Annotated in this window: 55 protein-coding genes (1 of these 55 only partly in view); 24 read left to right on the forward strand and 31 right to left on the reverse strand. The window is 71.2% G+C overall.

Annotated elements, in window-relative coordinates; all coding sequences use genetic code 11:
• Positions 1-134: 134 nt before the first annotated feature.
• A complete protein-coding gene (locus AB0E94_RS40400) occupies positions 135-1,283 on the reverse strand; it encodes an FHA domain-containing protein (RefSeq protein WP_360337511.1) in 1,149 nt (382 codons plus the stop codon).
• A gap of 141 nt (positions 1,284-1,424) precedes the next feature.
• Here AB0E94_RS40400 and AB0E94_RS40405 point away from each other — a divergent pair, with 141 nt between their 5' ends.
• Complete coding sequence (locus AB0E94_RS40405; protein ID WP_360337514.1) at positions 1,425-2,195, forward strand: hypothetical protein; 771 nt, start codon at positions 1,425-1,427, stop codon at positions 2,193-2,195.
• 19 nt (positions 2,196-2,214) lie between these two features.
• Here the strand turns inward: AB0E94_RS40405 and AB0E94_RS40410 are convergent, their stop codons facing one another.
• Positions 2,215-3,255 carry a 1-acyl-sn-glycerol-3-phosphate acyltransferase gene (locus AB0E94_RS40410; RefSeq protein WP_360337517.1) on the reverse strand — a complete coding sequence of 347 codons (1,041 nt, stop codon included), beginning with the start codon at positions 3,253-3,255 and terminating at the stop codon, positions 2,215-2,217.
• Positions 3,255-4,100 carry a patatin-like phospholipase family protein gene (locus tag AB0E94_RS40415; RefSeq protein WP_360337520.1) on the reverse strand — a complete coding sequence of 282 codons (846 nt, stop codon included), beginning with the start codon at positions 4,098-4,100 and terminating at the stop codon, positions 3,255-3,257. The genes AB0E94_RS40410 and AB0E94_RS40415 overlap by 1 nt, the downstream gene beginning before the upstream one ends.
• Before the next feature lie 84 nt (positions 4,101-4,184).
• Here AB0E94_RS40415 and AB0E94_RS40420 point away from each other — a divergent pair, with 84 nt between their 5' ends.
• Both AB0E94_RS40420 and AB0E94_RS40425 read left to right on the forward strand, forming a co-directional pair.
• The gene (locus tag AB0E94_RS40420) at positions 4,185-4,547 is read left to right on the forward strand and encodes a MerR family transcriptional regulator (protein WP_360337522.1); all 363 of its coding nucleotides are present in this window, start codon (positions 4,185-4,187) and stop codon (positions 4,545-4,547) included.
• Positions 4,529-4,876: a thioredoxin domain-containing protein gene (locus tag AB0E94_RS40425; protein WP_360337525.1), complete on the forward strand. Its 348-nt coding sequence runs from the start codon at positions 4,529-4,531 to the stop codon at positions 4,874-4,876. The genes AB0E94_RS40420 and AB0E94_RS40425 overlap by 19 nt, the downstream gene beginning before the upstream one ends.
• Positions 4,877-4,880: 4 nt before the next feature.
• Here the strand turns inward: AB0E94_RS40425 and AB0E94_RS40430 are convergent, their stop codons facing one another.
• From AB0E94_RS40430 to AB0E94_RS40460, 7 genes are all read right to left on the reverse strand, one after another.
• A complete protein-coding gene (locus tag AB0E94_RS40430) occupies positions 4,881-5,096 on the reverse strand; it encodes a hypothetical protein (RefSeq protein ID WP_317790307.1) in 216 nt (71 codons plus the stop codon).
• A 42-nt stretch (positions 5,097-5,138) separates the two neighbouring features.
• The gene (locus AB0E94_RS40435) at positions 5,139-8,252 is read right to left on the reverse strand and encodes a cyclic nucleotide-binding protein (RefSeq protein WP_360337528.1); all 3,114 of its coding nucleotides are present in this window, start codon (positions 8,250-8,252) and stop codon (positions 5,139-5,141) included.
• A 228-nt stretch (positions 8,253-8,480) separates the two neighbouring features.
• Positions 8,481-10,055: a trypsin-like peptidase domain-containing protein gene (locus AB0E94_RS40440; protein WP_360337531.1), complete on the reverse strand. Its 1,575-nt coding sequence runs from the start codon at positions 10,053-10,055 to the stop codon at positions 8,481-8,483.
• Between the two features lie 39 nt (positions 10,056-10,094).
• Complete coding sequence (locus AB0E94_RS40445) at positions 10,095-11,648, reverse strand: ATP-binding protein (RefSeq protein WP_360337656.1); 1,554 nt, start codon at positions 11,646-11,648, stop codon at positions 10,095-10,097.
• 38 nt (positions 11,649-11,686) lie between these two features.
• Positions 11,687-12,400, reverse strand: coding sequence for a response regulator transcription factor (locus AB0E94_RS40450; protein ID WP_093619114.1), 714 nt, complete (start codon positions 12,398-12,400; stop codon positions 11,687-11,689).
• A gap of 77 nt (positions 12,401-12,477) precedes the next feature.
• Positions 12,478-13,263, reverse strand: coding sequence for a lysophospholipid acyltransferase family protein (locus tag AB0E94_RS40455; protein ID WP_360337534.1), 786 nt, complete (start codon positions 13,261-13,263; stop codon positions 12,478-12,480).
• A complete protein-coding gene (locus AB0E94_RS40460) occupies positions 13,260-14,021 on the reverse strand; it encodes a GNAT family N-acyltransferase (protein ID WP_360337537.1) in 762 nt (253 codons plus the stop codon). The genes AB0E94_RS40455 and AB0E94_RS40460 overlap by 4 nt, the downstream gene beginning before the upstream one ends.
• A 93-nt stretch (positions 14,022-14,114) precedes the next feature.
• On the opposite strand from AB0E94_RS40460, the gene AB0E94_RS40465 reads away from it, so the two are divergent.
• The 7 genes from AB0E94_RS40465 to AB0E94_RS40495 all read left to right on the forward strand — a co-directional run bounded on the left by AB0E94_RS40465 (position 14,115) and on the right by AB0E94_RS40495 (position 23,940).
• Positions 14,115-14,783 carry a hypothetical protein gene (locus AB0E94_RS40465; protein ID WP_360337540.1) on the forward strand — a complete coding sequence of 223 codons (669 nt, stop codon included), beginning with the start codon at positions 14,115-14,117 and terminating at the stop codon, positions 14,781-14,783.
• Positions 14,784-14,821: 38 nt separating this feature from the next.
• Complete coding sequence (locus tag AB0E94_RS40470; RefSeq protein ID WP_360337543.1) at positions 14,822-15,742, forward strand: ABC transporter ATP-binding protein; 921 nt, start codon at positions 14,822-14,824, stop codon at positions 15,740-15,742.
• Complete coding sequence (locus tag AB0E94_RS40475) at positions 15,739-16,545, forward strand: ABC transporter permease (protein WP_360337546.1); 807 nt, start codon at positions 15,739-15,741, stop codon at positions 16,543-16,545. Before AB0E94_RS40470 ends, AB0E94_RS40475 begins: the two co-directional genes overlap by 4 nt.
• 191 nt (positions 16,546-16,736) lie before the next feature.
• A complete protein-coding gene (locus AB0E94_RS40480) occupies positions 16,737-20,444 on the forward strand; it encodes a multifunctional oxoglutarate decarboxylase/oxoglutarate dehydrogenase thiamine pyrophosphate-binding subunit/dihydrolipoyllysine-residue succinyltransferase subunit (protein WP_360337659.1) in 3,708 nt (1,235 codons plus the stop codon).
• Positions 20,445-20,503: 59 nt separating this feature from the next.
• Positions 20,504-20,680: a DUF6104 family protein gene (locus tag AB0E94_RS40485; protein WP_092552910.1), complete on the forward strand. Its 177-nt coding sequence runs from the start codon at positions 20,504-20,506 to the stop codon at positions 20,678-20,680.
• Positions 20,681-20,755: 75 nt separating this feature from the next.
• Positions 20,756-22,828 (forward strand): phosphate acetyltransferase, encoded by a 2,073-nt coding sequence (gene pta, locus AB0E94_RS40490; RefSeq protein ID WP_360337550.1) that lies wholly within the window; start codon positions 20,756-20,758, stop codon positions 22,826-22,828.
• Complete coding sequence (locus AB0E94_RS40495) at positions 22,825-23,940, forward strand: acetate kinase (RefSeq protein ID WP_360337553.1); 1,116 nt, start codon at positions 22,825-22,827, stop codon at positions 23,938-23,940. The genes pta and AB0E94_RS40495 overlap by 4 nt, the downstream gene beginning before the upstream one ends.
• Here the strand turns inward: AB0E94_RS40495 and AB0E94_RS40500 are convergent.
• Entirely contained in the window at positions 23,929-24,090 is a 162-nt protein-coding gene (locus AB0E94_RS40500; RefSeq protein ID WP_360337556.1) for a hypothetical protein, read from the reverse strand. The genes AB0E94_RS40495 and AB0E94_RS40500 overlap by 12 nt on opposite strands.
• A gap of 125 nt (positions 24,091-24,215) precedes the next feature.
• Between AB0E94_RS40500 and AB0E94_RS40505 the strand changes: the two genes are divergently transcribed.
• Positions 24,216-25,001, forward strand: coding sequence for a chlorophyllase (locus AB0E94_RS40505; protein WP_360337559.1), 786 nt, complete (start codon positions 24,216-24,218; stop codon positions 24,999-25,001).
• Positions 25,002-25,073: 72 nt separating this feature from the next.
• On the opposite strand, the gene AB0E94_RS40510 is transcribed toward AB0E94_RS40505, so the two are convergent.
• The 3 genes from AB0E94_RS40510 to AB0E94_RS40520 all read right to left on the reverse strand — a co-directional run bounded on the left by AB0E94_RS40510 (position 25,074) and on the right by AB0E94_RS40520 (position 27,789).
• The gene (locus tag AB0E94_RS40510; RefSeq protein ID WP_360337562.1) at positions 25,074-26,015 is read right to left on the reverse strand and encodes a zinc-binding dehydrogenase; all 942 of its coding nucleotides are present in this window, start codon (positions 26,013-26,015) and stop codon (positions 25,074-25,076) included.
• A 76-nt stretch (positions 26,016-26,091) separates the two neighbouring features.
• A complete protein-coding gene (locus AB0E94_RS40515; RefSeq protein ID WP_360337662.1) occupies positions 26,092-27,261 on the reverse strand; it encodes an NADP-dependent malic enzyme in 1,170 nt (389 codons plus the stop codon).
• Between the two features lie 219 nt (positions 27,262-27,480).
• Positions 27,481-27,789: a S24 family peptidase gene (locus tag AB0E94_RS40520; protein WP_360291363.1), complete on the reverse strand. Its 309-nt coding sequence runs from the start codon at positions 27,787-27,789 to the stop codon at positions 27,481-27,483.
• Between the two features lie 85 nt (positions 27,790-27,874).
• Here AB0E94_RS40520 and sodN point away from each other — a divergent pair, with 85 nt between their 5' ends.
• Entirely contained in the window at positions 27,875-28,279 is a 405-nt protein-coding gene (gene sodN, locus AB0E94_RS40525; protein WP_093619126.1) for a superoxide dismutase, Ni, read from the forward strand.
• A 102-nt stretch (positions 28,280-28,381) separates the two neighbouring features.
• Positions 28,382-28,789 carry an ATP-binding protein gene (locus AB0E94_RS40530; protein ID WP_360337565.1) on the forward strand — a complete coding sequence of 136 codons (408 nt, stop codon included), beginning with the start codon at positions 28,382-28,384 and terminating at the stop codon, positions 28,787-28,789.
• A gap of 673 nt (positions 28,790-29,462) precedes the next feature.
• Here AB0E94_RS40530 and AB0E94_RS40535 read toward each other — a convergent pair.
• Together AB0E94_RS40535 and AB0E94_RS40540 are read right to left on the reverse strand one after the other, a co-directional pair.
• Entirely contained in the window at positions 29,463-30,155 is a 693-nt protein-coding gene (locus AB0E94_RS40535; protein ID WP_360337568.1) for a FadR/GntR family transcriptional regulator, read from the reverse strand.
• Between the two features lie 38 nt (positions 30,156-30,193).
• Positions 30,194-30,589: a hypothetical protein gene (locus tag AB0E94_RS40540; protein WP_360337571.1), complete on the reverse strand. Its 396-nt coding sequence runs from the start codon at positions 30,587-30,589 to the stop codon at positions 30,194-30,196.
• A 51-nt stretch (positions 30,590-30,640) separates the two neighbouring features.
• Here AB0E94_RS40540 and AB0E94_RS40545 point away from each other — a divergent pair, with 51 nt between their 5' ends.
• Positions 30,641-31,591: a diacylglycerol kinase family protein gene (locus AB0E94_RS40545; protein WP_360337574.1), complete on the forward strand. Its 951-nt coding sequence runs from the start codon at positions 30,641-30,643 to the stop codon at positions 31,589-31,591.
• 411 nt (positions 31,592-32,002) lie between these two features.
• Positions 32,003-32,257 (forward strand): WhiB family transcriptional regulator, encoded by a 255-nt coding sequence (locus AB0E94_RS40550; protein ID WP_093619131.1) that lies wholly within the window; start codon positions 32,003-32,005, stop codon positions 32,255-32,257.
• 548 nt (positions 32,258-32,805) lie between these two features.
• Here AB0E94_RS40550 and AB0E94_RS40555 read toward each other — a convergent pair.
• The 3 genes from AB0E94_RS40555 to AB0E94_RS40565 all read right to left on the reverse strand — a co-directional run bounded on the left by AB0E94_RS40555 (position 32,806) and on the right by AB0E94_RS40565 (position 36,179).
• Positions 32,806-33,531, reverse strand: coding sequence for a CbiX/SirB N-terminal domain-containing protein (locus AB0E94_RS40555; protein ID WP_360337577.1), 726 nt, complete (start codon positions 33,529-33,531; stop codon positions 32,806-32,808).
• Positions 33,513-34,280 (reverse strand): phosphoadenylyl-sulfate reductase, encoded by a 768-nt coding sequence (locus AB0E94_RS40560; RefSeq protein WP_360337580.1) that lies wholly within the window; start codon positions 34,278-34,280, stop codon positions 33,513-33,515. Before AB0E94_RS40560 ends, AB0E94_RS40555 begins: the two co-directional genes overlap by 19 nt.
• 204 nt (positions 34,281-34,484) lie before the next feature.
• Positions 34,485-36,179 (reverse strand): nitrite/sulfite reductase, encoded by a 1,695-nt coding sequence (locus AB0E94_RS40565; protein ID WP_360337583.1) that lies wholly within the window; start codon positions 36,177-36,179, stop codon positions 34,485-34,487.
• 389 nt (positions 36,180-36,568) lie between these two features.
• On the opposite strand from AB0E94_RS40565, the gene AB0E94_RS40570 reads away from it, so the two are divergent.
• On the forward strand, positions 36,569-38,062 hold the full coding sequence (locus AB0E94_RS40570; RefSeq protein WP_360337586.1) for a glycosyltransferase family 39 protein: 1,494 nt from the start codon (positions 36,569-36,571) through the stop codon (positions 38,060-38,062).
• Positions 38,063-38,087: 25 nt separating this feature from the next.
• Here AB0E94_RS40570 and AB0E94_RS40575 read toward each other — a convergent pair whose 3' ends face one another.
• Positions 38,088-39,632, reverse strand: coding sequence for a histidine kinase N-terminal domain-containing protein (locus tag AB0E94_RS40575; protein WP_360337589.1), 1,545 nt, complete (start codon positions 39,630-39,632; stop codon positions 38,088-38,090).
• A gap of 26 nt (positions 39,633-39,658) precedes the next feature.
• The gene (locus tag AB0E94_RS40580) at positions 39,659-40,693 is read right to left on the reverse strand and encodes an SIS domain-containing protein (RefSeq protein WP_360337665.1); all 1,035 of its coding nucleotides are present in this window, start codon (positions 40,691-40,693) and stop codon (positions 39,659-39,661) included.
• Positions 40,694-40,855: 162 nt separating this feature from the next.
• Here AB0E94_RS40580 and AB0E94_RS40585 point away from each other — a divergent pair, with 162 nt between their 5' ends.
• On the forward strand, positions 40,856-42,397 hold the full coding sequence (locus AB0E94_RS40585; protein ID WP_360337592.1) for a tetratricopeptide repeat protein: 1,542 nt from the start codon (positions 40,856-40,858) through the stop codon (positions 42,395-42,397).
• Between the two features lie 6 nt (positions 42,398-42,403).
• Here AB0E94_RS40585 and AB0E94_RS40590 read toward each other — a convergent pair whose 3' ends face one another.
• The 6 genes from AB0E94_RS40590 to AB0E94_RS40615 form a co-directional block, all read right to left on the reverse strand.
• Entirely contained in the window at positions 42,404-42,625 is a 222-nt protein-coding gene (locus AB0E94_RS40590) for a biotin/lipoyl-binding carrier protein (RefSeq protein ID WP_360337668.1), read from the reverse strand.
• 243 nt (positions 42,626-42,868) lie between these two features.
• Complete coding sequence (gene rsrA, locus AB0E94_RS40595; protein ID WP_360337595.1) at positions 42,869-43,156, reverse strand: mycothiol system anti-sigma-R factor; 288 nt, start codon at positions 43,154-43,156, stop codon at positions 42,869-42,871.
• Between the two features lie 4 nt (positions 43,157-43,160).
• Positions 43,161-43,958: a sigma-70 family RNA polymerase sigma factor gene (locus AB0E94_RS40600; protein ID WP_360337598.1), complete on the reverse strand. Its 798-nt coding sequence runs from the start codon at positions 43,956-43,958 to the stop codon at positions 43,161-43,163.
• A 75-nt stretch (positions 43,959-44,033) separates the two neighbouring features.
• Entirely contained in the window at positions 44,034-44,642 is a 609-nt protein-coding gene (locus tag AB0E94_RS40605) for an alpha/beta family hydrolase (protein ID WP_360337601.1), read from the reverse strand.
• A gap of 13 nt (positions 44,643-44,655) precedes the next feature.
• Positions 44,656-45,051: a WhiB family transcriptional regulator gene (locus AB0E94_RS40610; protein ID WP_317790279.1), complete on the reverse strand. Its 396-nt coding sequence runs from the start codon at positions 45,049-45,051 to the stop codon at positions 44,656-44,658.
• A 192-nt stretch (positions 45,052-45,243) separates the two neighbouring features.
• Positions 45,244-45,921, reverse strand: coding sequence for an SOS response-associated peptidase (locus tag AB0E94_RS40615; RefSeq protein ID WP_360337605.1), 678 nt, complete (start codon positions 45,919-45,921; stop codon positions 45,244-45,246).
• Between the two features lie 424 nt (positions 45,922-46,345).
• Between AB0E94_RS40615 and aroA the strand changes: the two genes are divergently transcribed.
• From aroA to AB0E94_RS40645, 6 genes are all read left to right on the forward strand, one after another.
• Entirely contained in the window at positions 46,346-47,638 is a 1,293-nt protein-coding gene (aroA, locus tag AB0E94_RS40620; protein WP_360337608.1) for a 3-phosphoshikimate 1-carboxyvinyltransferase, read from the forward strand.
• A 2-nt stretch (positions 47,639-47,640) separates the two neighbouring features.
• On the forward strand, positions 47,641-48,702 hold the full coding sequence (gene rsgA, locus AB0E94_RS40625) for a ribosome small subunit-dependent GTPase A (RefSeq protein WP_360337671.1): 1,062 nt from the start codon (positions 47,641-47,643) through the stop codon (positions 48,700-48,702).
• Positions 48,703-48,738: 36 nt separating this feature from the next.
• Positions 48,739-49,539 (forward strand): histidinol-phosphatase, encoded by an 801-nt coding sequence (hisN, locus tag AB0E94_RS40630; protein ID WP_360337611.1) that lies wholly within the window; start codon positions 48,739-48,741, stop codon positions 49,537-49,539.
• A gap of 158 nt (positions 49,540-49,697) precedes the next feature.
• Positions 49,698-50,429 carry an anti-anti-sigma factor gene (locus AB0E94_RS40635; protein WP_360337614.1) on the forward strand — a complete coding sequence of 244 codons (732 nt, stop codon included), beginning with the start codon at positions 49,698-49,700 and terminating at the stop codon, positions 50,427-50,429.
• Between the two features lie 117 nt (positions 50,430-50,546).
• Positions 50,547-51,089, forward strand: a complete 543-nt coding sequence (locus AB0E94_RS40640; RefSeq protein ID WP_360337617.1) for a DUF5709 domain-containing protein — start codon at positions 50,547-50,549, stop codon at positions 51,087-51,089.
• A gap of 92 nt (positions 51,090-51,181) precedes the next feature.
• Positions 51,182-51,910, forward strand: a complete 729-nt coding sequence (locus AB0E94_RS40645) for a family 16 glycosylhydrolase (RefSeq protein ID WP_360337620.1) — start codon at positions 51,182-51,184, stop codon at positions 51,908-51,910.
• Position 51,911: 1 nt separating this feature from the next.
• Here AB0E94_RS40645 and AB0E94_RS40650 read toward each other — a convergent pair whose 3' ends face one another.
• Complete coding sequence (locus AB0E94_RS40650) at positions 51,912-53,147, reverse strand: chitosanase (RefSeq protein ID WP_360337623.1); 1,236 nt, start codon at positions 53,145-53,147, stop codon at positions 51,912-51,914.
• A gap of 24 nt (positions 53,148-53,171) precedes the next feature.
• Positions 53,172-53,426 (reverse strand): hypothetical protein, encoded by a 255-nt coding sequence (locus tag AB0E94_RS40655; protein WP_360337626.1) that lies wholly within the window; start codon positions 53,424-53,426, stop codon positions 53,172-53,174.
• A 65-nt stretch (positions 53,427-53,491) separates the two neighbouring features.
• On the opposite strand from AB0E94_RS40655, the gene malQ reads away from it, so the two are divergent.
• Complete coding sequence (gene malQ / locus AB0E94_RS40660) at positions 53,492-55,477, forward strand: 4-alpha-glucanotransferase (RefSeq protein WP_360337629.1); 1,986 nt, start codon at positions 53,492-53,494, stop codon at positions 55,475-55,477.
• Here malQ and AB0E94_RS40665 read toward each other — a convergent pair.
• Together AB0E94_RS40665 and AB0E94_RS40670 are read right to left on the reverse strand one after the other, a co-directional pair.
• Entirely contained in the window at positions 55,432-55,764 is a 333-nt protein-coding gene (locus AB0E94_RS40665) for a hypothetical protein (RefSeq protein WP_360337632.1), read from the reverse strand. The two genes, malQ and AB0E94_RS40665, sit on opposite strands and share 46 nt — an antisense overlap.
• Positions 55,765-55,826: 62 nt before the next feature.
• A protein-coding gene (locus AB0E94_RS40670) for a DUF1501 domain-containing protein (protein WP_360337635.1) crosses the window boundary here: on the reverse strand, positions 55,827-56,181 show its end. It continues 899 nt past the right edge of the window; the window shows 355 of its 1,254 coding nt (coding positions 900-1,254); its start codon lies beyond the right edge, outside the window; the stop codon is at positions 55,827-55,829.

Here is a 56,181-nt window from a genome sequence, read left to right on the forward strand (position 1 = left end):
CTCCGGCGGCCCCCGCCGCTGGTGGACACCGTGGCGCACCGGCACCCCGGGCGGCCCCCGCGCGGGGAGGTCCTGATGGGCTGCCGGGTTTCGGCTCTGGGGGGCGCGGCGGGGGCCCCCCCCCCACTGACGTGTCAGCGGCCGACCGGCCGGAACGCCATCGTCGGGGCCTCGCCCATCACCGACTCGGGCTGGACGTTGCCGCCGCTCGCCCAGAGCCTCGACCGGCCGATCAGCACCGCGTGGTAGAGCTCGACGATGTCGTCCTCGGCCAGCACCCGGCTCTCGTCACGCCGCAGGGTGATCCGCGCGTCGTCATCCATCGACCCGCCCGGCCGGACCCCCGACCCGTTCATGCTGATGTCGGTCACCGTGATCTGGCCACCGCGCAGGGTGAACTGCACGTGCCCACGGCTGATCCATTTCCGGGCGTCGTCGGTGAGCCACTGGCCGAGCATGACTCCCGAGCCGCCCTCCGGCGCCCGGCCGACGACCATGGCCCGGTCCTCGGAGACCACGAACCGCTGCCGGATCACACCGTCGATACGGACCGAGAAGACCTCGGTCGCCGGGCGCGGGCCGACGTCCTTGAGCCGGTCACCGTGCCGTGGACAGGTCGGCGCACCGGCCCGCAGAGTCGGCGGCGGCTGTGAGACGGGGCTCGTGTAGGTCCGCATGTCCGCGAACGGGCTGTCCGACTCGCCGCCGTCGCCGTAGCTGTTGCAGCTCAGCGACGGGCAGCGCCACACCCGGGCGAGCAGGCGCTCACCCAGCGGCGAGCGCGGCACCGGCGGCGTCGCCTCGCCCCGGCCGACCCGGGCGACCAGGGTCGGGCCGCCCTGCGCCGACACCAGGGCCAGCAACCGGCCCGGCTCGGACACCCACGGGCGGCTGGCCCGGAACCGGTCCTCCCGGTCACGGGTGAGCACCGGCAGCCCGAGCATCTCGGCCACCTCCAGCACCCGGTCCTCGACCTGGGGCACGACCTCGACCTTGCCGTCGTCGGCCCAGCGGCGGACCACCATCCGCTCGTTCGAGGTGAGGTCGGTGTCGGAGAGCAGGCCACGTGGCGTGACCACGTAAACCGGAACATTCTCCTCGGAGACGTAGCGCCCGAGCGCGTCGACCAACAGCCCGAGACGGACCAGGCTGGCCGGGCGGCCACCGTCGAGATCCGCATAACGGACGACTTCTGCCAGATCCACCACTGCCCGGGCGAGGGCCGGGTCGGTGGTGAGCCGCGCCTCGATGGCGTCGAGGACCTTGCTGACCTCGAATCTCACGAGCCCTCCCCCTGTACGTACGCGTGCGGACTCCTGCGATCCATCATGCCCCTCTCATGATCGCCCAGGAAATCGGCCCGGGATTTGTCGCACCTGCCCGCTATGGTGGGCCCCGTTCATAACATTGACGAGGAGATACACATGAGTTTCCAACGCTTGGCCGCCGCATCGGTGACGATCGCCGCCATCGTCGGGCTCGGTGCGTGCAGCTCCGGGTCCCAGAATTCCGGCTCCACGGGAGCCGCGCCGGTCGCCACGACCACGGCCGCCGCCACTCCGGTCGAGGAGTTCGTCGCCGCGTCGAAGAAGCTCGGCACCGAGACGATGAAGATGAAGATGGTGATGCCCGGCGGCATCGAGGCCACCGGCTCGGCCGACCTGGCGAACAAGAAGCTCGACATGACCATGAAGATGAGCATGGGCACCGAGTCGCTGGACATCGCGGTCCGCCTGGTCGGCGAGACGATGTACATGAAGATGGGTCCCACCGGCGACAAGTGGATGTCGCTCGACGTGTCGAAGCTTCCGAAGGGCAACTCGCTCAACCCGGAGAACCTGGCGAACGCCGAAGCGTTCGCGGCCGCCGCGGTCGACGTGAAACTCGACGGCGACAACTTCAGCGGCACGCTCGACATGACGAAGTCGCCGACCGCCGACCCCGAGTCGCTGAAGGCGCTGGGGGCCAAGGCGACCGCCGTGCCGTTCACCGCCAAGCGTGACAGCGAGGGCCGGCTCACCGAGCTGGTCATCGACATGAGCGGGATGGGCGCCGGCTCCGGCAAGATCACCACGACGTACTACGACTTCGGCACCAAGGTCGACGTCGCGGCCCCGGCTGCCAGCGAGATCACCCCGATGCCCGAGGACATGCTCAAGGCCTTCACCTCCCAGGGCCAGACCGCGGGAGCGTAACGGCGATCCTGGTGGGCCCCTATCGGGCGCGTGCCGTCCACAACGGACGCGGCGCAGGCCGGTTCTCGTCGATCCACGCGTCGATGCGGGCCCACCAGTCGTAAAGCCACTCGGTCCGTTCCTGCTCGCCGGCGGGCACCTCCTCCGGCGGCACGCTCCAGAAACGCATCACCAACCGCTTGTCCATCGGCAGCTCACGCCACACGTCGGCGATGCTCACCATCCGGTCCAGGCCGGTGTGCGCCACGAAGATCACCCCGGCGTCCGGGGCGGCGTCGATCGCGGCGAGCAGGCCGCCCGGTTTCGGCGGCAGCAGGTTACGCAGGTTCTCCGCGCGGACGGCCATGTCGTGCAGGCCGCGGGCTCGCAGCCGGGCGATCGCGCTGATCTTGCGGCGCGGGGTGAAGTTGCCACCCTCCGGGAAGATCACGAAGGCGTCGTTGTCGTCCAGGCCGGTGGCCAGGTCACCGATCTGATCCTCCAGGGTCGCCGTCCCGGTCCGCCCCGGCGAGATGAACCGGTTGGGCAGACGGTTGAGCAGCACGTCGACCGCCGGATCCCACTGCAACGCGGCCTTCAGCACGATCCGCGGCTCCCGGGCGAACCAGTTGACCAGCGCGTGGATCAGGGTGAACGAGTCACCCGGACCGGCGTGCCGGCTCACCACGATCTCCGGCCGACCCGGCTGGGCGGTGTCCGGGTCGGTGCCCACCACGTCGATCTCCAGGTGCAGCGACCAGCGCGCGAACCAGAACAGCACGCCCAGGAACCGGCCGGTCAGCACATAGTGGGCGCGCTGGAACCACGGGCCGCGGATCCGCAGGCCGAAACCGGAGACCACCCAGAGAACCCCGAGCGACACCAGCGCCACCGCGTCCCACACCAGGTAGACGATCACCAGGAAGACCAGCCGCGGCACCCGCAGCCTGCCCGGCACCAGCGGCGAGACCGCGAGCGCCAGGATCAGCCAGATCGGGAGCGTGGTGAGCAGCGCGAACGCCAGCAGCACGACGGCCGGCGCGATCACCAGGCGCCGGACCCAGACCGGAGGCAGCCCCATCACGGCCCCGGCAGCGGGTTCACGTTAGCGGCCAGGTAACGCCGGGAAGCCGTGTAGGCGCGGCTGATCCGGCGGCCCACGGCGGCCATGTCCCGGTACGCCCACGGCGAATCGTCCCGGCCCTCACCACCACCGCTCGGCAGCACGTGCACACGGACGTCGTCCGGCAGGGACGCCATCTCGCGCGCGAACCGGTGCCGGCGGGCGATCTCGAACGCCACCTGCGCCACCTCCCACGGTCGTTTCGGCACGCTGAGCTGCCGCTCCACCCGGCCGACCTGGAGCACGAAGATCAGTTTCGCGCCGATCCGTACCGCCTCGCCGATCGGGATCGAATTCACGATGCCACCGTCCACATAGTGCTCGCCACCGATCTCCATCGGCGGCAGCAGCCCCGGCACCGCTGACGACGCGAGCACCGCGTCGACCAGTGGTCCACTGTCGAACCAGTGCTCGGCGGCCCGCTCGATGCTCGCCGCGCAGCAGTGGAACGGCACCTTCAGATCGGCGAACGTGGCCGCCTCGCCCAGCTCGCTCTCCAGCAGGCGGCGCAGCGGGCGGGGCGAATGCAGGTGGGTACGGGCCGCGAACCGGCGCATCTGGCGGCCGATCGAGTCGCCGTAGACCGCCGCGGCCTCCGGCGACGTCCAGAGCCGGACCAGGCGCTCGGTGACCGGCTCGGACGGGTCGGACGCCACCAGGGCGCCGTTGACCGCGCCGATCGACGTGCCGACCACCAGGTCGGGCCGGAACCCGGCTCGGAACAGCGCCCGCAGCATGCCGACCTCGACCGCGCCGAGGACACCGCCGCCGCCGAGCACGAACGCCACCGGACCGTCGACCATGTGTCCATCCTTGCACGATCTTGGGCCGGTGCCGCAGGTCACGACCTTGCCTTGACGCCGGTGTCAGGGCCTACCGTCGAACTCATGCTGATCGGAGAGCTGGCCGAGCGGGCCGGCACCAGCCCGCGCACGCTGCGCTACTACGAGGAGCACGGGCTGATCCACCCGAGCCGGGACGCCAACGGCTACCGGCAGTACGACGACGGCGAGCTCCGCGTCGTGCACGAGATCCGGGCCCTGCTCGCCGACGGCTTCGGCGTGGACGACATCAAGCCGTTCGTCGCCTGCCTGCGGGCCGGGAACAGCTCCGGTCACGTGTGCCCGGACTCGGCCGCCGTGCTGCGCCGACGGCTGGCCGAGGTGGACGGCTATCTCGATCAGCTGACCGCGGTCCGGCGCCGCTTGCAGACCCAGTTGGAGGAGATCAAATGCCAGATGACGCCCTGATCACGGTGACCGACGCCACCTTCGCCGAGGTGGTGCTGGCCTCGCCCACGCCGGTGCTCGTCGACTTCTGGGCGACGTGGTGCCCGCCGTGCGGCCCGGTGGCCCGGATCCTGGGCGAGCTGGCCGGGGAGTTCGCCGGCCGGATGCTCGTCGCCAAGCTGGACGTGGATGCGAACCCGGCGACCACCATCGCCTACCGGGTGCACTCGATGCCGACGCTGCTGCTCTTCAATGGCGGCGTGGTGACCTCGACGATCGTCGGCGCCCGCCCGAAGACGATGCTGCGGCAGGCCATGACGAACGCCCTCAGCCCGTACGTGAACTCCTGAAGATCTAGTCCAGCTCGGGCATCGCCACCGGCTGTGGCCGGGGATGGCACGCGCCGCACTGCACCGCGTCCTCGACCACCAGTGCCTCGGCCCGGTCCCGCCGCACCGACCTGGTCACCTCCAGGATGTACGGCCCGAACCGTGCGTGCTCGGCGCAGACGCCACGCCCGCAGAACCGGCACGTCGCGCGTGCCCCCTCGGCACAGAACCAGCAGAGCATGGGCGGCCACTCCTCGTTTCTCGTCGGCGTGGCCGCCCGCTGTCACTCAGTGGACGGATCCGCCGATTGCTCCGGAATGCTCGGGGACGGGGACGGAGGGTCGACAGAGGGCGACGGCGACGCGCTCGGCGAGTTGGCTGACGGTGACGCCGCCTTCGAAGGACTCGTGCTGACCGACGGCGACGGCGTCCGGCTACGGCTCGGACGGATGCTCGGCGTCGTGCTCGTCGAGGCGCCGGTGGTCGGCTCGCTCGAGGTCTCGGTGGCCGGGGCGGACGATTCCACGTTAGTCGGAGACACCGACGGATCCACAGAGGGCGGAAGAGTGGATTCCTCGGTCGACTCCTCAGTCGGCTCCTCGGTCGGCGCGGTCTCGGTCGGCGGCTTGACCGGCACACCGTCACCGCAGTTCAGCTCCTTGCCGTCGGCCGGGCTCCCGGCCCCGCCGACGGTGACCGCGCCGGACGAGACGGCGACCGCGCCGGGGTCGACCGAATACCAGGCCCGGCCGCTGCTGACGACGTCGCCCTGCCCCCGGAGCACGGTCAGGCCGAGCGGCGCGAACGCCCCGCTCGGGCTGCTCGTGTCGGCCAGCAGCCGCCCGTTCTCCAGGGCCAGGTTCGCCGACGGGGTGGACGTACGCCCGTGCTCGACTCCGACACCGTTGACCGCGACCCGCGAGTTGCCGCAGAGCACCACGGCCGCGCCGCCGGGGAAGGTCAGCAGGGCGACGCCCTTGCCGGGCACCTCGATCTTCGAGCCGGACTTCAAATAGCGCTCCTCGCCGACCTGGAGCGAGAACGCGGTGGCGCCCGCGTTCGCGGTGACGGCGCCGCGCTGGACGCTCAGCAGGACCCGTTCGGCGGGCATCTCGGCCCAGGCCGGGCCACTGCGCACGTTGATCAGCAGGCTGGCGAGCGCGAACACCAGCAGCATGCTGACGAAGCCCCACATCCGGCGTTCGAAGTGCCGGTCCACGTCGTACTGCTCGTCGGCGTCCGGCGGGCCGGGCGGAACCGCGAGCGGCGGGTGCGCGGCGCCGGGGCGGGCGACCGCCGGGGTGCTCGGGCGCAGCGCCGGCATCGGGACGCCGGGGCCGTACGAGCCGATCAGCGGAGGCAGGTCGGAGGCGTCCGGGATGACCCAGAGCCGCACCGGGGTGCGGGCCTGCGCCACCATGCCGGGGCTGCCGTCGCCGACCGGGCCGACCAGGGTGCCGCGGCGCAGCTCGACGCCGTCCGGCATGGCGATCACACCCGACTCGACGACCACGGCGTGGGTGGGGCCGGGCAGGATCACCGGCGCGCCCGGGTCCAGGTCGACCGGGTGTGCGGCGGCGATCAGCGCGAGCCGCTGGTCGTCCTCCAGCGCGGCCAGCGCCGGGGTGTCGGCGAACAGCGCCTCGCCCTCGGCCCGCTCCTGCGGCGGCGGGCCGGGCATCGGCCCGACCACCGTCGTCACCGTCGAGACGGGAATGGCCAGCAGGGTGACGCCGGCGGTGTGCCAGTCGAGCTGGGCGCTGCGCCCGGTGAGCGCGGTGGCCAGGCCGACCACCCCACCGGGGCCGACGTGGTGGCGGATGGTGCCGCCCGGGTCGCCGGGGCGGCGGCCGTGCAGCGCGCCCTCGACCACCACGTGCACCGCGCTGTGCGTCTCTCCGGCGAGTACCAGCTGCCGGCCGGTCGGCGGGCGCATCCAGCGGGCGCGGGCGGCCAGCGCCTGCAGCGACGGCTCGGGCAGGCCGCCCAGCTCGGAGGCGCGCAGAGCGGCGACCCGGCGGGGCAGGTCGGCTTCCCGGTCGCGTTCGGCGGCCCGCTGCCGCATCCGGCGGAACGCCCGCGCCAGCCGGCCGAGCAGGAACCACATCGGCGGGGCGACCACCCCGAGGACGATCACGATCAGCAGCAGACGGGACCCGATGCCCTCGTACCAGAGGCCGACGGTCAGGCCGTGGATCCGGTCGGTCCACAGGCGGTAGCCCAGCCCGGCCGCGCTGACCAGCCAGAGCAGGCCCAGCACGCCGTAGAGGGCGACCAGGCGGCCCTCCCGGTCCAGCCGCCGCCACCGGGGGCCACGGCGGCGCAGGCGGCCGGACAGCCAGGACAGGCCGCGGGCCCGTACGTCCGGGATCTCCAGCCAGTCCATCAGCAGGTACTTGCCGTCCAGCGGCAGCAGCGGGCTCAGGTTGAAGAAGGTGTGCAGGTAGAAGAGGAAGGCCAGCTTGAAGGCGAGCCCGGCGAAGGCCGGCACCAGGAAGCCGGTGACCTGGAGCAGACCGGCGAGGCCGAGCGCGGTGGCCGGCCCGGCGGCGGTGACCGCGATCCGGGCCCGGCGACCGGCCATCCAGACGTCGCTGGTGTCGACGAAGACCGAGGGGATGCCGAAGTGCAGCATCAGCCCGGCGGCCGGCACCTCACGCCCGACCCGTTTCGCCGCGAGCGCGTGGCCGAACTCGTGCACCCCCAGCACCAGCATGTTCAGCAGCACGAGCGAGACGGCGCCGAGCAGGTACGAGTCACCGACCAGGAAGAGCGACTCGCCGCCCTGCTGCCAGGCGCCCGCGAACAGGACCAGGCCGGCCGCCGACAGCAGCGCGCCGATCCAGACCGCGACCCGGGTGAACAGGAACCGCCCCACGGTCCGGTAGAGCGTGGTGACCAGCCCGTCGACGGGCACGGACAGCACCACACGGCCACGGCCGGCCGCGGCCAGCGGCTCGTTGCGCAGCTCACGCAGCGGGCGGAAGGCGTCCATCGGGAGCTCTTCGAGCATCCGGTTGGCGGCCAGGTCGGCGACCACCCGGCGGACCTGGTCGGGGGCGAGACGGCCGGCGATCCGGGCGAACTCGGCGACCAGCCGGGCGACCGTGCTGTCGCCGTCCATCATCAGCGCGAGCTGGTACTCCTCCGGGGTGAGCCGCAGGTACGAGCTGCGCCCGCCGTCCTCGGGTGAGCGGAGCATCACATACCGGCCGCCACGGACCGCGGTCCGGTGCCGGACCTCGATGCCCGATCGCAGGACCGGGCGGGCGCTGGCCGGGTTCAGCCGGTCGGCGACGGTGTGCCAGAGCCCGGTGTCAGCCGGTCCCGACGGGACTCCCGGAGCCCGTCCGGCCAGGGCTTCCCAGACGTTCGTCCGGGTCTCGACATACGTCAACTGAGGGGGCCTTTCACTCCGCCGTGGCGAACACCGCGCGACCGCACCGACGGACGATGGCTTCGCCGATGGCGAATGGAGATTAGGCGCTTGCCTGCGTGAACGCGAGTCCTGCGCGCTAAATCCGTCCCCTTCCCCCGAAAGGTCCGGAATCCCGGGCACACATGATCACGGCGGGTGACGCGCCCACCCCCGGGCACGTCACCCGCCGTAGCGGAAGGGAAATGTCTACTCGGACTCCTGGAGCGTGACGGTCACCGTCTGCTCCGCGCCGTTACGGGTGAAGGTGAGGGTCATCTGCTGGCCGACGGCGCCCGCCTGAACGGCTGCCACCAGGTCGTCCGAGTCGCCGATCGCCTTTCCGTCGACCTTGGTGACGACGTCGCCCCGCTGGAGCTTGGCCTTGGCGGCGGCGCTGTTCTCGACCACCGCGCTGACGGCCGCCCCACCGTTCTCCGCGTTGGTGACGCTCACGCCGAGGGCCGGGTGGCTGACCTTCTTGCCCTGCATCAGGGAGTCGGCGACCTGCTTGGCCTTGTTGCTCGGGATCGCGAAGCCCAGACCGATGTTGCCGGTGTTGGAGCCGGAGGTGGCGATCGCCGAGTTGATGCCGATCACCTCGCCGTTGGTGTTGACCAGCGCGCCGCCGGAGTTACCCGGGTTGATCGGGGCGTCGGTCTGCAACAGGCCGGTCATCGTGGTCGGCGCCGTCTGCTGCTGCTGGCTGCTGCCCCAGGGGGTCTGCTGCTGCTCCTGCTCGCTGGAGGACTGGATGCTGCGGTCCTTGGCGCTGATGATGCCGGCAGTGACCGAGCCCTCCAGGCCGAGCGGGCTGCCGAGGGCGAGCACGGTGTCGCCGACCTCGATCTTGGAGCTGTCACCGAAGGTGGCAGCCTTGAGGCCGGACACGTTCTCCGCCTTGATCACGGCGAGGTCGGTGCGCTCGTCGGTGCCGACGATGGTGGCGGAGGTCTTGGTGCCGTCCGCGAAGATCACCGTGACGGTCGAGCCCTGCGCGGTCGAGACGACGTGGTTGTTGGTGACGATGTAGCCGTCGGCGGTCAGCACCACGCCGGAGCCCTCGCCGGAGCCGGTGGTGATCGAGACGACGTTGTCCTGCACGGCGGCCGCGATCTGGGCCAGCGACGAACGGTCCACGACCCGGGTGACCGAGGAGTTGCCGGTCTGCACGGTTGCGGGGGTGTTGTCGGAGTCCATGGCCACCGCGGTGGCGGCGCCGATCCCGCCCGAGACGAGCGCGATGAGCAGGGCCGCGGCGCCGGCCAGGAAGACCTTGCGCCCGCGGCCGGGTGGCCGCCCGGAGCCGTCGGCGCCGGGCACCGGGGTCCAGCCGGGTGGGACGTTGCCGCCGCCGGCCGCCTGCGCCGCGGCGGCCGCGTGCCAGGCCTGATACGCCGCCTGCTGCTGCGAGTAGTCCGGATACTCCCCGCCGGTGGCCTGCTGCCCGTAGCCGGCCTGCGGGGCCTGGTAGGCGTAGTGCGGGTGGCTGTAGGGGACACCGCTGGCGGGCTGACCGGTGACCGGCTGAGCGGTGACCGGCTGGGCCGACACCGGGTGTGCGGCAGCGGGCTGGGCCGACACCGGGTGGGTGGTCGACTGCTGCTGCCAGGGCGACTGCTGCGCCCAGGGGGTCTGCTGCGTGGGTGCCGCGGACTGGGGAGCACCCGACTGCGGGGCAACCGGCGGCTGCGCAAGCGTCGGCTGCTCAGACTCCACCCGCTCCGCGCTGGTGTTGTCAGCGGCGGCGTCCGCGGGCCGCGGGTTGGTCTCGTTCTCGTTCATGCGACTAACTCTGCCCCGTCGGACTCGTACCGAACTGTGTTACTCCTGGACGTTTTCTGTGAACCCTTTATCCGGATTTATGGTAGGCAAAGACACTCGGAAGGTCGCGCCCTGCCCCGCCTCCGAGATCACCTGGACGGAACCTTCGTGCGCCCGCACGATGGCCGCCACGATCGCCAGCCCCAGACCGGTGCCGGTGGCCTCCCGCTCGGTGTTCCGGGTCCGCGCCTCGTCCACCCGGTAGAACCGCTCGAAGACCCGCCGGGTCTGCGCCTCGCTCAGGCCGGGGCCGCCATCCGACACCTCGACCACCGCGACGTTCCCCTCACCGGCGTACAGCCGCAGGGTCACCGGCGCGTCGGGCGGGGTGTGCACCAGCGCGTTCGTCATCAGGTTGCCGACCACCTGGCGCAGGCGGGCGTCGTCGCCGTACGCCACCAGCCGCTCCGCCGAGTCGCGGACCTCCAGCTCGATGGTCCGCTCCGGGGCGGTCGCCTGGGCCGCCTCCACCGCGTCCATGGCGAGCACCGGCAGCTCCACCGGCGCCAGGGTGAGCGGGCGTTCCCGGTCGAGGCGGGCCAGCAGCAGCAGATCCTCGACGAGCAGCCCCATCCGGGCCGCCTCGTCCTCGATCCGGCGCACCAGGGAGGCCACCTGCTCCGGGTCGGAGACCGCGCCCTGCCGGTACAGCTCGGCGAAACCGCGGATGGTGGTGAGTGGAGTGCGCAGCTCATGCGAGGCGTCCGCGACGAACTGCCGCATCTTCCCCTCGGACTGAAGTGCCCGCGACTCGGACGCCAGCGCCCGGGCCTCGGACTGTTGGGCCGCGTCGGCCGCGAACCGGGCCGCCTGCTCGGAGTCGGCCCGCGCCCGGAAGGCCGCCTCGATCTGGGCGAGCATCGCGTTCAGCGCCTCGGAGAGCCGGCCCAGTTCGGTGGTCGGATGGCCACCGGACTCCTCCGGATCGGGCACTCGCCGGGTCAGGTCGCCGGCCGCGATGGCCGCCGCCGTCCGCTCCACCTGACGCAACGGGATCAGGCTCTGCCGGACCAGCGCCGCGCCGACGGTGGCCAGGGTGATCAGGACGCCGACCCCGACCAGCACGTCCACCAGGACGAGCCGGGCGATCACGTCGTCGACGCCCTTCATCCGCTGACCGATGTGCATGACCAGGCCGTTGGGCAGAACGACGACGAGCATCCGCCACATGTACTTGCTGTTCTCGCCCTTGTCCGTGTAGGCCCGGTCGGCCTGCCTGGTGATGGCGTCCACACCCGCCAGCAGCGGCGGGGCATCACCCGCGTCGACGCCGGCGCCGCGGTCACCGGCGAAGAAGACCCCACCGACCGTGGTGAAGGCGACGAGATAGTCCGGCGGCACGTAGACGTCGATCTTGCCGTGCGTCTCGGACCGCTCCGCGGCGTCCTCGGCCATGGCCCACAGCTGGGAGTCCATCCGGGACACCATGTACTCGCTCAGGAAATACGTGCTGGCCGCACTGATCAGAGTGAGCGCGGCCAGCACCAGCACCAGCACCGACGCGACCAGCTTGGTCTGCAGCGAGATCCGGCGCAGCCCGGCATTGCGCGGCATCCGCTCGCGGACACGCTCGGTCAGTGTCACCGCCGGGCCTAGACGGCTGGCTTGCGGAGCACGTAGCCCACGCCGCGCAGGGTGTGGATCAGCCGCGGCTGCACGTTGTCGACCTTGCGGCGGAGGTAGGAGATGTAGGACTCGACGATGTTGTCGTCACCACGGAAGTCGTACTTCCACACGTGGTCCAGGATCTGCGCCTTGGAGAGCACCCGGTTGGCGTTGAGCATCAGGTAACGCAGCAGCTTGAACTCGGTCGGCGAGAGCTGCACGCGGGAGCCCGCCCGGTAGACCTCGTGGGTCTCCTCATCCAGCTCGAGGTCGGCGAAGACCAGCCGGGAGGGCTGCTCGTCACCGGCGTTGGTGCGGCGCAGCACCGCCCGGATCCGGGCGGTGAGCTCCTCCAGGCTGAACGGCTTGGTCACGTAGTCGTCGCCGCCCAGGGTCAGGCCGCGGATCTTGTCGTCGGTGCCGTCGCGGGCGGTGAGGAAGACCACAGGCGTGCGCTGCCCGCCCTCCCGCATCAACCGGATCACCTCGAAGCCGTCCAGGTCGGGCAGCATGACGTCGAGGACGACCAGGTCAGGGGTGGAGTTGCGGGCGGCGCTGACCGCCGCGCTGCCGCTCATCGCGGTGGTCACCTCGAACCCGGCGAAACGCAGGCTTGCGGAGAGGAGCTCGAGAATGTTCGCATCGTCCTCGACGACGAGCAGCTTCGCTTCGCTCTGCTTGGGCTGGGTCTGGGTGGCCATGGCGCCATTCTCGTCCGGCCCGCTGCACCTTGCCTGCACACTCGCTGAAAATATTCTGTGAGACATCCTCGGCACGGTCAGGCTGCCAGGTGATAACCCCTTCCGGCCAGGCTGGCCTGGGCCGCGCGGGCCAGCGCACGCCGGTCGGCGCCCGGGTCCGGCCGCAGCGCCGGGGCCGCCGCCAGGGTCACCGTGAGGCCCCGGGTCCGGGCGATCCGCAGAATCGACTCACCGAGGGTGTCCTCGCCGACGAACGCCGCCTCGGTCGAGTCGTAGCCGACCGAGATCGGCACCACCGGCGCGCCGGCATCGATCGCCGCTTGGAAGAGCGCCGACCGGAAACGCCCGCTCTCGGGGCCGCAGTAGGTCGTACCCTCCGGAAAAACGACGACCGAACGCCCGGCCCGCAGCGCGCCGGCGACCTCGGCCACCGTCTGCGGCAGCGCTCTCGGCCGCGTGCGGTCGATGAAGATCGTGCCGGCCCGCATCGCGGTGCCGCCGATCCCCGGCCAGGCCTGGACGTCGTGCTTGGCCACCATCCGCATCGGGCGGACCGCGGTCAGCGCGACGACGTCCAGCCAGGAGACGTGATTGGCGACGAGCAGGCTGCCCGGCCGCGGCTCGGCGCCGCGCCAGACCAGACGGACCCCCAGGACCGCGAGGATCCCCCGGGACAGCGCCCGCAGCGCGGCACTGCTCACCATCACCATCAGGACACCACCGAGGAGTACGACGGCAAGCGCCGCCACCCGCACCACGACGCCCACCGGGCCGCGCCGCCCGGTGGCCCGGCCACGGCACCGGTCACCGCACCCCGAGGCGGGCTGCCACAGGGTGCCGGCGGTCGTGACGGGCGCGGTCACCGGGACGCGCCGAGGAAGTGCCGGCGGTACCGCGGGTCCAGCCGGTCCATCGAGAAGAGCACGTAGAAGTCGGCGCAGTCGAAGTCCGCGTCGTAGGCCGGCTCGCCGCACACCCAGCTGCCGAGCCGCAGGTAGCCGCGGAGCAGCGCGGGCGGCGCCGCCTTGGGGTCGGCCTCGACGCCCGCCGGCGGCGTCCACGGGTTGCGGGGCCGGACCCGCAGCGCGGGCGGCGAGAGGTGCTTGGCGTTGACCCGGGCCCGCACCCCGGCGGCCAGCTGCCCGCCGTCGCCGAGCGGCACCGAGGCGCAGCCGCCGAGCCAGCGCAGGTTGTTGAGGTGCAGGTACCGGGCGATGCCGGCCCACATCAGGTTGACCACGGCGCCGGAGCGGTGGTCCGGGTGCACGCAGGAGCGGCCGATCTCGACCAGGTGGTCGCGCAGCGGGCGCAGCGCGCTCAGGTCGAACTCGGAGTCCGCGTACCGGCGCCCGGCCAGCTCCGCGGCGCGCGGCGGCAGCATCCGGTAGGTGCCGACCACCTCGCCGGTCGCGTCGTCGCGCACGATCAGGTGGTCGCAGTAGGCGTCGAACTCGTCCGCGTCGATGCCCTCGGCGGTGGAGGTGAGCCGGGCGCCGAGCTCCCCGGCGAAGACGTCGTGGCGCAGGCGCTGCGCGGCCTCGACCAGACCGGGGTCGTCGGCGAGGAGAAGCGAGTAGCCGCTGGTCCCGGTGGGTGCGGCGGCCGTCATGAGAACTCCCATGTGATCTGTGTAAGGCTGATGTCTGCCGATGGCGTGTCGCCCCAGGTGGCGATGTGTGACCGGTGGATGAACTGCGTGTGCGAAGGTCGGGAGATGCAGATCCCGGCTCGTTTCAACGGCCCGCCCGGCTCCGGAAACGGGGGCTGGTGCTCGGGTGTCTTCGCCGCCGCCGCGGGCGCCCGGATCGGCGGGCCGCCGGTCCAGGTGACCCTGCGGGTGCCGCCTCCGCTCGACACCGCCCTGGAGTTCGCCGAGGGCTCGGTCCGGGCCGGTGACACCCTGGTCGCCGAGGTGGCGGAGGCGGTGGACGCGGGCGTGCCGGTGCCGCCGGTCCGGCTCGCCGACGCGGTCACCGCCTCGAAGGACTATCCCGGCTTCGCCGCCCATCCGTTTCCCGGCTGCTTCGTCTGCGGTCCGGACCGGGCACCCGGCGACGGCCTGCGGATCTTCCCCGGCCCGCTGCCCGGCGGCCGGACCGCGGCGCCGTGGACCGTGCCGGACGACGTCGTGGCGGAGACGATGTGGGCGGCGCTGGACTGCCCCGGCGGCTGGACGGCGATCGGCCCGGCCGGCCGGCCCTACGTGCTCGGCCGGATCGCCGCGGCTGTCACCGCGCTGCCCGCACCGGGCGACGAGTGCGTGATCGTCGGCGCGCTGGCGGAGACGAGCGGGCGCAAGGCCGTCGTGGACTCCTCGGTGTACGGGCCGGACGGCCGTCACCTGGCACAGGCTCGGGCCACCTGGCTCGCCCTCGTCCAGTAAGTTGATCGCTTCGAGCTGACGGGGAAGGAGCCGTGACGATGAGCCGGCCCAACTACGCGGAGATCAGCGTCGACCGCCTCACCAAGCACTACACCAAGGTGCGGGCGGTCGACGATCTCTCCTTCACGGTGCACGGCGGCCGGGTCACGGGCTTCCTGGGTCCCAACGGGGCCGGCAAGACCACCGCGCTGCGGATGATCCTGGGCCTGGTCACGCCCACCTCGGGCGCCGCCACCATCGGCGGGGTGCGTTATGTGGACATGCCCGACCCGATCCGGCAGGTCGGCGCGGTGCTGGAGGCGTCCAGCGCGCACCGCGGCCGCAGCGCCCGCAACCACCTGCGGATCATCTGCCGCGCGGCCGGCCTGCCCGACCAGCGCGCCGACGAGGTGCTCGCCATGGTCGGGCTGAACACGGTCGGGACCCGGAAGTTCAAGGGCTACTCGCTCGGCATGAAACAGCGGCTCGGGATCGCCGCGGCGATGCTCGGCGACCCGCGGGTGCTGATCCTGGACGAGCCCACCAACGGCCTCGACCCGGAGGGCATCCGGTGGATGCGTGACCTGCTCAAGGCGCTCGCCGCCGAGGGCCGTACGGTGCTCGTCTCCAGTCACCTGCTGGGCGAGATGCAGCAGCTCGCCGACGACGTGGTGATCATCGCGGCCGGCCGGCTGATCCGGCAGGGCCCGGTCGCCGAGGTGCTCGGCGCGACCGCCGGGGCAGCCCGGGTGCGGGTCCGTACACCGCAGGCGGAGCAGTTCGCCGCCGCCCTGCGGGACGCGCAGCTGGAGGTGGTGGCGTCGGCGGACGGCCTGCTCCAGGTCTCCGGCGCCGACGCGGCCCGGGTCGGGCACCTCGCCTTCACCGCCGGCGTGGAGCTGCACGAGCTGACCGGGGAGAGCACCGACCTGGAACGGGCCTTCCTCGACCTGACTGCCGGAAAGGCGGGGGCACGATGAACCTGGTCCGTGCCGAGCTGCTGAAACTGCGTACCACCTCGTTGTGGTGGATCTTCGCGATCACGCTGGTGCCGTTGTACGGGCTCGCGCTCGGCTACAACTGGCTGACCGCCACCGTGATCACCGAGATGAACGTGCCGGACGAGGGCGCGTTCGGGTTCATCAGCCTGGAGAACATCGTCAGCAACCTCTACACCAGCGGGCAGTTCGCCGGGGTGCTGCTGGTGCTGCTGCTCAGCGCGATCCTGGTGACCAACGAGTTCTTCCACCTCACCGCCACCGCCACGTTCCTCACCACCCCGCGCCGGGAGCTGGTGATCCTGGCCAAGATGGCGGTCGCGATGCTGATCGCGGTGACGGTCTGGGTGTTCACCACCGCGCTCAACCTGATCTTCGCGCCGGTGGCGCTCGCCTCGATGAACCAGGAGACGTATCTCGACGACTCGTTCGTCTGGTCGGCGATCTCGCTGAACCTGCTGGTCCACGTGCTCTGGGCGCTGGTCGGCATCGGCTGCGGCGTGCTGATCCGCAGCCAGATCGGCACGACCATCACCCTGACCGTGCTCTACGTCGTCGGCACCCAGATCTTCACCGCGGTCTTCGCGGTGCTGGCCAGCCAGGTCGACGAGGTCTTCATGAAACTGCGGGTGCTCGTCCCGACGCTCGCCTCGGACCTGCTGGTCTCCGGTCCGCAGGGTCCGGACGATCTGCCCCGCTGGGTCGGCGCCGTGGTGCTGCTCTCCTACGCCGTGGTGGCCGGGGTGCTCGGCACGCTCATCACCAAACGGCGGGACATCGCCTGACTCGTCGCGCCCCGCGATGTACTCTCGCGGGGCTCAGAGTCTGGGCAGGCTCCGGGGTCTGATTGGCCACAGAGCGGACGTCCGCACCGACAGCGCCTGTGCACGGCGTAGCCTGGACACCGAATCCTACCCGTCCCGCGTGACGGAGCAGTCACGCGATGACAAAAACGGTGAAAGAGGCGAACGCGGCAGTGTCGACGCAGCAGACTTCGCAGGACAATCCACTCGCGGACTTCGGTCCCAACGAGTGGATCGTCGATGAGATGTACCAGCGATACCTGGCCGATCCGACCAGTGTCGACCCTGCCTGGCACGATTTCTTCGCCGACTACAAGCCGGCGACGTCCCAGGGCCCGATCGTGACCCCGGACGAGGCCACCGCGGCCAACGCGACCGCGACCGCGGCCAAGGCCGGCACCGACGCCCCGGCCGCCGCCACGGTCGCCCCGCCCAAGCCGGTGACCCCGCCCGCTGCGAAGCCGGCCCCGGCCGCCGCTCCCGCCGCCCGGCCCGCGGCCAAGCCGGCCGCCGCCGAGGCCCCGACCGGCGCCAAGACCGTCACCCTGCGCGGCGTGGCCGGCAAGATCGTGCAGAACATGGAGGCCTCCCTCCAGGTTCCCACCGCTACGTCGGTGCGCGCGGTCCCGGCCAAGCTGATGGTCGACAACCGCATCGTCATCAACAACCACCTCTCCCGGGGCCGGGGCGGCAAGGTCAGCTTCACCCACCTGATCGGCTGGGCGCTGGTCCGTGCGGTCGTCGCGCACCCGGAGATGAACAACACCTACGCCGAGATCGACGGCAAGCCCACCCTGGTGCAGCCGGAGCACATCAACCTCGGCATCGCGATCGACCTGGTCAAGAAGGACGGCTCGCGCACCCTGGTGGTGCCGTCGGTGAAAAACTGCGAGACGCTCGACTTCCGCGGCTTCTGGCAGGCCTACGAGGACATCGTCCGGCGGGCCCGTCGCAACGAGCTGACCATGGAGGACTACTCCGGGACGACGATCTCGCTGACCAACCCCGGCGGCATCGGCACCGTCCACTCCATCCCCCGGCTGATGAGCGGGCAGAGCGCGATCATCGGCGTCGGCGCCATGGAGTACCCGGCGCCCTACTCCGGGATGAGCGACGAGACCCTCACCGAGCACGGCGTGAGCAAGGTCACCACGCTGACGAGCACCTACGACCACCGGGTCATCCAGGGCGCCCAGTCCGGCGAGTTCCTCAAGGTGATGCACGAGCTGCTGCTCGGCCAGCGCGGCTTCTACGACGAGATCTTCACGTCGCTGCGGATTCCGTACGAGCCGGTCCGCTGGGTGCGTGACGTGGCCCGGACCTCCGAGGGGCAGATCGACAAGGCCGCCCGGGTCATCGAGCTGATCCACGCGTACCGGGTGCGCGGCCACCTGATGGCCGACACCGACCCGCTCGAGTTCACCATCCGCAAGCACCCCGACCTGGATGTTCTCCAGCACGGGCTGACCCTGTGGGACCTGGACCGGACCTTCCCGGTCGGCGGCTTCGCCGGCAAGGAGAAGATGAAGCTCCGTGACGTGCTCGGCGTCCTGCGGGACAGCTACTGCCGCCGGATCGGCATCGAGTACATGCACATCCAGGACCCGGAGGAGCGCCGCTGGGTCCAGGAGCGCATCGAGGTCAAGTACGCCAAGCCGGACGCCGACGAGCAGAAGCACATCCTGCACCGGCTGAACGCGGGCGAGGCGTTCGAGACGTTCCTGCAGACCAAGTTCGTCGGGCAGAAGCGGTTCTCGCTGGAGGGTGGCGAGTCGCTGATCCCGCTGCTCGACGCGGTGCTCCAGTCCTCGGCCGAGGCGGGGCTGGACGAGATGGTGATCGGCATGGCCCACCGTGGCCGGCTGAACGTGCTCACCAACATCGTCGGCAAGCCGTACGAGAAGATCTTCAACGAGTTCGAGGGTCAGATGGACCCGAAGACCGCGCACGGGTCCGGCGACGTGAAGTACCACCTGGGCCAGACCGGGAAGTACACGACCCCGAACGGCGAGTTCTCCACCACCGTCAGCGTGGTCGCCAACCCGTCCCACCTGGAGGCCGTCGACCCGGTCCTGGAGGGCATCGTCCGCGCCAAGCAGGACCGTCTCGACCTGGGCCTGCACGGCTACACGGTGCTGCCGGTGCTGGTGCACGGCGACGCCGCGTTCGCCGGTCAGGGCGTGGTCGCCGAGACGCTGAACCTGTCGCAGCTGCGCGGTTACCGCACCGGTGGCACGGTCCACGTGATCGTGAACAACCAGGTCGGCTTCACCACCGCCCCGGAGTACAGCCGTTCCTCGATGTACTCGACCGACGTGGCCCGGATGGTCGAGGCGCCGATCTTCCACGTGAACGGTGACGACCCCGAGGCCGTGGTCCGGGTCGCGAAGCTGGCCTTCGAGTACCGGCAGGCGTTCAACAAGGACGTCGTGATCGACATGATCTGCTACCGCCGCCGCGGTCACAACGAGGGCGACGACCCGTCGATGACCAACCCGCGGATGTACCAGATCATCGACACCAAGCGCAGCGTGCGGAAGCTCTACACCGAGGAGCTGATCGGCCGCGGCGACATCACCGTGCAGGAGGCCGAGGAGCAGCTGCGCGACTACCAGGGCCGTCTCGAGGAGGTCTTCAAGGCCACCCGCGACGCCGCCGGTAGCCCGCCCCGGCCGCACATCATCGCCGAGGAGCCGGAGCCCCAGGTGGACTCGGCGATCGACCCGGCCACGGTCCGCGCGATCGGCCAGGCGCACGTCGAGCTGCCCGAGGGCTTCACCCCGCACAAGCGGGTCCAGCAGTTGCTCGACCGGCGGGCCAAGATGGCCACCGACGGCGGCATCGACTGGGGCTTCGGTGAGCTGATCGCGTTCGGCTCGCTGCTCGGCCAGGGTGTGACGGTCCGGCTGGCCGGTCAGGACTCGCGGCGTGGCACGTTCACCTCGCGGCACGCGGCCATCGTGGACTCGAAGACCGGCAAGGACTTCCTGCCGCTCAGCTCGCTGGCCACCGGCAGCGCCCGGTTCTTCGTGCACGACTCGCTGCTCAGCGAGTACGCGGCGATGGGCTTCGAGTACGGCTACTCGGTGGAGAACCCGGACGCGCTGGTCCTCTGGGAGGCTCAGTTCGGTGACTTCGTCAACGGCGCCCAGTCGATCGTGGACGAGTTCCTCTCCTCCGGCGAGGTGAAGTGGGGCCAGCAGTCCTCGCTGGTGCTGCTGCTGCCGCACGGCATGGAGGGCCAGGGCCCGGACCACTCGTCCGGCCGCCCGGAGCGGTTCCTCCAGCTCTGCGCGCAGGACAACATGCGGGTGGCCAACCCGACCACTCCGGCGAACTACTTCCACCTGCTGCGCCGCCAGGCCCTGTCCACCAAGCGCAAGCCGCTGGTGGTCATGTCGCCGAAGTCGCTGCTGCGCCACAAGCTGGCGACCTCCGCGGTGAACGACTTCACCCAGGGCGCCTTCCAGCCGGTGCTCGGCGACGCCGGGGTCAACGGCCAGCCGCTCGACGGCAACTCGGTGAAGCGGGTGCTGCTCTGCTCGGGCAAGGTCTACTACGACCTGTTCCAGGCGCGGGCCGACCGGGGCATCACCGACACGGCGATCATCCGGATGGAGCAGATCTACCCGCAGCCGGTCGGGGAGCTGAAGGCGGAGCTCGCGAAGTACCCGAACGCCGAGGACTTCGCGTGGGTCCAGGAGGAGCCGGCCAACCAGGGCGCCTGGTCGTTCGTGGCGCTCAACCTGCTGGAGCACCTGGAGAACGTCCGGCTGCGCCGGATCTCCCGGCCGGCTGCGGCCGCCCCGGCGGTCGGCTCGGCCAAGATGCACGACGCCGAGCAGGCCGCGCTGATCGAGGCCGCGCTGCCGCGTCCGTGACGCGCTGAGGCAGGAGGGCCGCTCCGGGTTTCCCGGGGCGGCCCTTTTACCATCCAGGCATGTACTTCACTGATCGTGGCATCGAGGAACTGGTCCAGCGGCGTGGCGAGGAGACCGTGACCCTGGAGTGGCTCGGCGAGCAGCTGCGCACCTTCGTCGACATGCACCCGGAGTTCGAGACGCCGATCGAGCGGCTCGCCACCTGGCTGGCCCGCGACGACGAGGACGACGAGTGATCCGGTGACCCGGGTCATCCGGTGATCGGGACTTTCGGCCCGGCCCGGCAGGTTCCGGGCCGGTAGGTTGAGGGCGTGGCACGCAGCGTGTACGTAGCGGGCTTGGGCCCGTCCGTCGGCAAGGGGACCGTGGCGCTCGGCATCGTCGAGCTGCTCTCCCGTCAGGTGGCGAAGGTGGCCGTCTTCCGGCCGCTGGTCTCCGCGAGTGGCAGGGATCCGCTGCTGGAGGTCCTGCGCTCGCGCTATCCCGGCCCGGTCGGTGTCGAGGACTCGTTCGGCGTCACCCTGGCCGAGGCCGGCGCCCTGGTCGCCGACGGCCGGCGGGAGGAGCTGATCGGCCGGATCGTCGAGCGTTACCGCGAGGTCGAGCGGCGCAGCAGCGCGGTCGTGGTGGTCGGCAGCGACTTCACCGACAAACCCGAGGAGGGCGGCGAGGAGCTGCCCCGGGAGCTGGCGTTCAACGCACGGCTGGCGACCGAGTTCGGCAGTGTCGTGGTGCCGGTGGTCAGTGGCGAGGGGCGCTCCGGGGATTCGCTGGCGGCGGCCACGCGTAGTGCGTACCACTCGCTCGTCGATCTGGGCGCGACGGTCGTCGCGGTGATCGCGAACCGGGTGCCGCAAGGGATCGCCGGTGGTGTTCAGGCCGGCCTGCCGGTCCCGTTCTGGGCCGTGCCGGAGGTCCCGGCGATCGCCGCGCCGACGGTGGGTGAGGTGGCGGCCGCGCTGGACGCGACGGTGATCGCCGGATCGGCCGGCGCGCTGGAGCGTGACGTGCTCGACTACGTCGTCGGCGCCGGGCATGTGCCGACCGTGCTGGGCGCACTGACCGACGGGGCGCTGCTGATCACCGCGGGCGACCGGGCCGACCTGCTGGTGGCCGCCAGCGCCGCGCACGCGGCCGGCAACGTGACGCTGGCCGGGCTGGTGCTGACGCTCGGGGAGCCGGCCGACGAGCGCGCGGTCCGGGTGATCGAGCGGCTCAACACCGGGCTGGCGATGCTGGTCACCAAGGCCGACAGCTATCACACGATCGCCGCCGCCGACCGGATCACGGCGCAGCTCAGCACCCCTCGCAAGATCGAGGCCGCGCTCGGCGCCTTCGAGGAGAACGTCGACACGGCCGAGTTGTCGGTGCTGCTCGACGTGGCCCGGTCCAGCCGGGTGACACCGCTGATGTTCGAGAACGATCTGATCGACAAGGCCCGCGCCGACCGCCGGCACCTGGTGCTGCCGGAGGGCACCGAGGAGCGGATCCTGCGGGCCACCGAGACGCTGCTGCGCCGCGGGGTGGCCGAGCTGACCCTGCTCGGCGACCCGTCCGAGATCAACCGGCGGGCCCGCGAGATCGGCGTGGAGATCGCCGGGGCGCACCTGGTGGACCCCGGTTCCAGCGAGTTGCGGGAGCGGTTCGCCGAGCGCTATGCGGAGATCCGCAGACACCGCGGGGTGACCCTCGATCTGGCGTACGACGTGGTCCGTGACGTCAACTACTTCGGCACCCTGATGGTCGCCGCGGGCCTGGCCGACGGCATGGTCTCCGGCGCCACCCACACCACAGCGGCCACCATCCGCCCGGCCTTCGAGATCATCAAGACGGTGCCCGGCCTGACCGTGGCGTCCAGTGTGTTCTTCATGCTGCTGGCCGACCGGGTGCTGGTCTACGGCGACTGCGCGGTGAACCCCGACCCGGACGCGGAACAGCTGGCCGACATCGCGCTCTCGTCGGCGCAGACGGCCGCGGCGTTCGGCATCGAGCCGCGGGTCGCGATGCTGTCCTACTCGACGGGCAGTTCCGGGGCGGGCGCCGATGTGGACAAGGTCGCCGCCGCCACCGCCCTGGTCCGGGAGCGCCGGCCGGATCTGCCGGTCGAGGGCCCGATCCAGTACGACGCGGCGGTCGACCCGGCCGTCGCCGCCGCGAAACTCCCGGGCAGCGCGGTCGCCGGCAAGGCCACCGTCTTCGTCTTCCCCGACCTGAACACCGGCAACAACACGTACAAGGCCGTCCAGCGGTCGGCGAACGCGGTGGCGGTCGGGCCGGTGATGCAGGGCCTGCGGGCGCCGGTCAACGACCTGTCCCGCGGCGCCACCGTGAAGGACATCGTGAACACGGTCGCCATCACAGCGATCCAGGCGGGAGCAAGATGAGCAGGGTACTTGTGCTGAACAGCGGCTCGTCGTCGCTGCGCTACCGGCTCTTCGACGGCTCGGAGGTGCTGGCCAAGGGCCTGATCCAGCGGATCGGCGAGGCCGGCGGCGACGCGCCCGACCACGGGGCGGCGCTGCAGCGGCTGATGGACGAACTGGACCTGTCCGGGCTGGCCGCGGTCGGGCACCGGGTGGTGCACGGCGGCGACCGGTTCACCGCGTCGACGGTGGTCGACGACGAGGTGCTGGCCACCATCGAGGAGCTGATCCCGCTCGCCCCGCTGCACAATCCGGCCGCTCTGACCGGGCTGCGGGTGGCTCGTAAGCTGCTGCCCGAGGTGCCGCAGGTGGCCGTCTTCGACACGGCGTTCCACTCGACGATCCCGCCGGAGGGCGCGCTCTGGGCGATCGACCGGGCGATCGCCGGGAAATGGGGGCTGCGGCGGTACGGGTTCCACGGGACCTCGCACGCGTACGTGTCCCGCGAGACCGCCCGGGTGCTCGGCCGGCCCGTCGGCGAGACCAACGTGATCACGCTGCACCTGGGCAACGGGGCGAGCGCGACGGCGGTTCGTGGCGGCCGCAGCGTGGCCACGTCGATGGGGATGACCCCGTTGCCGGGGCTCGTGATGGGCACCCGGTCGGGTGACGTCGACCCGAGCCTGATCTTCCATCTGCACCGGGTGGCCGGGATGCCTGTCGACGAGATCGAGGAGCTGCTGACCAGGCGTTCCGGGCTGCTGGGGCTGGCCGGCGACAACGATCTGCGCTCGGTGCAGGAGCGGTACGAGGCCGGCGACCCGGACGCGGCACTCGCCTTCGACGTCTATTGCCGGCGGCTCCGTGAGTACACCGGCGCCTACCTGGCGGTACTGGGCCGGGTGGACGCGATCACCTTCACCGGCGGGGTCGGCGAGAACTCACGGCCGGTCCGGGCGAACACGCTCGCCGGTCTGACGCCGCTCGGCATCACCGTCGACCCGGACCGCAACGAGCGCAACGCCACGGTCATCTCACCGGACGGGTCGCCGATCGCGGTGTGTGTGGTGCCGACCGAGGAGGAGCTGGAGATCGCCTCGGAGGCGCGGAAGGCGATCGGGTCAGCGGACTAGCAGGATCACGACCAGCACGATCACCACGACCGCGACGAGGCCGCCGATCACATACGGGATCTTGGAGGGCGTCTCCGCCTCCGGCCCCGTGCCGGTGAACGCCCGGAACGCCTCGGTGTTGCCACTGGGGTCGACCTGGTTATCTGACATGGGCAAGACCCTAGCCAACCGGTTCCAGATGCGCTAAGCGCGGCACCTGTTCGGCGGACCCCGTGTGATGTCGGCAACGCCCTCCTACCAGGGATTTCTGATCTTCGGACGGCACAATGGCCCGGGTGTTGCGCCGTTCCTTCCTCACCCTGTTCGCCGCCGCCGGGCTGAGCGCGTGCTCGTCGGCGCCCGCGCCGTCGCCGGCGGCGTCAGCGCCCGCGTCGGACTTCAGCTTCAACCGCGGGGGCGACCGCTCCCTGCCGACAAAGGTCTGGCTGCCCGCCGGGAACGGCCCGCACCCGCTGATCTATTTCAGTCACGGGCTGACCTCGCAGCCTGACGACTACGCCGAACTCCTGGCCGCCTGGGCGGCGGCGGGTTTCCTGGTGGCCGGTCCGAAATATCCACATACCTGGTACGGGGCGCCTGAATACGACGCGGACGACGTGGTGAACCAGCCCGCCGACGCGCAATACGTGATCACCGAGCTGCTCAAGTCGCTCGGCGGCCGGGTCGACCCACAACGGATCGCCGCGGCCGGGCACTCAGCCGGCGCGATCACCACGGTCGGGCTGTTCAGCGGCAGCCGGGACGACCGTCTCAAGGCGGGGCTGATGATCGCCGGGCGGCAGATGCCACAGCCGGCCCCGTTCAGCGGCCCGGCCGCACCGGTGCTGTTCGTCCAAGGCGGCGAGGACGAGACGGTCACCTCCGCGGAGGCGTGGGGAGCGTACAACGAGGTGCCCTGGCCCAAAGGGTTCCTGGACATCCCGAAGGCCGGGCACCTGCCGCACCGCGACGAGCCGGCCCTGGTCGCCGCCACCACCACGGACTTCTGGCGCTGGACCCTGAACGGTGATCAGGCCGCCCGGCAGCGACTGCCACAGGACGGCCTGACCAGCACCTTCTAGGGCTCCACCACGATCATGCCTCGCTAGGGCTCCAACGATCGCCTCGCTCGGGGCTCCAACGAGCATGCCTCGCTAGGGCTCCACCACGATCTTGCCGAAGATGTCGCCGCCGGCCAGCCGCGCGAACGCCCGGTCCGCCTCGGCCAGCCGGTAGGTCGAGTCGATCACCGGGCGCGCCTTGCCGGACGCCACCAGCTCCAGCAGGGCGGCCAGCTCGTCCGGGGTGCCCATGCTGCTGCCCAGGATCTCCAGCTGCATGGCGAACACCCGGCGCAGGTCGATCTCGGCCCGATGACCGGCCGTCGCGCCACACACCACGATCCGGGCGCCCGGGGCCGAACACTTCATCGAATGGTCGAAGGTGGCCGCCCCGACCGACTCGATCACCAGGTCGACCCGCTCCGGCAGCCGTGCGCCCGGTTCCACCGCGGTCGCTCCGAGCTCGGCGATCCGCTCCCGCTTTCCAGGGTCGCGGCTGGTCGCGTACACCCTCTTGCCCAAGCCGGCGGCGAGCGCGACCGCCGCGGTGGCGACCCCGCCGCCGGCGCCCTGGACCAGGACCGCGCCGGCCTCGCTGACCCGGCCGCGGGTGACCAGCATGTGGTAGGCGGTGAGCCAGGCCGTCGGCAGGCAGGCCGCCTCGGCGAAGGACACCCCGGCCGGCTTGGGGATCAGGTTCTCCCGGGGCGCGGCCAGGCGCTCGGCGAGCGTGCCCGGGTGGCGCTCGGAGAAGAGCGAGAAGCCCCGTGGATCGGCCTTGTCCTCGACCACCGGGTAGACGACCACCTCGTTGCCGTCCGGGTCCACGCCGGCGGCGTCGCAGCCGAGGATCATCGGCAGACGGTCGGCGGGCAGGCCGACGCCGCGCAGGGACCAGATGTCGTGGTGGTTCAGGGAGGCGGCCCGCACGTCGACGGGCACCCATCCGTCCGGGACGGCGAGCGGCAGCTCGCCCAGGGTCAGGCCGCTGAGCGGCTCCTCCGGGTTGAGGGCGGAAGCATAGGCAGCGCGCATCTCCCGACCTTAGCGACCGTTAACGCGTCACGCCGCCTCACCGGTCGGGCGAGGCGGCGTGACGAGTGTCGATCTGTCAGGCGCGCTGGGTCCCGACCGCCGGAGCTGTCGGCGCCGCGGGGGCGACCGCCCGCCGCGCCACCCCGTCCTCGATGGCCGCGGCCGCAACCGCCGCCGCAACCGCCGGAGCGACCCGCGGGTCCAGCGGCGACGGCACGATCGCATCGGCCCGGAGCTCGTCGGCGACGATCGCGGCGATCGCGTCGGCCGCCGCCACCTTCATCCGGTCGGTGATCGTGCTGGCCCGGACGTCGAGCGCCCCCCGGAAGATCCCCGGGAACGCCAGAACGTTGTTGATCTGGTTGGGGAAGTCGCTGCGCCCGGTCGCGACGATCGCCGCGTACTTGTGCGCGACCGTCGGGTGGACCTCCGGCGTCGGGTTGGCCAGCGCGAAGATGATCGCGCCGGGCGCCATGCCGGTCAGCGCCTCCTCCGGGATGTTGCCGCCGGAGACACCGACGAGCACGTCGGCGCCGATCAGCGCCTCGGCGATGCCACCGGCCCGCCCGGAGACGTTCGTGGCGGCGGCGATCTCCGCCTTCATGCCGCTGAGGTCGCCGCGCTCGGCGTGGATGATGCCGCGCGAGTCGACGACGATCATGTTGGCGCCCTCGACACCCGCCGCGATCAGGGTGTTCGTGATCGCGACACCTGCCGCGCCGGCCCCGCTGATGACCACGCGCAGGTCGCCGAACGAGCGGCCGAGCAGCTTGGCGGCGTTACGCAGGGCGGCCAGCGTGACGACCGCGGTGCCGTGCTGGTCGTCGTGGAAGACCGGGATGTCCAGCTCGGCGTCCAGCCGGCGCTCGATCTCGAAACAGCGCGGCGCGCTGATGTCCTCGAGGTTGATGCCGCCGAACGACGGGGCCATCGCCTTGACCGTCGCGATGATCCCCTCGACGTCCTGGGTGTCCAGCACGATCGGGATCGAGTCGACGCCGCCGAACTGCTTGAACAGGACCGACTTGCCCTCCATGACCGGCATGGCGGCCTTCGGGCCGATGTTGCCGAGCCCGAGGACGGCGGATCCGTCGGTGACCACGGCGACCGTGTTCGACGTCCAGGTGTAGTCGGGGTAGAGCCCCTCGTCCTCGGCGATCGCCTCACAGACCCGGGCGACCCCGGGGGTGTACGCCAGCGACAGGTCGTCGCGGCTGGCCAGCGGGACGGTCGCGCTCATCGTCATCTTGCCCCGGCGGTGCAGGTCGAAGACGGGATCGGCGGCCAGGGCGGGATCGAGTTCGAAACTGAAGAAAGACACGGTGAAACTCCACACTGCATCGACATTGATACGTGGCACCTGCTGAAATCCCGGTCGCGAGTATGCGCCGGAACCACGGTGCGATGCGGGGATCACCCGGTACAACCACCTCCAGCGCGGGTGTGCGCTGGGGATCAGAGGACACTAACGTAACCGGAACGGTCTCGGGTAGTAGCGAAATATCACACGCCCGATGACATCGGCGACGCCGTGAGCACGTGAATCGTCCTCAACGAATTCGTTGTCGCCCAGCAGCCACCACCCTCCGTCACGCTCCGCGGCCGCCCGCTTGACCACCAGCAGGCCCGGCCGCGACCGGAACTCGGCCACGACGACGTCACCGGGCCGCACCCGGCCGCCGCGCCGGACGATCAGAGCGTCCCCGGCACGCAGCGTGGGGACCATCGAAGGTCCCCGGACGAGTACGGCGAACAGTGGTAATTGCCACCGCACGGCATCAAGCCTCCGTCGCGTTACCTCAAGGGCGTAAGGGGTAGTGTCAACCTCGGATCATCGCAAACTCTATGGAGGAGTCCTGATGCGACTTCCGCGTTTCCTCACCCCGCGCACCGTGGTCAGCGCCCACTGCGACCTGCCGTGCGGTGTGTATGACCCGGCCCAGGCCCGGATCGAGGCCGAGTCCGTCAAGGCGATCGCCGAGAAGTACCAGGCGAACACCGACCCCGAGTTCCGCACCCGGGCCATCCTCATCAAGGAGCAGCGGGCCGAGCTGGTCAAGCACCACCTGTGGGTGCTGTGGACCGACTACTTCAAGGCCCCGCACTTCGAGAAGTACCCGCACCTGCACCAGCTCTTCAACGAGGCCACCAAGCTCGCCGGCGCCGCGGGCGCCAAGGGCCAGGTCGACCCGGCCGTCGCCGACCAGCTGCTCGGCAAGATCGAGGAGATCTCCAAGATCTTCTGGGAGACCAAGCAGGCCTGACCGCTCCTTACCGAGCGCACGCGCTGTCGACGGCGCGACCGGGCGGATCATCCGGTCGCGCCGTTCAGCCGCTAGAGTCTCTCCATCGGGAGGAGGGCACGGGTGATCCAGTTGACGGACTTGGAGCCGGATGTCGGAGACGACGTCGTACTGCTGACGGTGCCCGCCGACGGTGGCTACCTGGGCGTCCTCCGGACCGCCACCGCGGGCCTGGCCGCCCGCCTGCACTTCGCCCTCGACGAGATCGAGGACCTGCGCATCGCCGTCGACGAGGCCTGCGCCATGCTGCTGGCCATCGCCACCCGCAACGCGGAGCTCGAGTGCCGCTTCGCCGTGACCGACGACGCCCTCACCGTCGAGGTGACAGTGGCCACGGTCCGCGGGGCGCGCCTGCCGTCGGAGTCATCGTTCGCTTGGAAGGTCCTGACGGCCCTGACCACATCGGCCGCCGCCGAGGCGAACGGCCGCCACGCCACGATCCGCCTGCTGACCCGCCGCACCGAATTCTGACCCGCGGCCGGGTCCGCTCTCGGTTCGAGACCTTTCCAAACCCTCCGCGGGTACGCTCTCCGCCGCCCCAACCACACCAGCCCAGCCCCGCGACATCCCCACTCACACCCAGCTCAGCGGCCTCGCGCGCTCACCTCCACTCACACCCACCGCAGATCTCCCCACCCCACCCACGCGCGGCGATCTTGCACGGTTTTCGCTCTCGCGGCGATCTTGCACGGTTTTCCGCGTTCGCAGCGATCTTGCACGGTTTTCCGGGCTCGCGGCGATCTTGCACGGTTTTCCGGGCTCGCGGCGATCTTGCAAGATTTATCCCGTCCCGTGGTGAATTACCTTGCAAGAACAACTTCCCCGCGCGGATCTTGCAGCCTTCTCCCGCCCAGGACGTGAATTAGCCAGCAAGATCGGCCCGAGGGTGCACATTCGTGCAAGATCCCGCAGCACGGAATCACCCGACAGCGATCCGAATCGGACAGCCCCCAGCATGCCGCGGACCCACGAATCGGCTGGCGAACCCCGGATCCGCCAATCGGCCGAGCGAGCCGCGAATCCACCAACCGGCCGGACGAACCACGGCCCCGCAAATCGGCCGGCGAGCCGCGGACACGTCGAACCACTCGCCGGACCGCCGACGCAACGGATCGCCCCCGCAACCGCGGACACGACCGAGCGCTCAGCGGACCGTGGACGCGATGTAGTCCAGGTGCGCCGACGCCGCTCGCGTCGCCCCCTCGGCGTCCCCGGCAGCGATGCGCTCGACCAGACTCCGATGATCACTGTCGATCTGCGCCCAGTACCCGTCGGGAAGCGACCCGATCACCTCTTCCCCGTAGGTCGCCTGATAGAGGGGCCGCCCGACCAGCTCGAACAACGGATTCCCAGTGGCTTTGGCGATCGCCCGGTGAAAGGACGAATGCGCAGCCAACATGGTGTCGAAGTCGTCGATGTCAGGATCGAACAGGGCGCCACGGAGTTCACCGAGATGCGCTTCCTCCCGGCGAACCGCAGCGAGTCCCGCGGCCGGGACCTCAAGGGCCCGCCGGAGCTCCAGCAGGTCGGCGAGACCGACCGCAGCCGAGTGGCTGAGCAGCGCGAACCCGGTGGACAGCCCGTCCGCGAGCTGTTCCGCGTCGGGGTGCGCGACGAAGCTCCCACCGGTGACTCCACGGGTGGTGACGATGAGATGCTGGCTGGCGAGCAGCCGTAACGCTTCCCGGACTGTGCTGCGGCTGACGCCGATCTTCACGCACAGTTCGGGTTCGGGCGGAAGTCGCTCGCCTGGTTGCAGGCGCCCGGACGTGATCTCCGCCCGCAACTCGTCCGCTAGCTGCTGGTAGGCGGGTGGGCGCACCGTTGAACCGGTCACCCGTCCAGGTTAGGCCCTGATCCGCTTCCGGAGACCCGCTAATCGACGCCCAACGCTCGGCTGCTGGGTGGAACGAGGATCAACCCGGCGGTCACGGTCGCGAGAACGAGCAGCGCGACGCCCGCCCAGGTGGTGCCGTACTGCACCAGGAATCCGCCGGTCGCGAGCAGGAACAGCTGCACGACGACGGCGGGCCCGCGGGCCCGGACGGCGCGGCGCCCGAGGGCACGCGCGATCAGGAAGACCGAGGCCGCGGCGAGGGCGGCCATCACGGTGAGCGACGCGGCGACCGCGATGACGATTTCGTCGCGGGTCAGATCGAGGACGATGAGGTACGCGGTGAGCGCGCTCAGCCCGACGCCTTGCAGGTAGAGGAGCCGGACCCCCCATTCGAGGGCGACGGCGCGGGTGGTCGCGGGTTTCTCACCTGTCACTGCTGCACCATACCGACAGTGCTCCGGCGCTCCGGCGGGTACAGTCCGCGCATGCGCGCACTGCTGGTGGTGAACCCCCGGGCGACGACCACCACGGAGCGGAGCCGCGACGTGCTGGTGCGCGCGCTGAGCAGTGCCGTGGAACTTTCGGTGGCCTACACGGAGCGGCGCGGCCACGCGACGAGGCTGGCCCGGGACGCGGCGGAGAGCGGCGTCGACGTGGTGGTGACGCTGGGTGGTGACGGCACCGTGAACGAGGCAGTGAACGGCCTGTTGACCGCGCCGGCTGCGCTCGCCGATCTGCCGGGCCCGATCGCGGACCGTCTTCCGGCGCTGGCTGTGGTTCCGGGCGGTTCGACGAACGTGTTCGCCCGCGCGCTCGGCATGCCCGGGGACTGGGCGGACGGGACGAGCGTGATCCTGGACGGGTTGCGCGACGGCCGGCACCGGGTGATCGGGCTGGGCCGGGCCGACGACCGCTATTTCACGTTCACCGCCGGCATCGGCTGGGATGCCGCGACGATCCGCCGGGTGGAGCAGGCCCGGATGCGGGGGCGCACGTCGACGCCGGCGCTCTACATGCGTTCGACGGTGAGCCAGTTCTTCCTCGGCATGGATCGGGCTGATCCGCCGTTGACCCTGGAGCGGCCGGGTGAGACTCCGGCCACGGAACTGAGCACGGTCATCGTGCAGAACACCGCGCCCTGGACGTACGTCGGTGACCGTCCTGTCCATTTAAATCCGGACGCCTCGTTCGATCTCGGGCTCGATGTGGCGGCCCTGCGACGTCTGACGATCCCGGGCAGTGCGCGCACGGTGACCCAACTCGCCTGGCGGGCGCGTGATCCGCGAGGTAAACAGGTGTTGCGTCTGCATGACATCACCGAGTTCACCGTGGTGGCGTCCCGGCCCCAGGCATTCCAGCTGGACGGTGACTACCTAGGGGAACGGCAGAAGGTGCACTTCGTGTCCGTTCCATCTGCGCTACGTGTGATCTGCTGACTCCGGGGTACGTGTTCCGGACACGTGCTCACGATCCGTTACAGAAACACGGGCAAAAGGTCTGCGAAACGGCCGGGACCGTACTACATTGATGGGAGCGTTCGTCAACCGGCTCTGGCAGTAGCGGCGGAACCGGACATATGGGTGCGTGAGCCAGCTCACCCACCGGGAGAAACTTCCGGCGCTACCCTTGACATCGCGTGAGTTCGTGAAAGCATTCACAAGCGATAAGAAGTAACCGGTTGCCGCATGTGCGCGTTCCTAATCAAGAAGCGCAGAACGGTACCGACAACAAAAGCTTGCTGACGCATCGGTGAGCGTACGGGCACAAGCCGTCGCCAACCACTGCGCTCGCATATAGGTAAACAGCACTGTTTTCATTACCCCATCCGAAACAAGGAGTTTGCCGCCATGGACTGGCGTCACGATGCGATCTGCCGCGACGAGGACCCCGAGCTGTTCTTCCCGATCGGGACGAGTGGACCGGCGCTCCTGCAGGTCGAGCAGGCCAAGGCCGTGTGCCGGCGGTGCCCGGTGACCGAGGAATGCCTCTCGTGGGCACTCGAGTCTGGACAGGACGCCGGCGTATGGGGCGGGATGAGCGAAGATGAACGGCGCGCGGTCAAGCGTCGTGGCGGCCTTCGGGTCGGAGCTCCCACCGCCTGAAATCAATCCCCCACACAGCATTCGCGCCCCGGGCCTTCGGCACCGGGGCGTCTTGCTGTTTCGAAGTCCTCACAGCGCGTGCCACTCCATTGTGCGGTAATTCGATCACGGTACGTTTCCGCGGACCGCGCTTAATGATCTCGAAATGCCGCGCCTGACGCTTTGAGTCGCGACTCCCGCACACTCCGCATAGGACGATCATGAAAGCCCTCGATTCAGCGCCGGATCATTGCATAGCGCAGAGTGATCGTCACCCAGAGCAACGAAGTCAAGAGGATATTGCCAGCCATCTCTCAGAAACCCCGGAGAGCCCCGCTGAGCCGTCCAAGACCGAGCCGGCTCCCACCGCTGTCTCAGCGGCGTGATAACAGCGGTGAGGACCAGCCGGGACGCGCGACACAACGCTGAGGACCAGCCGGGACGCGCGACACAACGCTGAGGACCAGCCGGGACGCGCGACACAACGATGAGGACCAGCCGGGACGCGCGACACGACGATGAGGATCAGCCGGGGACGCCCGGCACGGCGATGCGGGCCGGCTGAGGGTTCAGGCGGCGGTGGCGAGCGAACCGGACAGCGCCGAGTCGACGCGAGCGGCCACCAGCCGTACCAGATCGGGGGTGTCGCCCAAGGGATCGGCGACCGCGACCGCCCCGGCCTCCCGGGCGGCCCGCGCTGACGCGTCATAGAGAAGCCCGGGCGCCAGGAAGTAGGCAGCCATCCCGACCCGCCGCGCACCGGCCGCCTGGAGCCGCCGCACAGCCTCGTCGGCACGCGCCCCCGGCCCCGAGGCATAGGAGACCGCCGACGGCAGCCGCAGGCGCCGTCCCAGGGCCGTGGCAGCGTCCGCGACGGTCTGCCGGGCAGTGTCGTCCCGGGTTCCGGCGGCAGCGAGCACGACGGCGTCGAGGCCGTCCGAAGGCAGCCGGCGGGCGACCGCGGAGAGCAGGAGCGGCGAGGCGGGCCCGAGGACGCCGGTGGCGGTCACCCGGACCGGCAGGGCCGAGGCGTCCCGGATCACCGCGGGCAGATCGACCCGGCCGTGGTAGGCGGCGGTCAGCAGCAGCGGCACCAGAACGGCCCGGGAACCGCCGGGCAGGGCCGCCAGCACGTCCAGCGGCCGCGGCCCGGCGTGGTCCAGGTAGGACGCCCGGACCAGCCATTCGGGCCGGGCCCGGGCGACGGCCCGGGCCAGCGACGAGGTCGACGCGGCAGCCCGGGGGTCACGGCTGCCGTGGGCGACCAGGACGACCGTCAGACGTGCAGACCGCATTCGGTCTTCTCGAACATCGCCCAGCGTCCGGCGCGCGGGTCCTCGCCGGCCTTGGTACGGCGGGTGCACGGCCAGCAGCCGATCGACCCGTAGCCCTTCTTGAACAGCTCGTTGACCGGCACGTTCCACCGGCTGATGTAGGCGTCCACGTCGTCCTGGGTCCAGGCGGCGATCGGGTTGACCTTCACCTTGCCCTTCTTGGCGTCGAACGCGACGACGGGCGTGTTGGCGCGGGTCGGCGACTCGTCGCGGCGCAGGCCGGTGGCCCAGGAGTCGTACTCGGCGAGGGCGCGCTCCAGCGGCTCCACCTTGCGCAGGAAGCAGCACTCGTCGGGGCTGCGGGCGAAGAGGCGGGGGCCGTACTCGCCGTCCTGCTGGCCGACGGTGAGGCGCGGCCGGATCGAGCGGACGTTGACGTTCATCGTGCGGATGACGGTGTCCCGGACCTTGAGGGTCTCCGGGAAGTGCAGGCCGGTGTCGAGGAAGACCACGTCCACACCGGGCGACACCCGGGAGAACAGGTGGGCCACGACGGCGTCGGCCATCGAGCTGGTGACACAGAACCGCTCGCCGAAGGTGTCGGTCGCCCACTTGGCGATCTCCTCGGCGGGCGCACCCTCGAGCCGCTGGGCGGCTTCTTCGGCGAGGGCTTTCAGTTCCGCGGGTTTACGACGTTCGGGATCAGCGCTGACGACGGGCCCGCCCAGGTTGACCAGGCCCAGACCGGAGGCGTTGAGGAGGCTGCTCATTTGCTGCTCACTCCCTTGGACAGAAGGCCGATGAACTTGACGGAGAAGACACGAACACAGGAACGGCACTCCCACGCGCCGTGCGAGGCCTCGTTGGGGCGGAGGTCCTCGTCACCGCAGTAGGGGCAGTACATGGGCGGCTGCCGGGTCTCGCTCATACCGCCACCTCCGCAACGTTGCTCGATGATTCGCGCACGGGCCCGCTCACTTCAAAGACTCTTCATCGGCGCGCAGAACCCAGTTGGCGAAGGTCTCGCCCCCGTCGCGGTCGTCCAGGTAGTTCTGGGCGACGCGTTCCACGTACTCCGGAAGCTCTTCGGCGGTCGTCTTCAGACCGCGGACCTTGCGCCCGAAGCCGGCGGTCTCGCCCTTGGCCATGCCGAGGGCGCCGCCGAGGTGGATCTGGAAGCCCTCGACCTGCTCGCCGTGCGAGTTGAGGACGAGCTGGCCCTTGAGCCCGATGTCGGCGACCTGAGTGCGGGCGCAGGCGTTGGGGCAGCCGTTGATGTGGATCGACAGGTCGCTGTCGAAGCCCTTGAGCCGCTCCTCGAGCCGGGCCACCAGCTCCTCGCCGCGGGCCTTGGTCTCGACGATCGCGAGCTTGCAGTACTCGATGCCGGTGCAGGCCATCGTGCCGCGGCGGAACGCCGACGGCCGGGCCTCCAGCCCGATGGCGCGGAGGCCTTCCACGAGCGGTTCCACCTGGTCGTCGGAGACGTCCAAAACCAGGAGCTTCTGGTACGCCGTGAGCCGCACCCGCTGCGACCCGTGCTTCTCGACGAGATCCGCGAGCTTGGTCAGCTGCTCGCCCGAGGACCGGCCGACGACCGGCGCCGCCCCGATGTAGTTGAGCCCGTCGCGCTGCTTGTGCACGCCGATGTGGTCGATCGGCTTCTCCGGCAGGTCCGGCGACGGCCCGTCGATCAGCGCCCGGCCGAGGTACTCCTTCTCCAGGACCTCGCGGAACTTCTCCGCGCCCCAGTCGGCGAGCAGGAACTTGAGGCGGGCCCGGTGGCGCAGCCGGCGGTAGCCGTAGTCCCGGAAGATCCCGACGACGCCCTCCCAGACGTCCGGGATCTCGGCCAGCGGCACCCACACGCCGAGCCGCTCGGCAAGGCGCGGGTTGGTGGAGAGGCCGCCGCCGACCCACAGGTCGAAGCCGGGGCCGTGGTCGGGGTGCTCGACGCCGACGAACGCGATGTCGTTGGCCTGGTACGGCCCGTCGGGCAGCCAGGAGATGACCGACTTGAACTTGCGCGGCAGGTTCGAGTAGCGCGGGTCGCCGACGTACCGCTTGACGATCTCGTCGATCGCCGGCGTCGCGTCGATCACCTCGTCGACGGAGACCCCGGCGACCGGGCTGCCGAGCACGATGCGCGGGCAGTCGCCGCACGCCTCGGTGGTCTGCAGGCCGACCGATTCGAGGCGGCGCCAGATCTCCGGCATGTCCTCGACCCGGATCCAGTGCATCTGGATGTTCTGCCGGTCGGTGATGTCGGCGCTGTCGCGGGCGAACTCGGTGGCGATCCCGGCGATGACCCGGAGCTGGTCGAGGCTGAGCGCGCCGCCGTCGATCCGGACCCGCAGCATGAAGTACTCGTCTTCGAGCTCCTCCGGCTCCAGCACCGCGGTGCGGCCGCCGTCGATTCCGGCCTTGCGCTGGGTGTAGAGCCCCCACCAGCGGAAACGACCACGCAGGTCGGCCGGGTCGATCGAGGAGAAACCGCGGTGCGCGTAGATGTTCTCGATCCGCGCACGCACGTTGAGGGGGTTGTCGTCCTTCTTGCTGCGCTCGTTCGGGTTGAGCGGCTCGCGGTGTCCGAGCGCCCACTGACCCTCGCCGCGCGCCTTACGGGGGCGGGCGGCCGGCCTTGCAGCGGGAGTGTTGCTGGGCGCCATTTCGGCGATCCTCCGGGTTTTGTGGGCGTACGGTGCCGCCCACGGCCCTGACGGAGGCTCGTGACATCTGTGTCAGGAGTCGGGCCCGGCGGTCGCACACCCGAACGGGAAATCGGGCGTCGTCAGAAAGCCGGACACATCGCGCTGCGGACACGGCCGTAGTCCACGTGGCGGCGGGCCACGAAGCGGCGGTCAACTGCAGCGGTCATGTCGATAAGACTCTCACGCGAACGTAAAGTCGGCTAGAGAGGTCCAGATTCCGGGAGTGTGGTCAACCGCACCGTCGCGCCCACCGGCGTTCGCCCGGGTGTCGCCGGGTTCTCATCCATCGACCATCGCCCGGTAAGGTTCGCTTCGCATTGACCCGGACGCACCCCCGAAAGTCGGAGATGGCTGTTCAAACCGTGAGCGACGACTCGCCGTCCCGGACCCTGGCCGGCCCGGCGCCACGTCGTGTGCCGACCACCGCGACCCTCTGGACGCTGGCCCCGTCGCTGATCCCGGCCCTGCTGATGCTGGTGGTCGGCCGGTTCCGGCTGGGCAACCCGTCACTGGGCTGGGATGAGAACGCGAGCTGGCTGGTCAGCCAGCGGACCCCGGCCCAGATCATCGACCAGGCCGGGCACTTCGACGGCGTGATCGCGCCGTATTACATGTTCCTGCACTACTGGACGGCGCTCTTCGGCGACTCCGAGGTCTCGATGCGGATGCCGTCGCTGATCGCGGTCGCGGTCGGTGTCGGTGTGGCCGGCGAGCTGGGGCGGCGGCTGTTCAACCCGGGTGTCGGCCTGTTCTCGGCGCTGCTGCTGGTGGCGGTCCCGCAGTTGAGCCGCTACGCGCAGGAGGCCCGGGCGTACGGTCTGGCCTTCCTCTTCGCGACCACCGCGACCCTGCTGCTCTACCTGGCGGTGGACCGGCCGCGGCGGAAGCTGCTCTGGTTCTTCTACGGCCTGACCGTGGCGCTGACCGGTCTGGCGCACATCTTCGCGCTGCTGATGCTGGCCGGCCACTTCTACATCGTGGTGTCGCGCTGGTGGCTGAGCCGTGAGAAGGCGCTCTTCGCCTGGTTCCCGGCGGCGATCGTGGCGTTGCTGCCGGTGCTGCCGTTCGTCTACCTGGGCGCCACCCAGCGCGGCGGGCAGCTGGCCTGGATCGCCGAGATGAACCTGGACACCGTGCTGGACGCGCCGGGCGCGATGTTCGGCGTCACCGTCGGCGGCCTGGTGATCATCGGCCTGGCGCTGGCCGCCCGCTGGCCGGACCGGGCGCTGATCCGCGAGCTCGGTGTGCTGGCCGTGATCCCGCCGGTGGCGCTGATCGGCGTCTCGTTCGTCACCGACTCGGTCTGGGTGCCGCGTTACGTGCTGTTCGTCCTGCCGGCGATCACGCTCTGCGCCGCCGCCGCGCTGCACGGCCTGCGGTTCCGGAGCCTGCTGGTGTTCGTCCTGGTCGCCGCGACCGCGGCGCCCGGCCAGCTGGAGCTGCGCGGGCCGGCCACCCACATGGGCGCCGACTTCCGGGCCCTGTCCAAGGTGATCCTGAAACACCAGCAGCCCGGCGACGTGATCGTCTACGCCGCGCTGGGCAACTGGTCGCTGCGCGCCGGCATGGATTACCAGCTACGCGGCAAGACCCGCCCGGCCGACGTCCTGTTGCAGACCCCGTCCGCCGAGATCGGCCAGCTGGCCGCGGTGGAGTGCGCCGACCCGGCCGCGTGCCTGGGCCAGGCGAAGCGGGTCTGGTATTTCCGGCAGTGGAAGACCGGCGAGCCGCTGGACGACGTCGGCCCGATCGGTCTCACGCTGGAGAAGGACTACCGCCAGATCGACATCTTCAAGAAGACCAAGGGCACCCTGGTCCTGCTGGAGCGCCGGCCCGGCTGACGCCTGCCGACCGGCAGCCGCTCGGCTAGCGCTTGCCGAGCGGCACCACCAGGACCGCCTCGGTACCGCCACCGGCCCGGTTGCGCAGCTCGATGCTGCCGCGCAGCTCGCCGGTGGCGAGCGCCCGCACGATCTGCAGGCCGAGCCGGTTGCTGCCCTCGAACTTGAAGCCCTCCGGCAGGCCCTGCCCGTTGTCGGCCACGGTGACGTGCAACTGCTTGCGGAACCGGTGCGCGGAGACGACCACCTCGCCCTCGCCGGTGACCGGGCCGGGCTCGGCGTCCTCGTCCGGCGCCGGGAAGCCGTGTTCGACCGCGTTGATCAGCAACTCGTTCAGGACCATGACGAGCGAGGTGGCGATCTCGGCGGGCAGCACGCCGAAGGTGCCCTCCCGGCGGATCTTCACCGGGGCGCCGGTGGTGGCCACCTCGGTGGCGGCCGACGCGACCCGGTCCACGATGCCGTCGAACTCGACCGCCTCGTCGCTGGACATCGACAGGGTCTCGTGGACCAGGGCGATCGACGCGACCCGGCGCACCGACTCCTCCAGGGCCATCCGGGCCTCCGGGGCGTCCACCCGGCGAGCCTGGAGGCGCAGCAGCGCGGCCACGGTCTGCAGGTTGTTCTTCACCCGGTGGTGGATCTCCCGGATGGTGGCGTCCTTGGTCATCAGGGCCCGCTCCCGGCGGCGCACCTCGGTCACGTCCCGGACCAGGACGAGCGCGCCGATCGGCACACCCGCGGGCAGCAGCGGCAGCGCCCGGGTGAGCACGGTGGCGCCGCGCGCCTCCACCTCCATCCGGGCCGGGAACTCGCCGCGCAGGGACGCCAGGATCCGCTCGGAGGCGTCGTTGCCCTCCAGCGGGTCGCCGGACAGGCGGCTGGACAGTTTGGCGAGCTCCTCGCCGACCAGGTGGGCGTTGAACCCGAGCCGGCGGTAGGCGGACTGCGCGTTCGGGCTGGCGTAGGTGACCTTGCCGGAGGCGTCCAGCCGGATCAGGCCGTCGCCGACCCGCGGCGCCGACGTGATCTCGCCGGGCAGACGCGGCGGCGGGAACGTCCCGTCCGCCACCATCTGCGCCAGGTCGTCGGCCGTGGTCAGGTAGTTGAGCTCCAGCTGGCTGGGGGTGCGCGCGGTGCTCAGGTTGGTGTCGCGGCCGATCACCGCGATCACCTCGCTGAGCGCCTCCTCCAGGTCGGTGGCGTCGCGCAGCCGTACCGGGATGGCCTCGTGGCGGGCGGGGGTGTCGCCGTACCAGACCGGGTCGCCTTCCCGCCAGATGCGCTCCTGCGTGATGGCGACGTCGAGGTGGGCCACCTCCGGCCCGCCGACGATCTTGCCGACCTGGTCGTCCTGGTACGCCGTGGGCGCGGTGGTCGGCCGCACCTGCGCGACGCAGAGGAACTCCCGTGGCCGTCGCGGCTCGCCCTTGATCGGCACCCAGAGCAGCAGGTCCGCGAAGGACAGGTCGGACAGCAGCTGCCAGTCACCGGCGATCCGGTGCAGGTGGTCGATGTCGGCGGAGCTGAGGCTGGTGTGTTCTTCGACTAGATCGCGCAGGGTGGACACCGCCCCAGCCTGCCATGCCCGTGTTTCTAAAGAGTCGTGGTGACCTTCTTGAGCCCGCGCGGCGCATCCGGGTCCTCGCCGCGGGCCAGCGACAGCGCGAGCGCGAGCTGCTGCAACGGCAGGATGTCGAGCAGCGGGGCGTAGCGCTCGTCGACGGACGGGACGGCGAGCCGGCCGGAGGCGCCCTCGACGTCGGCGCCGCCGATGGTCACCACGTCGGCGCGGCGCTCACCGAGCCGGGCCACCACGTCACGCATCGACTGTCCGCCGGGGCCGTCGCCGACCACGGCCAGCACCGGGATGTCGTGATCGGCCATGGCGAGCGGGCCGTGCAGCAGGTCGGCGCCGGAGAACGCGAGCGCCGGCAGGTAGGAGGTCTCCATGAGCTTGAGGGCGGTCTCGCGGGCGGTCGGGTAGGCGTAGCCGCGTCCGGTGGCGACGAGGCTGGCCGCGAACCGGTAGCGCTGGGCCAGCTCGGTGGCGGTGCCGTCGGCGAGCACGTCGGCGGCGAGCTGCGGCAGCTTCTCCAGCGCGGCGCGCTCCTCGGCGGGCAGGTGGCCGTCGCCGGAGCGGATGCCCTCGATCAGCATCAGCAGGGCGAGCAGTTCGGCGGTGTACGTCTTGGTCGCCGCGACCGCACGCTCGTGCCCGGCCACCACGTCGATGGACAGCTCGGCCGCCTTGGCCAGCGGCGAGTCGGGGTTGTTGGTGACGGCCAGGGTCAGCGCGCCGGTCTCCCGGGCGACGCTGAGCACGCCGGTCAGGTCGGGCGAGCCGCCGCTCTGGCTGACCCCGATGACCAGGGTGCCGGTGAGGTCGGGCCGGGCCCCGTAGAGCGTGATCGCGCTCGGGGAGGCGCTCGCGACGGGCAGGCCGAGCCGGATCTCGGCCAGGTAGGCGCCGTAGAGGGCGGCGTGGTCGGACGTGCCGCGACCGACGAAGAGAACGCTGCGCGGCGCCCGGCGGGCGACCTCGGCGGCGACCTCGGCGATCGCCGTGGACGGGCCGGTCTCGAGCAGCCGTGCGAAACCGGCGGGTTGTTCCGCGATGTCCTCCGACATCCCCAGGCCTCGCTGTGTCACGTGATCCTCCCCTTCTCGCGCGCCGAATGCGCATTCCGTGCGCAGTCTTGCAAGAACAAGCTTACTTGGTCAAGGTTTCGTGCACGAATGAGCAAACGTGAGGACTGACAATTTGGCCCACTTCCCCTAGGGTCTTCACTCGTGGATTCCCGCCCATCGGCCCGTCGCGACCTCGCGCGCGCACGCGCCGCCCTGGAGGCCGGCGAGACCGGTCCCGCCGCCGGTCATCTCGCCGCGGCGCTGGCCCACACACCCACCCTGCCCGAGATCCACGAGCTGCTCAGCCGCTTGGCGGCGGCGCACGGAGGCGGGCTCGACCTCTTCCCGGGCGAGCCGCACGCCTCGCCCGGCCGGCTCGCCGCCCGCGCACATCTGCTCGCCGCGGCCGGCCGCCCCGAGGAGGGTCTGCCGCTGCTCGCCGCGGCCAGTGGGCACAACCCGGCCCTCGACTGGGCCGGCGTGCCGTGGGTCGCGGAGCCGTCGCTCGGCGCCCGCATCGATCCGGGGCAGCTCGCGCGTACCGTCATGCGGCTGTGCACCGCGGTCGGCGACCCGGCGCCGACCGAGACCGTCGGACCGCTGCGGCCCTATCTGTCGGTGGTCCGGCACGCCGTCACCGCGCACGGTGAGCACGCGATGCTGCTCGGGGCCGGCTCGGCGCTGGCGCGCCGGCTCGGCGAGGTCCGCCTGGCGGTCGATTGGGCCGGCCGCGGGGCACGTGCGCAGCCGTCCAAACTCGGTGAGATCTGGCTGGGGTACGCCCTGCGCAGCGCCGGTCGCATGCCGGAGGCCCTGGCCGCCCTGCGCCGCGCGGTCGCCTACGACCCCGACGACCTCTCGGTCTACGCCGACGTGGCGGCCACCCTGGCCGACCTGGGCCGGCTGGACGAGGCGCTCCGCTGGACCGAGCTGGCCCTGGAACGCGACCCGGCCTTCGACTGCGTGGTGCACACCGCCCACCGTCTGCGGTACCGCGCCGACGGCGACGTCGCGCACCTGGTCGACCTGGCCGACTTCATCCGCGACCACCCGGACGACGCGCACGAGCACACCGACCTCGAGGAGTGCTGCCGGAACACGCCGTGGCTGGGTGGCCTCCCGGCCGGGGCGCCGCTGCCCGCCGGCCGCGCCCCGGTCAACGCGGAGCCGTCCGCGGACGCGCTGCGCCGCCTCCAGCGGGTCGCCGGTCAGACCTGGCCGCACCCGCCCGGCGCCTACGATCGGGCCCTCGGCCTGGTGCTGGTCGAGCCGTGGGAGCTGCTGGCCCTGCTCGCCCATCCGGAGACGGCCCGGCCGGACCAGCAGAACGGCCTGGAGGTGTGGGCCTGCCTCGGGCTGCTGCATCACGGGACCGAGGAGCCGTGGATCGAGTCCAGTCGGCGGCGGCTGCTGCTCGGGCTGCTCGACGGCGACGTGGACCGGGTGACCCAGGCGGCGATGTTCGCGCTGGTCGCCTACGCCTGGGTGGACCCGGAGGCCCGCGAGGACATCGCCACGGTGGTGGCCGGGCGGCTCACCGAGACCGCCTCCGGCCCGGCCGCCCGCGCGGTGGCCGAGCTGGCGCTGGCCGCGCCCGGCCTGGACCGGCCGACCCGGGAGCTGGCCGCGGCCACGCTCCGGGTGCCGGCCGTCCCCCGCCAGCGCGGACGGGGTAGATCACTGCTGCGCTGGCGGCGGGACTGACCTCGGCTAGGAGATCACCGCGATCAGGTCGCCCTCCTGGACCACGTCGCCCTCGTTGACGGCGAGCTCGGACACTGTGCCGTCGCTCTCGGCGATCACCGGAATCTCCATCTTCATCGACTCGAGGATGACCAGCGTGTCCCCCTCGGCGACGGTGGCGCCGGGCGCCGTCACGACCTTCCACACATTGGCCACCATCTCGGCACGGATCTCGTCCGCCATGGTCAGTGCCTCCCTCATCATCAACCGGTGACGCCATCAAACCACGGTTCAGGTGCGGGTGAGTCCTGCCCGGCCCGACGCGCCCATTACGATCGGCAGCGAGTTCTCGCACCACGGACAGGAGTGTCGGCATGGCGAAGAAGGCCCGTAAGAAGAAGGCCCGTAAGAAGAGCAGCGCCAACCACGGCAAGCGCCCCAACAGCTGAAAACGAAAAGGCCCGGCGATCTCGCCGGGCCTTTCGCATCTGATCAGGGCAGGTATTCCCTGGTCTCGGTCTGGACCTCCAGCTGGCCGAGTTTGCTGCGCAGCCGCTCCCGCAGCTCGACCGGCGCCCGCTCGTCTCCGCAGCACCGGCCGACCAGCGCCTTCACCTCGTGCTCGATGCCGAACTCACGCAGGCAGCCGGAGCACTCGTCGAGGTGCTTCTGGATCAGCAGACGCCGTTCCTCGGAGCACTCCAGGTCGAGGTAGAGGTACACCTCGCTGAGGACGATGCTGCAATCGGTGTCGTGCTGCTCGGTCTCGTCGTGGCCCATGTCGTCACGCCCCCTGCGGCTCGGAGGTCGCGGTCCGGGTGATGCCCCGGTCCGCCGCGTACTGCTCCAGGAGCTTGCGCAGGTTACGCCGGCCGCGGTGCAGCCGGGACATGACCGTTCCGATGGGCGTGCCCATGATGTCGGCGATCTCCTTGTACGAGAAACCCTCGACATCAGCGAGGTAGACGGCGAGCCGGAAGTCCTCCGGCAGGGACTGGAGTGCTTCCTTGATGTCGCTGTCCGGAAGCCGGTCCAGCGCCTCGGTCTCGGCCGACCGCAGACCCTGCGACGTGTGCGACTCGCTCGACGCGAGCTGCCAGTCGGTGATCTCCTCGGTCGGCGCCTGCACCGGCTGCCGCTGCTTGCGCCGGTACGAGTTGATGTACGTGTTGGTGAGGATCCGGTAGAGCCAGGCCTTCAGGTTCGTGCCCTGCTCGAACTGGTGGAACGCGGAGAACGCCTTGAGGAACGTCTCCTGCACCAGATCCTCGGCGTCGGCCGGATTGCGTGTCATCCGCAGACCGGCCGCATACAACTGGTCGACGAACGGCAACGCCTCACGCTCGAAGCGCGCCCGGCGCTCGTCCGTTCGTTCCTTCTGGGCCACCCTGGACTCTCCCCTCGACCGCCTCGCCGAGGATACGGGTAGTACTCCGGTAACGCTCTCGAAAACCGCCGGTGTGCTCACGCTCACCGGCTGCGCCACCGGCGTCGTCTCCACCGCGGGCCATTCGGGGGAACCCAGAAGGTCCCGCACCCGGACCGCCTCCCGGCCGTCGCGTTCGACGCTCCCGACACCCACTGGCCAACCCCTTCCGCTGACATCTGTCCAGCTGGATAACGCCTGCGGGCGGTCTGTGCATTCCCTTCACGTTCGTCAGCGGGCCCAGGAATGGCGGCGCAGCCACTCCAGCACGATCGCCACCGAGCCCGGAAGATCCTTTCGCAGATCGTGAACAGCGCCGGGACGGACGGCCACCTCGACCACTCCACCGGGGGACGGCACACCGAACGGATCGCGGTCCCCGTTCACCGCGAGCGTCGGCACCGTCTCCGGCAGCTCGCCGGCCCGGCTCTTCTCCGGCTTGCCCGGCGGATGCAGCGGGAAGGCCAGGGCGAGAACCCCCGCGGCACCCAGCGTGGTCGCGGTCCGGCACGCGACACGCGCGCCACTCGAGCGACCACCGACGATCAACGGCAGCTCTGGTACGCGTAACGCGCCCACAACTGACAGCCAGGCCTCGTCGAGCTGCCCGGCCGGAGCCGGCGCACGCCGGCCGGCCACCCGGTACGGCTGGGTGACCAGGGCGACCCGCACGCCGGCCGCCACCGCCGCGTCATGCACCGCGACCAGGTCGGGCGCATCGACACCGCCCCCGGCGCCGTGACCGAGGACAAGCTGGCCGAGCGCCGGCCCGGACGGGTCGGTGACGGCCGCGGCGGCGGGGCCGCGTGGGGTCTCCAGCGTCAATTCGAAGCGCGACACGCGCTCCGTTCTATCAGCGGCTGACCGGGATCAGGGTCAGGAGACGCCGATCCTCGTCGTCCGGCGAGTCGTCGACCTCCTCGCCGTCCGCCTGGATCCGCTCCCGCCAGGCGACGAGCATGGCCCGCCGCTCGCGTGGCGTGGTCCCGCCCCAGACTCCGTGACAGTCGCCGACCTGCAGCGCCCACGCCAGGCATGGACCCTGCACATCGCAGGTGCCGCAGAGTGCGACGGCTCCGCCGGACGGCTCGTTCGGCGCTGGAAAGAACGTTTCAGGGTCGACCGCGCGGCAGGCGCCTCGTGTGCGCCAGGCCTCGTCTGTACGGCGTTGCGCGATCGCCTCGAGCAGTCGCGGGTCGCGTCGCGCGATAGCCACCTCGTGCGGACGCGGCATGCGTGCTCGTGTCATCAGCCCACCTCCCCCGTGGGACCGGAACTGCATGTGGCGGCCGGGCCGCACCTTACGGTCCAGCACCACTCCGGCGCTGGTTTGTACCGCAAGCTACAAGATCAGAACAAGGGGTCTATCGATCTGGAAACAAACTTGCCAGTCTAGAATTACTACATATCCCGACAAATATTCCCGTTGATCTTTGAGAGTTCAAAAAAGCGTAATGTTCGCGGCCGGCTCGATCAGCTCGGGACCGTTGTTGCGCACATTGCCGACGGCGGCGCCCACCGGACGTACCTCGATGGCCTCCAGATCCCGCTCGGAGAGCGGGCGCAGCAACTCCTCCGCATCGCCGCCACCGGCCAGCCAGTCGGGCCACCTGTCGGCCGGCAGGATCAGCGGCATCCGGTCGTGCACCTTCTTCAGGCCACCCAGCGCCGCCGTGGTGATCACGCTGCACGTGAGCACCGACTCCGGGCCCCAGGCCGACCACAGACCGGCGAAGACCAGCGGCTCGGAGCCCGCCGGGGTCATGTAGAACGCCTGCTTCTCCTTGCCGTCCCGGACCCACTCGAACCAGCCGTCAGCCGGGATCAGGCAGCGCCGCTTCGCGAACGACGACGCGAACGACCGCAACTCGGTGACCGTCTCGGCCCGCGCGTTGATCATCCGGGCGCCGGCCTTGAGGTCCTTGGCCCAGTGCGGCACCAGGCCCCAGCGGGCGGTGTCCAGCACCCGGCCGTCGTGCTCCTTCGAGATGCGCACCAGCGGCACCGGGTCGGTGGGCGCGACGTTCCAGCTGGCGCGCAACGGCTCGGCGACGTCGACGGCCTCGAACAGCTTGCTGAGGTCGGCGTTGCTCTTGGTCGTCGCGTATCGCCCGCACATGAGCAGCAGGCTACGCCGCCCACCGGATACCCGTCCGCCCCGAATCACCCCCCAAGTGGCTGGCGCTGCCCGCCCCGGCCACAAACCGCCGGCCGTCGCTCACAACGGCTTCCGCCACCCCGGAACCGCGTTGAGCGACGGCCGGCGGCCGCCCCAGACCGCCGGCCGTCGCCCACGACGGTCACGGCAGGCCGAAAACAGCGCTGAACGACGGCTGGCCGTCGCTCAGGACGGTCAGGGCTGGCCGAAACAGCGCTGAACGACGGCTAGCCGTCGCTCAGGACGGTCACGGCGGGCCGAAACAGCGCTGAACGACGGCTGGCCGCCTTTCGGGCGGGCGGTGTTCACACCGGCGGGGGTACGGCGCCGGAAATGTCTCGCGGGGCGGGAACGCGGGACGGAAATGTCAGGGGCCGACGGCAGAATGGCGGGCGTGACTGCTGAACTCCGTCCCTGGCTCGCCCCGTCCGCCACCGGCCCGGTCACGGCGACCGTGCGGCTGCCCGGCTCGAAGTCGATGACCGCCCGCGCCCTGATCCTGTCCGCTCTGGCCGACGGCCCCTCGGTGATCGAGGCCCCGCTGCGGGCCCGTGACACCGTGCTGATGGCGGCGGGATTGCGGGCGCTCGGCGTCGAGGTGGACACCTCCGACGACACCCGCTGGGTGGTGACACCGGGTCCGTTGCGTGGCCCGGCCCGGGTCGACGTGGGGCTGGCCGGCACGATCACCAGGTTCCTGCCTCCGGCGGCGGCGCTGGCCGACGGCCCGGTCGAGTTCGACGGCGACCCGCACATGCGGAAACGGCCGCTGCGCCCGATCGTCGAGGCGCTGCGGGCGCTGGGCGTCTCGATCGACGCGTCGCCGATCGACGGCCTGCCGCTGACCGTGCACGGTTCCGGGGTGGTCGCGGGCGGCGAGGCGGTGATCGACGCGTCGGCGTCCAGCCAGTTCGTGTCCGGGCTGCTGCTGTCCGCGGCCCGGTTCGCCAAGGGGCTGACCCTGCGGCACGAGGGCCCGCCGGTGCCGAGCGCCCCGCATCTACGGATGACGACGCACATGCTGCGGGCGGCCGGCGTGACAGTCGACGACAGTGTGGCCGACGTGTGGACCGTCGAGCCGGGCCCGCTGAGCGGCCGGACCTGGACGATCGAGCCCGACCTGTCCGGTGCGGCCCCGTTCTTCGCGGCCGCCGCGGTGACCGGTGGCGCGGTGACTCTGGCGGGCTGGCCGGCCGACAGCTGGCAGCCGGTGGCCCAGGCGGTGGAGATCTTCCGGGCGCTGGGCGCCGAGGTGACCCAGTCGGCCGAGGGGCTGACCGTGCGGGGCACCGGCACGTTGCGCGGCATCACCGCCGACCTGTCCGAGGTGGGCGAGCTCACCCCGGTGGTGTCGGCGCTGGCCGCCCTGGCCGAGGGGCCGTCCGAGCTGCGCGGGGTGGAGCACATCCGGGGTCACGAGACCGACCGGATCACCGCGCTCGCCACCGAGCTGGGCAAGGTCGGGGCGCGGGTGGCCGAGTTCCCGGACGGGTTGCGGATCGAGCCGGGGCCGCTGCGCGGGGCCGATTTCGAGACCTACGCCGACCATCGGATGGCGCATGCCGCGGCAGTGATCGGACTCGCCGTGCCGGGGGTGAACCTCGCCGACGTAGGTTGTACGTCGAAGACGTTGCCCGAGTTCCCCGAACTCTGGGCGGGACTCGTGGCGAGGAGCTGAAGCTGCCAGCGCGTAAGCGGGAGTACGACGAGGACGATGTCCGGATCCGGCCGGGCAGGTCGTCCCGGCCGCGTACCCGGACGCGCCCGAAACACGACGACGCCGTCGACGCCCTGGTGATCACGGTCGACCGTGGGCGGTATGGCTGTGTCCGCGAGGACGGCGGCGGCACCGAGGTGATCACCGCGATGCGGGCCCGGGAGCTGGGCCGCAAGTCGGTGGTGGTGGGCGACCGGGTGGCGCTGGTCGGCGACTCGTCCGGGGCGGCCGGCACGCTGGCCCGGATCGTCCGGATCAGCGAGCGGACGTCGGTGCTGCGCCGCACCGCTGACGACGACGACACCACGCCCGAGGGCCGTCTCGAGCGGGTGGTGGTGGCCAACGCCGACCAGCTGGTGATCGTGAGCGCGCTGTCCGACCCGCCGCCACGGACCGGGTTCATCGACAGGTGCCTGGTGGCGGCGTACGACGCGGACATCGAGCCGCTGCTCTGCCTGACGAAGGCGGATCTGGCCGGCCCGGAGCAGGTGCTGGGCTACTACGCCGAGCTGGATCTGCCGCACGTGCTGGTGCGCCCGGGCAGCGATCTGGACGAGTTGCGCGGCCGTCTGGCGGGCCGGATCTCGGTGCTGGTCGGCCATTCCGGGGTGGGCAAGTCGACGCTGGTGAACCGGCTGGTGCCGGATGCGCTGCGGGCGGTCGGCGCGGTCAGCGCGATCGGCAAGGGCCGGCACACGTCGACCAGCGCGGTGGCGTTGCGGCTGCCGCCGGCCGGGAGGTCGCGCAAGGATCCGGGCTGGATCATCGACACTCCGGGGATCCGGAGTTTCGGGCTGGCCCACGTGAGCGCGGAGAGCCTGTTGCACGGGTTCCCCGACCTGGTCGAGGGCACGCTGGAGGATCAGCCGAACTGCGGGCACACGGCCGCCGACGGCGACTGCCGGCTGGACGCCTGGGTGGCGGAGGGGAAAGCGGACGAGCGCCGTCTGGTGTCGTACCGCCGATTGCTCTCCAGTCGTGCCGGCGAGGGTGACGTGCGGGACAACATCGCGGAGGAAGTCTGAAAGCGGGAAGCGGGGTTGATGGACTAGCTTTCTGGCATGGCCGGATATGCCGATGATCTTGCGCTTGCCCATGTTCTCGCCGACACGGCCGATGCCATCTCGATGGCCCGGTTCCGGGCGCTGGATCTGAAGGTCGAGGAGAAGCCCGACCTGACCCCGGTGTCCGACGCCGACACCGCGGTGGAGAAGGCGATCCGCGCGACCCTGGCCCGGGCGCGGCCACGCGACGGGGTGCTCGGTGAGGAGTTCGGCCGGACCGCCGCGACCGCCGGCCCGGGTAACCGGTATTGGGTGATCGACCCGATCGACGGCACCAAGAATTTCGTCCGGGGCGTGCCGATCTGGGCCACCCTGATCGCGCTGATGGAGGGCGACACCCCGGTGGCCGGGCTGGTCTCCGCGCCGGCGCTGGGCCGCCGCTGGTGGGCCGGGCGCGGGCTGGGCGCGTTCGCCGGGCGCAACCAGCACTCGGCGACCCGGATCAGCGTGTCGTCGGTGCGGAAACTGACCGACGCCAGTTTCTGCTACGCGAGCCTGAACGGCTGGGCCGACAACGGCCGCCTCGACCAGATGATGGACATCCTGCTGGGCGTGTGGCGCAGCCGGGCGTATGGCGACTTCTACGGCTACATGCTGCTGGCCGAGGGCGCACTGGACGCGATGGCCGAGCCGGAGCTGTCGCTGTGGGACATGGCGGCGCTGATCCCGATCGTCACCGAGGCCGGCGGCAAGATCACCGACCTGGACGGGCGGCCGACCGCGGACAAGAGCTCGGTCATCGGCACCAACGGGCTGCTGCACGAGAGCGTGCTGACCGCGCTGGCCCGGCGCGGCTGACAAAGAGCGCGGCCGACAAAGGCCGGTAAAGGCCGGTAAAGGCCGGTAAAGGCCGGTAAAGCTCTGACGAAGCATGACCGCTCCGCTCCGGGGTACCCGGCACCTGCCCGTGTTCCCGAAATGCGCGAGGTCTCCGGGTTATGCACAATGGAGCGATCATGCCTAGCGAGGTTCGTCATCTGGTGGACCGCGGCCAGGCCTACCCCCTGGTCCGGTTGTCCGGGGTGCTCGACGACGCCACCGGCGATCAGGTGCGTTCGGTGCTGCTCGACGTGCTCGCGGCCCAGCCGGAGGCGGTGGTGGTCGACGTCGGCGGGTTGTCGCTCGCCGCGGTGGACGCCGCCGGTGTGCTCCGGGACGTGCTGGCCGACACCCGGGACTGGCCGGGCAGCCGTCTCGTGCTGTGCGGCACGCCCGAGGCTTCCGCCTGCCGGTCCACCGGCTGGCCGGTCCGGCCCGATACGCCTGCTGCTTTCGCCGCCCTCGGCGCGCCGTCCCCGCCGGGTCGCCGGGTCGGGGCCGACCTGGCGCCGGCGGTCGGGGCGGCCCGGCGGGCCCGCGAGGTGATCACCGAGGCGTGCGCGCGGTGGGATCGGCCGGATGTGGTGGGCAACGCGAGCATCGTGGCCACCGAGATGGTCAACAACGTGGTGGCGCACGCCGGCACCTCGATGTGCCTGATGCTTGCCCTGCACGACGACACGGTGAGCGTGGCGGTCCGGGACTTCTCGGCGGCCCCGCCCCGTTTCAGTGGCCCGGTGGCACCGACCTCGTACGGCGGCCGCGGTCTGCTCCTGGTGGACGCGGTCGCGGCCCGCTGGGGTCATCTGCCGCTGACCGACGGAAAGGTCGTCTGGGCGCAGCTGAGCGGTGATCCAGGACCGGCATGACCGGCCCCGCTCAGCGGCCGACCGGCGATCCCGGACCGGCATGACCGGCCCCGCCCAGCGGCCGACCGGCGATCCCGGACCGGCATGACCGGCCCCGCTCGTGGGTAGTCAGCGGGCATGCGAGACAACGACTACCCCGCCGAGGTCACCGATCCGGAGGCGTCCGGCCTGCCGGACACCGCCGATGACGACTCCACCGCGTACGACGAGGTGAACAGTTCCCGATGGGCGGACGGGCCGGATCCGGCCGCGCTCGCCGGGGTGGGCCCGGGCGGGTCGAACCGGTTCGGCGAGACCGCCGAGGAGCAGCTCCAGGGCGAGTCGCTGGACCGGCGGCTGCGGCAGGAGGAGCCGGACTTCGGCGCGGAGCCCGCCGGCGCTTTCGACGAGACGGTCGGCGATTCGCGACAGCGCGAGTTCGACCGGGACGTGTGGGAGCCGGGGCCGACCTCGGATCCGTCGTCGCCGGTGTCGCTCTACGACGACGGTCAGCTCGACGGCGACTCGCCGCGGCCGGTGGGCCGCCTGGTCGCGCCGGACGAGGGTTCGGGCTGGGACGACGAGGCGGAGAGTGTCGCCTACGACGCGGGGGCGTCGGGTGGCGGCGCGAGCGCGGAGGAGCTGGCCATGCACGAGACCAACGCGCCCGACTACCGCTGACCGAACGTCTGGTCACAGTCCCGTAAACACCCTTGCCGGTAGCGCTCCCAACTCAGCAGAGTGCCCACCTGATCTTTTCTGGTGGGGGAGCCATGCGGGGACGGGTTCTGGCCGCGGCCGTGACGGTGCTGCTGGCGACCGGTGTGGCCGGGCACGGCGGCGCGGCCGAGGCGGCCACGGTGACCAGGACCGTGCTCAGCGACGGCTTCTCCGGTGACCGCGGCGACCGCCCGGCCGACGATGTGTGGGCGGTCTCCGGGGGCCGGGACAGCTACGCGGCGCTCGACGGCGAGGGCCGGCTGGCGCTCAACGCGGTGCTGCGCACCGAGAAGACCTTCACGCAGGCGTACGGCCGTGCCGAGGCCCGGATTCAGGCCTGGCGGATGGACGGGGCCTGGCGGGCGCTGAGTGTGCTGGACGCGAACGGCCGGGTGCCGGCCGGGTCACTGGAGACGCTGGCCTCGGACCGGGTCGACGGCGACGACTTCCACACCTACGCGATCGACTGGACCCCGTCGACGCTGACCTGGTCGGTTGACGGGCGCAAGGTGCTCCGGTTCACCCGGGCGGAGCAGGGCACCCCCCTGATGGTCGTCCTGAACCCGGCGTCCGGCGGCTACTACTCGACCGGCATGCTCGTCGACTGGGTGACGGTCCGGACGACGGTGCAGGTCGACGCCCCGAAGTGGAAGGCGTTCACCGACTACGAGCCCGGCCGGTTCGTCGAGTACAAGAAGGTCGTCTACAAGGTCCGGGAGGCGCACACGTCGCTGCCCGGCTGGCAGCCCGACCTCGTGCCGGCGTTGTTCGCGAAAGCCTGAGTCAGCCGCTCAGGGTGTAGGTGTCGCCGTAGACCGACCAGGTCAGCGGGGTGGCCAGGTCGAGGTTGCCGGCGTCCAGCAGGACCCGCTGCGCGGTGTCGACCCGGCTGGTGTCGCTGTGCGCCGCCTCGGTACGCATCTCGGCCGCCCGCGCGTCGAGGAAGGCCGTGAGGTAGGCGATCTCGTCGCCGCCCTGCACGGGTGTCCGCTGGTGGGTCACCACCCGCTCACGGATCGACCGAAGCCCGGAGATGCCGTGCATGACCGCCGCGTCGTAGTAGGCGAACTGGCCGAGCGCGCGCAGCCCGTCGGCTTCGGCCAGGCGCACCGCCGGGGAGAAGTACATCCGGTCCCGGGCGTCCTCCTGGACCTTGCGGAACACCGGGTCGCCGGCCGCCGCCACCCGCCAGGCGTCCGGGAAGCCCGGGTCCAGGCCGTCGTGCGAGTCGGTGCCGTCCACCGCCCGCAGCGCCGGGAGGTAGCCGGCCAGCACGTTGTCCGGTTTGCGGCGGGTGTACTCGGTGACCACGGCGAGCAGGTCCGAGGTGCCGGAGCAGAAGCCGACGATCCCGGCGGTGTAGCCGCGGCCGTCGCGCAGGTCCTCGATGTAGCCGTATTCCGAGCGCCACTCCAGGGTCGAGTTCTCGGCGCTGGAGACCAGCTTGAGCGCGATCTCCTTCTTCGGGCCGGCGGTCAGCCCGGCGGCCACCGGAGGCACCGCCGCGGTCGCCGGTGACGGGAGGGCGGGTGCGGCCCGGCCCGGCCCGTACGCCTGCACGTCCCACAGCGAGTAGCCCTCCGGGGTGCCCCGCTGGGTGGCCAGCACCCGCAGGTGACGGGCCGTTGCGGAGAGGCCGCGGACGTCGTCGACCCCACCGTCGCCGGTGGACGTGCGGTACAGGTCACGCCACGTGGCGCCGTCGTCGGACAGCTGGATGCGGTACGCCTTCGCGTACGCCCTCGCCCAGTGCAACCGCACGCGGCGGATCTCCTGGGCCGTACCCAGATCGATTTGAAGCCATTGGCTGCCGGAGCCGGCCGCACCGCTGGACCACCGCGTCGCGGGATCGGTGTCGGTGATGCCGGCGGCGGGCCAGGCGATGCTCTCGGTGGCCGAGGCGAGGACCGGGCGTTCCCTGGTGATCACCGCGTCGGAGGAGGCGCTGGCCGCCACCGAGATGGCCAGGGGCACGCACAGCACCGCAGCGATCCCGCCGCCCAGCACCACCGATCGCATGGCTCAACGCTAGGCCGGGCGGCCTCAGCGACGCCTGCGGTTCCGGGAAATCAGGAGCACGACGACCACGATGATCGCGATCACACCGAGGCAGCAGACGAGCCCGAAGATGCCGAACACGCCGAAGCCACCGCGCCGGGACCTGGTCGCTGCTTCGACGACCATCTGGGCCGTCCCGTTCGAGGCGGCCCAGGCCTGCGCCGGGACCAGCACGCCGAGAGTCAGGCCGGCCAGGGCCGCGGCGAACCACATTCGAAGTTTTCGAGCCATGTCACCCATGTGCCCCATGCTGACCGATGTACGCAATGGGTAAGCAGCGGTGTACCCGACGGGATGGGAGAGGCATGGACGCGGATCTGGTGGCCCTGGCCGAGGCACACGGGGTGGCCACACGGTACGAGAACTGGCAGCGCCAGGACACCGAGGTGGCGCCCGAGTCGGTGATCGGGGTGCTGGGCATGCTCGGCGTCGACGCGAGCACGCCGCAGGCGATCCGAGCGGCGCTGGCCGAGGCCCGCCGCCGGGACAGCGGTGACCGGCTGCCCGGGACGATCGTGCTGCGTGCCGGGCAGGGGCGGGACCTGCCGGGGCCGGCCGAGGTCACGCTGGAGGACGGCGCGGTCCGGCAGCTGGAGCGGCTCCCGGCGGACCTGCCGCTCGGCTGGCACCGGCTGCGGCACGGCGGCCAGGAGGTCACCCTGGTGGTGGTCCCGGAGCAGCTGCCCGAGCCGCCGGACACCTGGGGCTGGATGCTCCAGCTCTACACGCTGCACTCGGCCGGCTCGTGGGGCCTGGGTGATCTCGGTGACCTGCGTGACTTCGTGGCCGGGTCGGCCGGGGCCGGGCTGGTGGTGCTGAACCCGTTGCACGCGATCACCCCGGTGGCGCCGGTGCCGGCTTCGCCGTATTCGCCGTCCAGCCGCCGTTTCGCCAATCTGCTCTACCTGCGGGTGACCGACACCGCGGAGTACCGGCGGGCCGCGCCGGAGCTCAGGCAGAGGGTCGATGCGCTGCGCCCGGCGGCCGGCGGCCTGATCGACTACGGCGCGGTGTTCGCGGCCAAACTGGCCGCGCTGGAGCTGCTGTGGCCACTGGCCGGGACGGTCGACCTGGACCACGATCCCGGCCTGACCGACTTCGCCCGGTTCTGCGTGCTCGCCGAGCAGCACGGCGTCGACTGGCGGGACTGGCCGGTGGAGTTGCGCCGGCCGGATGCGCCCGCGGTGCGGGCGTTCGGCGGGGACCGGGTCGCCTTCCACATCTGGATCCAGAAGCTGCTGGAGGAACAGTTCCAGGCCGCCGACCCCGGTGGTATGCCGATCGGGATCGTGTACGACCTGGCGGTGGCCGTGGAGCCGTCCGGCGCCGACGGGTGGCTGCTCCAGGACGTGCTGGCGATGGACGCGCGGACCGGGGCGCCGCCGGACGCGTTCAACCAGCTCGGCCAGGAGTGGGGCGGGGTGGCGTGGCGGCCGGACCGGCTGGTCGAGACCGGCTACGAGGCGTACCGGGACATGCTGCGGCGGATCTTCAGGTACGCCCGGGGCCTGCGGGTCGACCACGTGATGGGGCTCTGGCGGCTGTGGTGGGTGCCGGCCGGGCTGGGTCCGGCGAACGGCACGTACGTCCACTACGACCCGGAGGCCATGCTGGGCATCCTGGCGCTGGAGGCGTACCGGGCCGGGGCCGTGGTGATCGGCGAGGACCTGGGCACGGTCATGCCGGTGGTGACCGAGGGCCTGCAACGGACCAACATGCTGGGCTCGGCGGTGCTCTGGTTCACCCGGGACGACGAGGGCGGCTACCGTCCGTCGGCCGGTTATCCGCGCAACGCGCTGGCCAGCGTCTCCACCCATGACCTGCCGACCGCGGCCGGGTTCCTGGCCGGCGAGCAGGTGGAGGTACGGGCCGCGCTGGGCCAGCTGGCCGGTCCGGTCGAGCAGGAGCGGGAGTCGTGGCGGGCGGACCGGGCGCTGCTGCTCGACCGGCTGCGCGAGGAGGGCCTGATCGGGACGGAACCGGCCGATGAGGACGTGGTGGTGGCGATGCACGAGTTCCTGGCCCGTACCCCGTGCCGGCTGGTGACCGCGTCCCTGCACGACGTGCTGCTGGAGCGTCGCCAGCCGAACCTGCCGGGCACCTTCGAGGAGTATCCGAACTGGCGTATCCCGCTCGGCCGGGATCTGTCCGAGGTGCTGACCGACCCGCTGTTCCGCAAGGTCGCCGGGATCCTGGAGGGCCGTCCGCGGCCGTTGCCCGGGCGGCACCCGGCCGGGGCGAAGGGTCAGATCGCCAGCGGCTCCGGCGGCGGGTCGTCGTCCAGCGCGTAGAGCATGGGATGCAGCGGCAGGTAGGTGTGCGGTTCCCGGCAGCGGGCCGGGGGCAGCAGTGAGGAGCGGTGGTCCGGGTGCTCATGGCAGTGCCGCAGCGCCCGGGTCACCACGTCCCCGTGGTGCCGTCCGCCGCCGTACTCGCCGCAGCCTGAGCAGTCCCACCGCCAGAACGGCGAGCCCTCGTCGGACGTGTGCCGCCGGATCCGCAGGGGTGGACCGGCCGGGTCCACCCACGACGGTTGCCGCTGTGCGCCGATGATCTCGGCAAGCGAGTTGCTGGACATGGGATTCAGTGTGGAACGCACGAATCCACACTTATGGCCGTTTCGCGAGAATGTCGCCGCTTTCAGCGAGCCGAGACGATGCCCAGACTCGACGCGGTCACCCCGGGGAAGACGCTCGCCAGGTCACCCACACCGCATCGGGCGCGCAGGATCTCGCCGATCACCGCCCGGTAGTCGGTGGTCACGGCCAGGTCGCCGTCGCGGAGTTGTGCCGTGGTCAGGCCGGGCCACTGGCCGTACACCTTGCCGCCCTTGACCGAACCGCCCAGGACGAACATGGCGTTGCCGTAGCCGTGGTCGAGCCCGCCGGAGCCGTTCTGGCCCACCCGCCGCCCGAACTCGCTGATGGTGATCAGCGTGACCCGGCGCAGCCCGTCCGGGCCGAGGTCGGCGGCGAACGCCGCGAGCGCCGTGGCG

Origin of the sequence: Actinoplanes sp. NPDC026670, assembly GCF_040638175.1 — a bacterium.
Lineage (GTDB): Bacteria > Actinomycetota > Actinomycetes > Mycobacteriales > Micromonosporaceae > Actinoplanes.

Excerpts from the sequence above, each read along its gene's own strand:
- AB0E94_RS40615 (WP_360337605.1), bottom strand. The coding sequence starts at position 45,921 with ATGTGCGGGCGATACGCGACGACCAAGAGCAACGCCGACCTCAGCAAG.
- AB0E94_RS40645 (WP_360337620.1), top strand. The coding sequence starts at position 51,182 with ATGCGGGGACGGGTTCTGGCCGCGGCCGTGACGGTGCTGCTGGCGACC.
- sodN (WP_093619126.1), top strand. The coding sequence starts at position 27,875 with ATGCGACTTCCGCGTTTCCTCACCCCGCGCACCGTGGTCAGCGCCCAC.
- AB0E94_RS40500 (WP_360337556.1), bottom strand. The coding sequence starts at position 24,090 with ATGTCAGATAACCAGGTCGACCCCAGTGGCAACACCGAGGCGTTCCGG.
- AB0E94_RS40565 (WP_360337583.1), bottom strand. The coding sequence starts at position 36,179 with ATGGCGCCCAGCAACACTCCCGCTGCAAGGCCGGCCGCCCGCCCCCGT.
- AB0E94_RS40405 (WP_360337514.1), top strand. The coding sequence starts at position 1,425 with ATGAGTTTCCAACGCTTGGCCGCCGCATCGGTGACGATCGCCGCCATC.
- AB0E94_RS40640 (WP_360337617.1), top strand. The coding sequence starts at position 50,547 with ATGCGAGACAACGACTACCCCGCCGAGGTCACCGATCCGGAGGCGTCC.
- AB0E94_RS40560 (WP_360337580.1), bottom strand. The coding sequence starts at position 34,280 with ATGAGCAGCCTCCTCAACGCCTCCGGTCTGGGCCTGGTCAACCTGGGC.
- AB0E94_RS40515 (WP_360337662.1), bottom strand. The coding sequence starts at position 27,261 with ATGACGATGAGCGCGACCGTCCCGCTGGCCAGCCGCGACGACCTGTCG.
- AB0E94_RS40610 (WP_317790279.1), bottom strand. The coding sequence starts at position 45,051 with ATGACACGAGCACGCATGCCGCGTCCGCACGAGGTGGCTATCGCGCGA.
- AB0E94_RS40460 (WP_360337537.1), bottom strand. The coding sequence starts at position 14,021 with ATGGGAGTTCTCATGACGGCCGCCGCACCCACCGGGACCAGCGGCTAC.
- AB0E94_RS40550 (WP_093619131.1), top strand. The coding sequence starts at position 32,003 with ATGGACTGGCGTCACGATGCGATCTGCCGCGACGAGGACCCCGAGCTG.
- AB0E94_RS40420 (WP_360337522.1), top strand. The coding sequence starts at position 4,185 with ATGCTGATCGGAGAGCTGGCCGAGCGGGCCGGCACCAGCCCGCGCACG.
- AB0E94_RS40580 (WP_360337665.1), bottom strand. The coding sequence starts at position 40,693 with ATGTCGGAGGACATCGCGGAACAACCCGCCGGTTTCGCACGGCTGCTC.
- AB0E94_RS40450 (WP_093619114.1), bottom strand. The coding sequence starts at position 12,400 with ATGGCCACCCAGACCCAGCCCAAGCAGAGCGAAGCGAAGCTGCTCGTC.
- AB0E94_RS40570 (WP_360337586.1), top strand. The coding sequence starts at position 36,569 with ATGGCTGTTCAAACCGTGAGCGACGACTCGCCGTCCCGGACCCTGGCC.
- AB0E94_RS40465 (WP_360337540.1), top strand. The coding sequence starts at position 14,115 with ATGCAGATCCCGGCTCGTTTCAACGGCCCGCCCGGCTCCGGAAACGGG.
- AB0E94_RS40470 (WP_360337543.1), top strand. The coding sequence starts at position 14,822 with ATGAGCCGGCCCAACTACGCGGAGATCAGCGTCGACCGCCTCACCAAG.
- AB0E94_RS40485 (WP_092552910.1), top strand. The coding sequence starts at position 20,504 with ATGTACTTCACTGATCGTGGCATCGAGGAACTGGTCCAGCGGCGTGGC.
- AB0E94_RS40655 (WP_360337626.1), bottom strand. The coding sequence starts at position 53,426 with ATGGGTGACATGGCTCGAAAACTTCGAATGTGGTTCGCCGCGGCCCTG.
- hisN (WP_360337611.1), top strand. The coding sequence starts at position 48,739 with ATGGCCGGATATGCCGATGATCTTGCGCTTGCCCATGTTCTCGCCGAC.
- AB0E94_RS40555 (WP_360337577.1), bottom strand. The coding sequence starts at position 33,531 with ATGCGGTCTGCACGTCTGACGGTCGTCCTGGTCGCCCACGGCAGCCGT.
- AB0E94_RS40410 (WP_360337517.1), bottom strand. The coding sequence starts at position 3,255 with ATGGGGCTGCCTCCGGTCTGGGTCCGGCGCCTGGTGATCGCGCCGGCC.
- AB0E94_RS40445 (WP_360337656.1), bottom strand. The coding sequence starts at position 11,648 with ATGCCGCGCAATGCCGGGCTGCGCCGGATCTCGCTGCAGACCAAGCTG.
- AB0E94_RS40425 (WP_360337525.1), top strand. The coding sequence starts at position 4,529 with ATGCCAGATGACGCCCTGATCACGGTGACCGACGCCACCTTCGCCGAG.
- AB0E94_RS40635 (WP_360337614.1), top strand. The coding sequence starts at position 49,698 with ATGCCTAGCGAGGTTCGTCATCTGGTGGACCGCGGCCAGGCCTACCCC.
- rsrA (WP_360337595.1), bottom strand. The coding sequence starts at position 43,156 with ATGGGCCACGACGAGACCGAGCAGCACGACACCGATTGCAGCATCGTC.
- AB0E94_RS40545 (WP_360337574.1), top strand. The coding sequence starts at position 30,641 with ATGCGCGCACTGCTGGTGGTGAACCCCCGGGCGACGACCACCACGGAG.
- AB0E94_RS40510 (WP_360337562.1), bottom strand. The coding sequence starts at position 26,015 with ATGCGCGCTGCCTATGCTTCCGCCCTCAACCCGGAGGAGCCGCTCAGC.
- malQ (WP_360337629.1), top strand. The coding sequence starts at position 53,492 with ATGGACGCGGATCTGGTGGCCCTGGCCGAGGCACACGGGGTGGCCACA.
- AB0E94_RS40430 (WP_317790307.1), bottom strand. The coding sequence starts at position 5,096 with ATGCTCTGCTGGTTCTGTGCCGAGGGGGCACGCGCGACGTGCCGGTTC.
- AB0E94_RS40495 (WP_360337553.1), top strand. The coding sequence starts at position 22,825 with ATGAGCAGGGTACTTGTGCTGAACAGCGGCTCGTCGTCGCTGCGCTAC.
- AB0E94_RS40665 (WP_360337632.1), bottom strand. The coding sequence starts at position 55,764 with ATGTCCAGCAACTCGCTTGCCGAGATCATCGGCGCACAGCGGCAACCG.
- AB0E94_RS40475 (WP_360337546.1), top strand. The coding sequence starts at position 15,739 with ATGAACCTGGTCCGTGCCGAGCTGCTGAAACTGCGTACCACCTCGTTG.
- AB0E94_RS40650 (WP_360337623.1), bottom strand. The coding sequence starts at position 53,147 with ATGCGATCGGTGGTGCTGGGCGGCGGGATCGCTGCGGTGCTGTGCGTG.
- AB0E94_RS40440 (WP_360337531.1), bottom strand. The coding sequence starts at position 10,055 with ATGAACGAGAACGAGACCAACCCGCGGCCCGCGGACGCCGCCGCTGAC.
- AB0E94_RS40415 (WP_360337520.1), bottom strand. The coding sequence starts at position 4,100 with ATGGTCGACGGTCCGGTGGCGTTCGTGCTCGGCGGCGGCGGTGTCCTC.
- aroA (WP_360337608.1), top strand. The coding sequence starts at position 46,346 with ATGGCGGGCGTGACTGCTGAACTCCGTCCCTGGCTCGCCCCGTCCGCC.